The organism is Leisingera sp. ANG-S5, assembly GCF_000813925.1.
Taxonomy (GTDB): Bacteria; Pseudomonadota; Alphaproteobacteria; order Rhodobacterales; family Rhodobacteraceae; genus Leisingera.
The window spans coordinates 55,141-111,314 of sequence record NZ_JWLH01000010.1 but is presented as its reverse complement, the minus strand read 5'-3'; the positions used below and the strand labels follow the sequence as shown (position 1 = coordinate 111,314).

Here is a 56,174-nt window from a genome sequence, read left to right as displayed (position 1 = left end):
GGGCAGCCAGTCGGCCCTGATACGCTTGTCGGGCGCCCGTCGATGATATTCTTCGGCTTCACCTACTGTCCTGACGTCTGCCCCACGACGCTCTCGGACATCTCAAGCTGGCTGGACATGATGGGCGAGGACGCCGAGCGGCTGAACACCATCTTTATCACGGTAGATCCCGAGCGCGACACTGTCGACGCTATGGCAGAGTATGTCGGCTACTTCCATTCGGCGATCCGCGGCTGGACCGGTCCAGAAGCGCAGATCAAGCGTGCAATCGAGGGCCTTCGCGCGACCTATGAGAAGGTTACTGGCGAAGATGGGAGATACACGATGAACCATACGGCGAAGGTCTTTCTGTTCGATGCCGAGGGACGCTTCGTCAGCACTATCGACTACCACGAACCGAAAGAATTCGCAGTTCCGAAAATCCGACGCGCGATGAAAGTTAGACTGGAGGGAGCAACATGAGGTTGAGGTGCCTGATGGCCGGGCTGGCGGTAACGAGCGGGATTTCGGCGGCGGTCGCAATGGTCGCCACATCCTACTCAACTACGCCTGTTCAGCCGACCCTAGCCGAGGCTGGCGTTTGGGAACCTGCGCCTCTCACACCGCCTCGGTTTGTGGAAGGCCCCTCTTACAGGCTTGCCCGCACGCGGCCTGGAAGTGCGCCGGACTTTCGTCCGCCGTTCCTTCCGGCCGTGGTAAGGAACGATGCTCCGCTGACTGCCATAGAACCGCCACTCATCACATGGTCACGCGAAATAGCTCCGGGCGAGACGCTTGATGCGGTTCTGGCCGAGGCCGGGCTTGCCGCCACAGACCGCGCAGAGATCGCCCTTGCGATTGACGCAGAATACGATCTCCGCCGACTGCGCCCCGGTCACGCAATCACTGTCATATCCACGACAGATGGAAGCCCTCGCAATGTGACCCTTGTTGTCGAAGAGGGCATACGGATCGAGGCATTATTTGGAGAGCAGCTCGCCACCCGGGTTGTGGCCCCTGAACCCGAAATCGTGACCCTTGCTGGCGAGACCAGGATCGAAACCTCGATCTTCGGGGCACTGGACGATGCCGGGATACCAGCCCGGTTCGCCGTCGATCTGGCGCAAATGCTGGGCGGCACAGTGGATTTCCGGCGCGAACTGAGCGGCGGCGAGACGCTGCGCCTTCTCTGGCGCGAGGCGCGGGTTGCGAACAAGGCTGTCCGCCAGCCCGAAATTTCGTTCGCTGCATTGGACCTTGGAGACGCTCTCTATGAAATCGCCTGGCCAGAGGATGGAACCGGCAAGGCTACAATCTATCTCGACGGCGAAGTGCTGCGTGTCTTTTCCCAGCCAGTAGAGGGCGCGCGGCTAACTTCCGTCTTCGGCCGCCGCAAGCACCCGGTCTTTGGCAATGTCCGCATGCACACTGGTGTGGACTTTGCTGCAGCGCGTGGAACGCCTGTCCGCGCCACTGCGCCCGGAAGTATTGCGTTTATTGGATGGCGCGGTGGCTATGGCCGTGTTGTCGAGATTGCCCATGGTGCGGACACACTGACCCGATATGCTCATCTCAGCGCCGTGCCCGAAGGCCTTGCTGAGGGTCAACGCGTGTCGGCCGGGGATACCATTGGCCGGATCGGCGCGACGGGCACTGCGACCGGCCCCAATCTGCATTACGAGGTGCGCGTAGACGGCCGGCCCACTGACCCGCTCTCCGATGACCGGCTCGCCGAGGCCACCAGGCGTGCAACACCGGACACAGCGGCGCTTACACGCCTGAGGGCGGCACGCGCCAGGCTGGAGGAGCAGCTTGCCAGCGTGATCGCCGAGAACCCCAATGAAAGGCTTTGACCATGAAACGACCGATCGCCGCCCTGGCATGTGCTCTTGCCCTGCTCCCCGCCGCACAGGTGCTGGCCCAATCGACGCCCATTGAGGTTAAAAAGACCAATGGCTGCGGTTGCTGCCTCGCTTGGATGGAACATCTGGGGGAAAGCGGGTTTGTTCCAAGCGGAAAAAACATGTTCGCAGGGCTGCTCGTGCGGTTCAAACTCGACAACGGTGTGCCGCAGCGCATGGTTTCTTGCCACACAGGTCTCACCGAGGGTTACGTAATTGAGGGGCATGTGCCCGCGGCCGACATTCGCAGGCTCCTTGCCGAGCGTCCCGACGCAGTGGGTCTTGCCGTACCCGGCATGCCGCTCGGATCGCCTGGTATGGATCAGGGCAGCTGGCGAGAGGCTTACGATGTGTTCCTTATCAACAATGACGGCTCGACCGAAGTCTACGCCAGTTACCCCGGCAACTGATCAGCACGATTGCACGCGGGCTGAGAACGGAGCTGTATTCCTCTGTTCGCCTGGCCGTTCAGGCTACCTTGCAACCAAATCACTTGATGATCACAGACCGGTTTCGTTTCTACGGACGGAGTATACCGATGCCTGCGAGGTGATCGTGATGGTGTTTGCAATCTCGGCCTTCAATGCCGCAATTCAAGCACCATTTGCGTGACTGCCCGCCGTCGAGCGCGGTCTATGCATATATTTCGATGGGCGTCCCGTCCCGCACCATTGCATAGACCTCTTCGATCTGGCGGTCGGACACAGAGATACAGCCTGCGGTCCAGTCGCGTTTGTTCATTGGGTCAATGCCCCGTCGCGGCCCGCCATGGATGAAGATGTCACCACCCGGAGATTTGTCTTGCGCCGCTGCAAATGCGATGTCCGCCTCGTTTGGATAAGAGATGCCGATGGAGAGGTGGAACAGACTGTCAGGATTGCGCCGGTCAATGAGGTAGGCGCCTTCGGGTGTTCGTCCATCCCCCTCAAATTGCTTATGACCTTCCGGTGCAAACCCCAGCCCGACCGGGTAGGTGCGCAAAACACCCTCAGCGCCATCCAGAACAAGCAAACGTTCTGATTTGTAGAGCCGCAAACGGGTAACTTCGGGCCCGGTATAACTACGGAACTTGCTTGCACAGCCGGATAGGAGGACGGCAATGCCGCCCAGTAGAATTCTGCGTCTCGGGATTCTGTTGATCATCGCTGCTCGGTGCCATTATTGACGGCTTGTTACCACAACCCTAGTTGAAGGGCCGGCACCAAATCAATGACCATGTGCCAAAGCGCCCTTCGCCATTTGTTCACCTGCTGGCTCGCCGCCTTCCGGCGGCGACTTGTGGCGGCCGTCCGCGTTCAGAAGCCGCAGCGCATTGGCCACCACCAGCAACGACACACCCACGTCCGCAGCAATGGCCCCCCACATCGAGGCCATTCCGAATGCAGTCGCCACGACAAAGGCGGTTTTCGTCGCTAACGAAAGGCCGATATTCTGGCGGATGATGCTCATCGTGCGGCGCGAATGGGCAATCAGCCACGGCACCTTGGCGATGTCATCTGTCATCAGCGCGATGTCCGCCGTCTCGATGGCCGCGTCCGAGCCTACGGCGCCCATGGCGATGCCGTAATGCGCCCGCGCCATGGCGGGGGCATCGTTTACGCCGTCCCCAATCATGGCAACAACCGAATGGCTGTCCACCAGTTCCTCGATGGCGGTTACCTTGTCTTCTGGCAGCAGTTCAGCGCGAACCTCGTCGATACCGACTTCGGCTGCTACCGCGCGCGCCGTGCGCTCGTTGTCGCCAGTTAGCATGACAACGGTGTTGACACCCTGTGCGTGCAATCGAGAGACGATGCCTTTGGCGTCAGGCCTGATCCGGTCGCGCAGTTCAAGAACGCCCAACACGCCCGTCTCGTCGCCCAACGCGACCAGCGTCGCCCCCGCCCCTTCGATCCGGTCCCGCAACTCATCAGGAATGGCATCCCCAAAACCTTTCTCCGCGGCGAACCGGTCAGAACCAAGCCAGACGGGCCGGTCACCCATGCGACCTTCGAGCCCTCGCCCCGGCACCGTGCGGGTATCCTCCGCAGCGGCTACTGAAACGGCGTCCCGCCCGGCGCGCTCGAGGATAGCGCGCGCTAGCGGGTGCGAGGAGCGCATCTCCAGCGAAGACGCCAGCGCAAGCAGGTCCCGCGCCTCCACCATTCCAAGCGGATGGATTGCCGCAACCTCCGGTCGGCCCTCGGTGATCGTTCCGGTCTTGTCCAAGGCCAGCGCCGTCGTGCGGCCAGGTGCCTCGACATAGGCGCCGCCCTTGATCAGCACGCCCGCCCGCGCCGAAGAGGCCAGCGCCGCAACGATCGAGACAGGCGTCGAAATCACCAGCGCACAGGGGCAGGCGATGACCAGGAGCACCAGAGCATTGTAGAACCAGAAGCCCCATGCGCCGCCAGCAAGTGGCGGAAGAACCGCGAGAGCGATTGCCAGTGCCATGACTACCGGCGTGTATATCCGCGCGAACTTCGCCACCCACTGTTCCACAGGAGCGCGGCGGGAATGCGCGTCGCCAACCATGCGTATGATTTTCGAAAGCACTGTGTCCGATGCCTTCTTCGTTGCCCGCACAGTAAGAGTGCCTTCACCGTTGATGGTGCCGGCATAGACTTCGTCGCCCGGTTCCTTTGGCACCAGAGCGCTTTCACCGGTAATGGGGGCCTGATCAACAGCACCCGCTCCCCCTACGACTTCACCGTCAAGCGGAATGCGGTCGCCGCCGCGCACAATGAATTTTGCATTTACAGCTACCGCGGACGCTGGAACCTCCGCTTCCGATCCATCGTCATAAAGCACCCTTGCCGTGGGGGGCGCGAGGTCCAGCAGCGCCGAAACTGCGTTCCTCGCCCGGCCGACACTCCAGTTTTCGAGATAAAGCGAAAGCGAGAAGAAAAAGGCGACCGTCGCGGCCTCGAAGAATTCGCCAAGGCCGATGGCGCCGGCCACGGCGACGACCATCAGGAGGTTCATGTCGGGCGAGAACCGCCGCGCTGAGGACCACGCCTTGGGAGCGACGAGCCAGACGCCAAAGAGGATCGCAACCGCGAAGAGTCCGGCTTCGGCCATCGGCATCGGTCCCTCCCCATGACCAGCGAACAGCCCTATAGCCCCGCTCATACCGGTCTCGACGATGTGGTAGAGGAAACCTGCTGCCCAAAATCCGCCACTCAACGCGGTGAAGCGCCATTGACGTGCCAGATGCGCTGCCTGATCCTTCGCTGCGTTCTTGACGTCCCAGGGCTTCGCACTCATCCCGGTACTAGCGACCAACTTGGTGACCTCGGAGTCGGATAGTGCTATTGCGGTATCAAGGATCGTCATGCGTCCGTTGATCACGTCAAACGCCAGGTGCTCGGTTCCGCCCACACTCGGACCCACGGCCCGGTTCAGAATTGCCACCTCTTCGGCGCAATCGAGTCCGGAGACCTGGAAACTGCGCCCGTTAGCAGGGGGCGGGCCTGCCGGACCAATGTCCCCGCAGGTTGAAGCACCGCCGCAGCAGGCAGATTCATGATCCTGCGTGCAGGTGCTATTGTCATCGTTACGGCGGGTTTCGAGCGGCATAGGCGGACCTTCAGATTCGACGAGATCCTTCGAACCTAATTCCTACAGCACCTAGAGCTTCAAGTGGTCAAACGCGTTTTTTCGCTAGACGCTCAAATGCGCCGTAAATGCGAGGGTCCGACCTCTGGCTTGTGGCGAAACATACCGTATGCCAGATTGCCGACGGGAAACAAAAAAGCAAACGGCAGAGGTTCAGATGCAGAAACGAAATGCGGCAATCGTGGCCACAATGCTAATTCTGGCAGGATGTTCTTCCTCTACTAGTGTCTCCGGCAACGCCGCAACGCGGGTCGGAAACGTGCCTGACGCCGTCGTTGATCTCGCGGCTCCGGGACAAAATCTTGCGTCTGCACGGCTTCTGCCTGAAGACGGCTGCTACTGGTATGAGCATAGCGGGCCAGTTGAAACCACGTTGCTGCCGCTTAGAACAACGGCGGGAAACCCGATCTGTTCGAAACCAAACGCATAGATTAGGTCACCAACCTCCCCCTCAACTCCGTGAAGTGATGCCGTCTTCGGCCTCATACAGATAGGCCGTCGAGCCGGTTTCCACGTTTGGGTAGAGATCGTTGATATGCGCCATAACCATGCGGACGCATCCTGAACTCGCCCTGCCACCGATCGAACGCGGCCAAGGCGTTCCATGAATACGCAGGTAGGTATCGCGGTTTCCAACAAACAAATAGAGAGCGCGGGAACCTAGCGCGTTCTTGGGGCCTGGTTCCTGCCCGTCTGCATACTGGGAATAGGCCTCCGGGTCGCGTTCGATCATGGATTGAGTAGGCGTCCAATGCGGCCACTCAACTTTTCGCCGGATGGTGTAAGTGCCAGGTTCGTACAAATTGCCACGGGCTATGGCCACACCATAGCGCATGGCAGTTCCCCCCTCTTCAATGTGGTAAAGGTATCTCGCAATGGCATCGACATGGATGTCCCCCGGCACCAACCCGTCGTTTGCAACGACCCGGGTGGGAAGGAAACGTTGGTGCAGCCCCCATGGATTAGACGTTGCCGGATCATAGTTTGGCGGTGTGATTTGAGCGTCCCAATTTGCCTTCTGTGTGGCAGTCGGCCAAGATCCGGCCCACACCGGTTCTGCGATTGCAGTAGAGAACAGTGCTGACGAACTTGCGACAAAATGGCGTCTCGTAATCATATCTGAGATTTTCTCCTGTGCCCTTTGATTGCTTCAAATTACCCCACTCCGATAAGAGCTACAGCTACTAAAGGGTCAAGGGGTTTCTGAGGCCAGCGTAGATTTCTGGACCGAGCTATTTTTGCTTACTGTCCCAACCTGGCAAGGCCTCCGTGGGTAGGGAAAACTGATCAGTTCATCACATGGAGGTTTCTGACAGAGAAGTTGAATGGCAGATTTCGGCCCATTGCGCCACGCGGTGGCTTCGATGGCAGGGCGAATATCGGCGTGTTCAAGTCACGGCTCGTTCAAGTATTCTGACCTTAGAGACGGGGTAGTTGTGCCAAAATCGATTCAGAGCCATTTTGAATGCCTATGACGCGTCCCGACATCATGCCGATTGACACGCAGACCGTTGTAATAGACGTGGCGCAGCTCTTGTACCGTACCGGATAAGTCTTGACACTCCAGCGCCGGAAAGCTGCATTGTGTCTGTCAATGAACCGGAAGCTGATCATTGATGTCCCTTTTTATACGGGCGAGGCGGACTACGGCCAACTCGCCCGGAACGTTCATGCGCTGGATCCAACCGCGAGGATCGACTGGGCGGCCGACTGCCGGCTCGTGCAGATAGAATCCAACTCTAGTGCCGGCCTTGTACTCGCGGTGGTGGAACAGACAGGTTTGATCCCAGGATCGGTGCTAGGAGTTTGACAATCATTTGGCTGCTAGCCGATCCGCCCGAGGACCGGAAAGACATCGAGCAGCCAGTAGGACAGCGCGGTGAGCTGCCCGGTCATCATCGCAAGCCCCATCACGACCATGACCGCGCTCGCGGCCTGATGCAGGCGGCACCCGACCCGTCTGGCGCCTTGCAACCGGCCGACAAGCCGATCGGTGAAACCCGCAACAATCAGGAACGGCACGCCAAGGCCTGCAGAATAAATCGCCAGTAGCAAGACCCCTTGCCCAACCATGGCGCTCGCCGCACTGGCGGTGAGGATCGCACCGAGAATTGGGCCAATGCAGGGGGTCCAGCCGAAGCCGAACGCGAGGCCCAGAACATAGGACGCGGCCGGCCTGCCGCCGGGGACGTCGAGATGGAACCGAAGATCCCGTTCCATGGCGCCGATCCGCGCCGCGCCGATCATGAACAGCCCGAACAGAATCACGATGCCACCGCCAACGAGGTTGAGTTCATAACGCCACCGCAACAGTGCCTGACCCAGGGCCGTTGCCGAAGCCCTGAGTGCCATGAATATCGTTGAGAACCCGAGCACGAAGCAGAGGTTGAGCCAAAGGGTCTGAGCCCGGCTGACCTCTTCGACATCACCAGCAGTGGCTGGAAAGCTGCGATGAGCGTGCCGCGGTTGCGAGCGAATGCTGCGTCAGCAAACACCCGAAAAGGCAACGGCTGCAAAGTTCCGCACTGTGATGGAGTGGATGCCCCTCCCGACGGCATCGTGATGTGCCATGCTGGTACTGTCTTAACAGACCAGAAACAGAGGAGGCGACAATGGAAATGGTTGCGATCATAGGAGTAGATTTAGCAAAGCGTAGTTTTCAGGTGCATGGGGCAGCGGCTGACGGCAGTGTTCTGTTCCGCAAAAAGCTGTCTCGGGCGCAAGTTTTGGCATTTTTTGTACAACAACCGAATTGCACAGTTGCTATGGAAGCTTGTGCAACCGCGCATGACTGGGGGCGTCAGATCGAGGCACTTGGCCATGATGTGAAATTGATACCGCCCATCTATGTGAAACCTTTCGTCAAACGGCATAAGAATGATGCGGCTGATGCAGAAGCGATTGCCGAGGCTGCGTCACGTCCAACGATGCGAACAGTCGCCGTGAAAACACATGAGCAGCAAAGTCGGGCGGTTTTGTTCCGGACACGTGACCTGCTTTTGAGGCAACGCACGCAGCTGATCAACGCCCTGCGGGCTCATCTCGCCGAGTTTGGCCGGGTGGCACCAAAAACGACGACAAATATCAAAAGTCTGAGGGAAATCTTGGAAGATCCCGAGAACGGTCTGCCAAAAGTGGTGACAGATGTTGGATCAATCTACCTTGGTCAGATCGCTACACTAACAGAACAAATAGGCAGGCTTGAAAAGCAGGTACGCATCGAAGCGACAAGAGACGATAACGCACGCCGTCTCCAGACCATGCCAGGCATCGGTCCGATAACTGCAATGGCTGTCTCGGCCTTCGCCCCACCTATGGAAATCTTTCGTCGGGGTCGGGATTTTTCTGCGTGGGTAGGGCTGGTACCGAAGCAACACTCGACCGGGGGAAAGCAGAAATTGGGCCGAACGTCGAAGATGGGGCAGAGAGATATCCGCAGGCTCTTGGTCATCGGTGCCATGTCCGTAGTGAGGATGGCGATTCACAAGGGTGCCCCTGAAGCATCTTGGCTCCAAAGGATGCTCGCAAGAAAACCACGTATGGTCGTCGCAATTGCACTCGCAAATAAGATGGCGCGCAGGTTATGGGCCATGTTGGTGAAACACGAAGATTACAGAGACCCGGCTATCGCCGCCGCGTAAGCGTTGCGATGGCCGGTACGTCGGGAATGTGAGGAGGTCTTTGAGTGTAAGGGCAAATGATCGGAAAGATCGGGTTCAGTAAAACCAGGAACTCACACCGGGATAATCAACCCGCCACTGTGATGTGGAACTGAACCGCGTATCTCCATACCGGCCAGCGGCGTCTGAAACGCCGCATAAACAGGCCTGACAGATGACCGCATCCGTTCACATTCCCAAACGCTCAAAAAACAACTTGCATTAAAGGGGGCCTCCACAGATGTGAGTTGTGGCAGGGATGGTGAAAGTTAGTTTCTGATCTCCCCGGCAGCTTCCATCCGACGGGTCGGCACGTTCCTGCAGTCTGCCCGCATCAAAAAATGCCGGATCCTGGTTCCGCATTGAGCATCGCCGCGCCAATGGTTCAGAAAATCACCCGCTTCGGAAAAACACACCCCAGTACTAATTTTTTGCTCTTCCACGTCCTTCAAAAGAAGCTCCGTCGCACGCCTATCCGGCGTCCCCCGTCCCCAATGCACGTGCCGGTCAAGCCAGCTATTTCGGGCCCGGCCACCTTCAGCCCGGTCATTGGATTAAGTAAGAGAACTCAACAAGTACCGCCCTTTCCCCTTCATGGAGTGAATGCCGTACTGCCAACGTGATGATGAATGAGGTCAGCCAGTGCAGCTCCGCATGCTCAAATGAGAAGATCAGGACAGACTGATGGGCTTTCCAGCAGGGAACATCCGCTGACCGGGTGCGGTAGGCCTACTGCGAGCAAACCTGTGCAAAATCCGTGCAAAGGGGTACGTGTAGTCTGGTTTTTCCGATTGTTTTAGAGGTGTTATCTGTTGGGTGCATGCCCCTTAGCAGGGGAGCGCCTTCGACCACTCGGCCACGTCTCCGCTGACCCGTATATGTGCCGCAACCCAGAGAAACAAGGCGTTTTTTCAATTTTCTTCCAGCCCCTGAAAAATATGGAATTTCAGGCCGCTTCCCGGATTTTTGGCAGGGCTGCACGCGATTCGCGTGCAAAATCCCTGCAGTCGCATGCCCTGTTTGATGGCAAGTTCCCGCGAGTGAACTCACCCGCCGCAAGCCAAACCTTCAATTGAACACGACCTGAAGGTTTGGCTTGCCGTTGCCGCCCATCACCTTTGAGATAAAGACAGAATGGGAGCCGATTTTTTCATGGGAAAGCGCAAGCGTATCGTGGTCGCCAACAAAATCTTCCGGGCATTCAAACAGCAGCGAGAACTGCGCTCTGAATTCGGCGGGTGTTTCCGGCCCCATGTCAATCGAAGTGAGTTTGGCCTCAAGATGTCCGATATTAAAGGCCTCGCCAACCAGACCTGCAAAATCGTTGTGTTCCAATTCCTTGATCGCTTTCATGATAACCTCCATGGGTGGTGCTTTCGCGCATCGGCCTGAAGCCAATGCAATGGATGCCAGGCAATTCCGGCTTGGCCGCGGTCAAACCGGTCCTGACCTGGCTGTGAGGGGCTGCAGCCGCCGAATGGTTACATCTGGCGGCACGAAACAGCCGCTGGCCAACTGCTCATAGTCGGGGTGGAACCAGCGCATCAGAACATGGCGGTTGTTTGAGCTCTGCGCTTCAAATCCGAGCCTGTAGTAGAAGCGGTAGGCTGCGGCGTTCAGACTATGCACATGCAGTGTGACCGGCAGATGCTTTCTAGCGGCGGCGGCACATACACCATGCATGACAATGGAGCCAATGCTGCGCCCGCGGTATTGCGGCAGCAGAGCAATGTCCAAAATCCGGAATTCGCTGTCCCGTTCGTCCAGGTACAGCCGGCCGATCGGCGTGCCGCAAAGCAGGATGATCCCGTATTTCGCAACGGAATAGCTGTTGAAGTAAACGTCGTGGTGGGCGTCGTACTGCTGCGCAAGCACCTTGTGGTAGTTTTCTTCGTCGCCTGCATTGAGAAGCGGAGCAAACTCCCAATGCCGCTCAGCCGCATGCACCTGCTGGAGAAACGCTTCATCTCCTGCCCGGGCGGGCCTGATTTTCACATCTAAGGGATTCACTGCAGTCATCAGAATTCCTTTTGCTTCTCAGGATGGTGGGGCAAAAGCTAGGATCTTGAAGGGTATGCACCCCTAAGCGAAATCTCGTAGCTCATGCACATGAACGGATCCATGATAGAAAAAGGGGTGCTTTGCCCTGAACTGACAGTCCGGCTACCGCTGTTGCCGAGAGTAACCTCGCTGCCATCCGGGGCAGCATAGCCGCGGCCAGCCACATCCCCCACCTTGGGAATGGACAATACAGTGCCCGGCCCCGGGTTTTCGCTTCCGTCATCCTCGGCTACTGCAAAAAACACGTTGCCGTGCGTGTGCGGAGGAAGATTGCCCGTGGTCAGCTTCTGATTTTCGGATCCTGCCATTTGGCCCAGCGGATAAGTCCCATTTGTGTTGCGGTGAACCGCCACACGGCCGCGCATTTCCGGAAGGCCAAAAGTAGAAACCCCGTTTCCGCCAAACCTGCTTCCGACAAGCGAAAAGAGGGCATTATACTGGGCGATCGCAAGAATCTGGCCGTCGCAAAAAGCCCAGTCCCTGACAGCATAGGTCAAAGGGAATATTGAAATCTGCGACATAAATGGTTCTGACATTTCCTGCCTCCACTCGTTTGAAACACCCGCTCAGGGCGGTGGCTGGGTTGGATAGGTGGGTGAGACACCGGGTGGCTAGCTGCGCGGCGGATAGGCCCCGAAAAGGGCCATTTCATACATGACAACCTGGTAGGGAGAGATTGTTTGAATGGCGGCACTGTTCCCACTCGGCGCTGTTGCCGGAGAGCCCAGCGAAGACAGGTCCGTCAGGTTTGACGCTTCGGCGTACCAATCGGCAATGATTGAAGCTCCGGAGTAGGTGCCCTCGGGTATCGCGGTTACCGACCCTGTAGACGGTGTCAGGCTGGTGCCTGGTTCCGGCTTCGCTTTTTGAGAAATCGGATGCGCATGGGCAGGCATCTCCCACGAAGTGAGGCTTCTGTCCCGGAGACTGTTGAAGGACCCGATCTGGCGCGGGGTTAAACCCGGACCCGATCCCGAATGCAGGACTGTGCGCCCTTTCAGATTGGGCACCCCCATGGAATTGATGCCATCGCCACCATAGATATCGCCGATCAGTGAATACAGCGCTTGGTTCTGAGAGATTGCCAGGATTTGTCCCTGGCATTGCACCCAGTCTCTGATGGTGAATCCAAGCCCGAATGCGGAAATTTGGGAGATAAAGGGCTCAGCCATAATGTACTCCTTGAAACAAGGTTGGATTGACAAGGGAAATTCTAGGCCCGGGCCGGAAAGATCCCTTCAATGGCAATTTCGTAACTCACCGCCAGATACGGGCTGCGGACGGAGAAAGGAGTGCCCGAACCAATGCTTCCGGTCTCAGGCAGCCCGCTGCTCACTGCCGCGCTGACGTAGCTTTGATCGGAGAATGAACTGCCCACCGCGGTGGTCCCACCGCGTGTCACCGAAGGCTTGGCCATGACCAAGCCGCTCGCCGGCCCGCTGGTACCTGCCGTATCTGCCACCGTGAGTATGGTGCCCGGGTGGTTGTGCTGCGGCATAGTGGCTGCGTTGAGCGTTACGGTCTCTGAGCCTCCGGTTGAGCCGCGGTCCTCGCCAGGATTTCCAAGGCCGCAGGCCATGCGCCCCTTAAGGTTGGGCAGTCCGAATGTCGTGCGGGCATCACCGCCGTAGCGGGCTCCGAGCAAAGCAAAGAGCGCTGTATTCTGAGCGATAGGAATGTCTTGACCGTCGCAATATGCCCAGTCCCTTACCGCAAAATCCAAGCCCCACAACGATATCTGGGAAAGAAAAGGTTGTCCCATTGTGTCCTCGCCAAAAGTTACCGGAAACATTTTCCGCTCGGAGCGGTAGAAAGCTGGCAGTCCCCACGAAGTGCCACGCCTGAATGACAACTCCTTTTTGTTGCATGAAGTCGCCTTAAACAACCTGTGATATATTTATCTTTATAATCAACACTCAAAGATTGAACGCACCACAGCGCAGACGGCAGCAGGGAACAGCCCGCCGCACCTGCCGCAGCGGGCGGTGAACAGGTACAAAGCTGAGCCAACCGGCCAGGTCAGCCCAGAGGGGATCACTCAGCCCCTCTCCCGGAATCTCCGGTGCCCATCATAAAATGCAGGCAGCCGGTTCTTCAGAAGCTCTACCGTATGCATCAGGTATGATCTGCCCCATCTTTGCACGAAGGCCTCCCTGCCCTCGCCGGCGCGAGGGCAAGGCATTGGCCGGAAACCAAAGCGGATTTCACCGTCCTGCCAATACGCCTCGGCCCAGACGCAGGATGCCCCGCTGGCGTACTGGGCGCGTGCATAAAGAGTTTGCAGGGCGACAGGCCCGAACTCACTGTCAAAGAAACGTTTCGGATCGGTCGGCCAAATACCATCGGGCGCACAGCATAAGATGGCATTCCGTTTCAGGCACATGGCGATTTCGCGAAAGCTTCGTCCGGGGTTCAAACGAACGGAGATATCATTTTGGCCTTCAGCAGAGCGGTGCCGGCGAAGGTCACTAATGACACCCACACTGTCTAAGCGGTCTTCCAGAAACGGCGGCAGGGCCCGGATAGGCCCCAAGTGGGATCCGGCCACAAGACAGCCCTTTCCGCGGGACCGCTGCTGCGCAAGCAGGGCGAAGTCCGGCTGTGCGCATAGAGCGTTCAGCTGCTTCATCACCTCCGCACGGTTGCCACGGTGCGGGCCCAGGTAGCGTGCCAGCGCGGCTGTGGCCTCCCGGTTCCACAATGCCCTGGCTGCCCACGCCGCAAAACTGCCGCAAGGCTGGCCGCATAGGTGCCAGAATTCCAGGTTTTCCGGTTTGGCCGCTGTTTCCGGCGCTGGCGGCTCCAGCCGCTTCAGCAGGCCGCAGATATCACCATTCGACGTGTCGGCTATGGCAGCATGCGAAATTTCCAACCCGCGGGTATCTTCAATTTCGCCAGCCAGGCTTGTTTGAATAAAGAACGCATTGAATGCACGCGTGTCGCCTGCGTTGTTTTCATAGAGCTCCCTGAAAAAGGAAAACGGGAAACTGGCTCCAAGGTCCGCTGGCGGCAGTTTGCACAGGCGCACGGCAATGCGGATCTTGTCATCGTCGTCCTTAACGTGCCCGTCACAGAGCGCCCGCAGCGCAGGGAAATCCTTCAAGGTAATATACAGGTCCGCCAGCCGCCGCACTGCGTTCTGCCGCTGCGGTGTCTCCAAGCCGTCATCGAGAAGCCCGCGCAGAATAGCCGCGGCATCACCGTAAGCCCGCCTGCTGATCAGAATGCCGGCGTGGACAAGAGAAACCCTGGCGTCCGTACCACCCGCCTGATGGAAACCAGCTACAACTGCCATCGCGCGCTCGGCAGCATCCCCTTTCACATATAAACGGGCCAGCGCTGCAGCCGCCCCCGCGTGGGCCGGGTTCAGTGCAAGCACCTGACGGCAGCTTGCTTCGCTTTGCCCGGATTGCCCCAGCTTGTTGTGGCAGCGGGCCCTTATCCACCACCCATCCAGGTTCCTTGGAAGCAGTTTGCCCGCCGCCTCGGCAGCATCAAGCGCTTCCTCAATCCGACCGAGCTGCTCAAGCGCGCGCGCTTTTCCCAGATAGGCTCTTCCCGGCGCTCCGGTTTCCTCTGCCCAGCTCTCGTAAAGCGACAGGGCGTCCTGGTAGTTCCCGGATTGCATCAAACTGCGTGCCTGCTGCTCATTCATGCCGCGGCCCTCTGTCAAACCGGGCCGGGGCCAAAACCGGCTGCCCGGTCTGCACTGGCTCTCTGGTCTGAGTGCCAGTCCGACGTGAAATCGAGCGCCAGTGTTCTGTCCAGTCTTTTCCCGAGCAGGAAAGCTCGCCGCCTGAGGCGTTCAACGCGTTGCTGGTCTTGCAGGTCCACCCCGTCAATCAGACTGACCGAAGAGAGCACGATCAGGTCTTTCCTGGATATTCCAAAAGGGTTCAACAGCTTTCCTGAGGTTGTTTTTTCCGCCTTCGAACGCACGAGCGCACCGGCACCGGCGCGCGGCAGCGGTCCGGTCGCAGAATAATTTGAGTGGTCCTGCAGCCGGATTCGGCAGCCATCGGAATAGATAACCGGCAGACCTTTGCGCAGGGCAAAGTTCATCGCTTCGGCAAGGCTGTCGATGATCGGTTCGTCCTTGTCATTCAAAGAGGTATTGCAAAGCATCGGAATGCCGGTTCGCTCTTTGAAAGCCGTCAGAAAAGCATGCAGCTCGGCATTCTGCTTCCGTGAGACCGTCTGCACGCGAGCGCTTGCGTCCAGATGCCGGATGGCCGGCACGAGATGCGCTTTGCCGGCTCGGATCTGGAAGGTCCGCAGCATGTATGGCGAGCAGGCCGCATTCTCGAAAAAGTCGCCAGCGTCCTCTTCCAGCACAATCGGCGCAACAGGGCGCCACCACTGTCGCTGTTTGATGCGGTTCAGGACACCAAGCGTCTTTTCCGACCGCGGGTCTGCCAGCAGGCTGCGGTTGCCAAGAGCCCTCGGACCGATTTCCGCCGGGCCGCTTATCCGGACAACCGGGCCCTGCAGTATGTCATCCACAAATCTCTCAGGGCCGGCCGGCCTGCTGGATTTGATGAACGGAGAAAATTGAGCCTTGGCTCCGCAGCCGGCGGCCGGGACAGGCCCGCGCCCGTAAAAGGCATGCCCAAAGGAGAAGGTGAAGCCAGGATCATTCTCGAAGAACTGGTGCAGCCCGATCCCCAGCGACAAGCCGGAATCGTTGACCGGCGGCGATTGCAAGACGCCGCGAAACCCGAAACTTTGGGTCAGGAAGGCAGTTGCAGGGCAGTTCAGAGCAAATCCGCCCGACACCGACAACACCGTTTCCCTGGGGTCAATCTGGAAGCGGTCGACAGCCCGGGCCACGTTCCGGTGCATCATCAGGTTCGAAACTTCCTGGACCAGCTTTGCTGCCATGCTGATCCTGTTCTCCTCAAAGGAAAAGCGCGGATCAAGGCAAGTGAAGCCCGTTCCTTCATCCTTAGGCTCAAGAGCATCTATTCTGCCTGCCAATTCCTTGAGCCAACGCCCGGCGGCGGCCGTTTCAGCGGCGTCGCGTATCTCGATGAGCTGCCCGGCCTCTATTTTCGCCCGTGCTGTCGCGGCATTGGCCAGGGCCATCAGGGAGCCTTCAGCCATGCGGTAGTGGCTTTTCAAAAAGGCCCACAGCACTGCCGGCGAAGAAACCGGAAAGAACTCTGGCTGCCCCAGGTCACAGAAGGCCGCAGCGTAGTAGGGTTTCCGGCGGGCTTCGCGTTCAAACAGCAGATCCGGTGCTCCATCCACTGCCATGGCAAGCACCTTCTGATTCCGGAAAACGCTTGTGTCGCTCAGCATACCGGAAAAAAGATGCGCGATGCTGTGATACGGGTAGCTCTGCGCTTCAGGGCTGATACGCAGGCCACCTATTTGTTCCAAACCCGGAGTGCCCCAAATCTCGATAAGATCTGCGCTGCTCATCCCCAGGACGGCCAGTTGCGCATCAATGAATGCGATTGCGTCCCGCCTGCTGGCGAAGGAGAGGCTGTGGTGCTTGATGCCGGAAATCCGTTCAAATTCCCAGTAGCGGATCAGCTCGACCGTCCGCCCGCTCTTTTTCCACAGCGCCATGCTCTGGTCGTGCCGCAAGTAAATGTCATGAGCCGCCGAAACAGGGTCGATTGCGGAGTAAATAGAAAGGTAGTGCCCGTCGGCCAAAGCGTGTTTCATTTTACTCCTGAAATTTTTGCCTGCAGCGGGCGGTCGGGATAAATGCAGGTACCGGCTTCCAGCCCGACTTCCGCAGCTGACGCAGGTTCAACTTCGATTGTGCATCGCCTCAGCAAGGTTTCACTTGCTGCAATCAGCTCCTGCCATGCCAGCGACATGCCAGGGCACCGGTATTCTCCCCCTGAAAACGGCTGAAAGGCCCCTTTGGGAATATTTGCCAGGTTCGCCCGGCTGAAGCGCGTTATGTCGAACTTGTTCGGCTCGGCCCAAAGACCGGAGCGCCGGTGCATGGCGTAATAGGAGACCAGAATGAGGGACTTGGGCGGGATCGTTGTCCCTTCCACCGAAACCGGAACCAGGTTTTCCCGCATGGTTTCGGCTGCTGGCGTCCAGAGCCGCATCGCTTCGCTGAACAATGCGATCAGTTCGGGCCGGATACTTCCCTCGCGTTCCAGCTTGTCCCGCAGCTCTGCCTGATACGCAGGCATTTGCCCCAGCACCCACAGGCCCCAGCCGAGGGTCAGGCCAGTTGTCACATGCCCCGACGCTGCCAGCACCGCCGCATTCGCCCGCACCTCCGGCTGGCTTAACCCGGGAGAGCCGCTGTAGCCTGCAGCGCAGGCGATCTTAGACATTGGGTTTTCATCATCAACGGACAGATAGCGGCCCGTATCAACGTAGGTATCTACCAGCTCCCGGACAACAGATGCCGCCTCCACGAAATCCTGTTTCGGAAGCCGTGCAATCTTTTCAATGGCTTCGCGCACACTTGGCGCTGCCCCCTCATACTCGCCATTGCCGAGAAAGATACTCCAGGCCACATCCAGGGCCAGCCGGCTGGATTCCTTGTGCAGATCAACGACACGCGTGCCTGTCCAGCGGTGCGCAGCATCAGCCGCCGCAAGCCGCGCCGCTTCCGCGGCCCTGCGCAGATTCGCGCCTTCGAAAAGAGGGGCGAGTGCCTTTCGCTGGCGCAGGTTCGTCTCTCCAATCGTCCCGCTGATACCCGGGCCGAACGCCTTATACCCGACCCTGTACTGCGGGGTTGCTTTGGGAAACTGCTTGCTGTCCCGCCTTAGAATGCGATCTGCAGTGCCGGGATCCGAAATGAGAAAAATGTTCCGCCTGCCGGCCGGCACTGGAACAACCCCCTGCGACAGCAATTCCCTGGGCCGGGTGTGCGGGCGAAAACGAATGGCGTCCGCAGCAGAGGTCCAGCGGATTTCGGCCAACGGCGGCAAGGACAGTGCCGGAACCTGCAAGCTCATGCGACTGCCTTTGCGGCGCCTGCGTCAGCCGGAGAATAGAGGAAAATCCGGCCAAGCGTTTCAAGCGAATCCAGCCAGCCTTCAAAGGCTTCCGGGCTGGCTGTATCCCTGGGCTTCGGGATGAACTGGGAGGACCAGCCTCCAGAGTACATGCGGCAGGTTCTGCAATCGACATCCGGCGTGCCGCACTTCACAGGGTTGGGTCTGAGGGAGACATCAAAATACCGCATGGGTTCGCGAATGCGGGATTGGCAGTCCATTGCAATGCCCGTTTCCGGATCAAGTTCGTAACGCGCACCCGGCTGGCAAATGTAGTCATTATACGATTTTGAGTAGATTACAGTCTCCGGGAAATCTTCAATCGCCTGATTCATTGCACGCCGAAGCCGCTCCAGCGCAGCATCATCCAGTTTCGGAGATGAAAGCGGCGAGCTGACCCGGAAAAAATCACTGTCGTTCGGCGCCGAGATAGACAGCTTTCGGTTGAATTCATGGGTTGGAGAAAAAATATTGAATGTCAACGGGAGGCCGTGATCCTTGCACAGTTCAGCGACACGCGGGATCTGATCTACTGTCCAGTTGGACACAGTGAGCAGTATGATAGCACGCGGGTCGCCCGCATAATTCCTGAGGGCTTTCCGAAAAACACTCCCCCCACGCAGCTGCTTGTCGGATTCGTCGTCGCCAGCCCAAACCGAAACACCAATGCGGTATTGCACACTTGGGTCTATCCTGATCGTGCCGTTGGTTCCGATGTTTCCATAAGGGAAGTGCTCAGCCGCTGCCATGAGCCGGTCCGGCGCCATAGCAGGCTCTGCCCCGACAAAATAGGCCATGCTGACACCGCGTGCTGCTTCATCGGCGAAGAACTTCTTCCAGTCGTCAATACGATCTCTGGCAGGGATCGACGCAGTCTTCCCGCCTTCGAAATAGTAGCAGCCTTCACACTTCAGATTGCACTTGGTGGTGACTTCATAAAATGCGGGCGACTTGAAGGCCCGGACGATTTTTCTGGCACGAGAGTACTTTTCCCGCAGGTGCGGGTGCTCTGCCTGAATCTGCCGGCATGCTGCCAGCACCGACAACCTATCAACCAAACCTTCGCCTCACAATCTGAACATGTATCTTAGAAAAGCTAAAATCAGCTGGCGCAAGCAAAAATCAAAGATGTCTGCCAGCAAATCCAAACTACCGCACATGAAGAATGCCATAGCACTCCGATATCACAATCGGATTCTGAAGTAATACTCGTCAAAGCTGAAAAAACGTGACGCAACTGCAGCGAAAGGCCATCGCCTCGACACTGATGATGTGACCGCGCCGCTGGCGCAACGGCCTGCCAAGGCGAGACAGCAACGGTCCGCAGAGCAGAGCAAGCATGGCAGGTTTATCACCGTTGCGCATGATCCAGCGGGTTCAGGCGCTGGAGATTTTTGCTCAGCTGCCATCCAGCGCGACCGCCATGGAAGCCTGCCGCGGTACCCATTCCCGGGCACGCAAGGCGGGCAAGCCGCACAGCACCTGACAATGCGTTTCGGCCAATGAAAAGCGAAGGGATGCAGGGCGCGGCGATGCAGACCGGCTGCGCGAGATCTTGCCCCGGCAGCGAACGCAGACGGCTAATGCTCAGCGCGGTCAGCTAACCGGGTGCGGCTGCCCGGAAAACAACCGGGCCGCCCGGCCACCCCCCCTTATGGCAGCAGGGCCAAGCGCTTGAGAAACAATGTTTTCACCGCGTCCGCTTCAACCGTCATGCAGACCTTAACCGGGTCGCGGGTGCTGTCTGGCGCAGCGACCGTGGCGCCGGAAGTCTCGCCCTCGCAGGACACCTCAAGCGCCACATCGCGCATCCCGAACAGCTCCGGGTTGGTGCAGGCAATCACTGCCGCCGGATCATGCAGCGAGCAGCCGTTAAGGCCCGCAACCTCCCGGTAGAACTTGATATAGAAATGCGACATCTCCTGCAGCATGCCGCCCAGCTCCGGCGATTTAGCGGCGATGGCCTCGAAATCCTCCGGCCGGCACAGGATGCGGTGGGTAACGTCCAGACCCACAAACACCACCTTTGAACCGCCCTGGCAGACCACATCCGCTGCGTGCGGGTCGTGATAGATATTGGCCTCAGCATGGGGTGTGATGTTGCCGCCTTCCTCCAAAGAGCCGCCCATCACCACGATGGCCTTCACGTTTGCAATGAAATCTGCATCACGCTGCATCGCCAAGGCGATATTGGTCAGCGGGCCGATCGGGCAAACCACCAGCTCGCCCTTGTGCTCGCGTGCCATGCGGCAAAGGAAGTCCGCAGCGTCCTCCTCCAGCGGTTTGCCCTTGGGCTCAGCCGCCGGGATGTCGCCAAAACCTTCGTCACCATGCACATAGGCCGAGGGTTTGAACGGCGGCAGCACCAGCGGAGTGGTGGCACCAGCCGCCACCGGCACGTCCAGATCCGCCGCTTCCAGCAGGCGCAGCGCGTTGCGGGTGGCCGTTGCGGTGGTCACATTGCCGAAGATCGTGGTCAGGCCCAACAGGTCGATGTCCGGGGCCGCGGCGGCATAGAAGATCGCCATTGCATCGTCGATGCCCGGATCGGTGTCGATAATCAGTTTCACCATCTGTCTGTCTCTTCGCTTTTGACCTGAGCTTACTTGAACTTGTCCATCAGTTTCTCCAGCGGCGAGCGTGTATCCGGCGCCACCTCCTCCTTGGCGGGCTGTTTCGCCTCCGCCTTGGGCTTGGTGGTGGAGCTGCGCGGCGGTGCAACGCGCAGCGCAACCGCGTTCATGAACTTGCCGCCATCGCCGCGCGCCAGTTCAGCCGCGCCGTCGGAAATACCGCGCATCAGATCGTCCAGCCAGCCCTCGTCCGCCTTGGGGAAGTCGCGCAGCACATACCCCGCCACCGCATCCTTGTGGCCCGGATGGCCGATCCCCAGCCGCACCCGCGCGTAGTCCGCGCCGATGTGCGAATGGATCGACCGCAGCCCGTTGTGGCCGGCATGGCCGCCGCCCTGTTTCATCCGCGCCTTGCCCGGCGCCAGATCCAGCTCGTCATGCAGCACCACCACGTCGGCCGACGTCAGTTTATAGAACCGCATCGCCTCCCCCACCGACTGGCCGGACAGGTTCATGAAGGTCTGCGGCTTCAAAAGCAGCACCTTCTCGCCGCCCAGATTGCCCTCGCAGATCAGCGCCTGGAACTTGGACTTCCAGGGGGAAAACCCGTGATCGCCGGCAATCCGGTCCAGCGCCATGAAGCCGATGTTATGGCGGTTGCGCTCATATTTCGGGCCGGGATTGCCAAGGCCGACAAAGAGTTTCATGGGGTCTGCCCGATCTGCGTTTCAAGGAAACCGAGTGATGCCCTATTTGGGCTGCGGAATCCAGAGCCGCGCGGCGTCAGGCGAACCTGCGGTTTGCCGAAAAAGGTGCAAGATCCACATTCGGCTGGCGGCCTTCCGCCAGATCCGCGATCAGCCGCCCGGTAATGCCGCCCAGGGTCAGCCCGATATGCTGATGGCCGAAGGCATACAGCACTCTGTCCGATTGCGGGCTGCGGCCAATGACCGGCAGCGAATCCGGCATCGTCGGGCGGTAGCCCAGCCACTCGCTGCTGGGTGCGGGCAGCTGCCCCAGCATCTCCGCGCCCTTGCGGGCAATATAGGCCAGACGGCGCATGTTCATGGGCGCATCCAGCGCCGCGATCTCCACCGTTCCGGTCAGCCGAAGGCCTTTTGCATGGGGAACAGCGTAAAACCCGGCCTCGCCCCAGCCCACGGGCCGCGTCACCCTATGCGCCTCACCTTCATACATCACGTGGTAGCCGCGCTCGGTGCCCAGGGGCAGACGCTCCGCCCCTGCCCCCGCGATCCGCTTGGAAAACGCGCCGCTGGCTATCACCGCATGGCCTGCAATGACACTCTGGCCGCCGGCCTGCACCTCCACGCCCGTGTCCGAAGCCCTAACCGCCTCCGCCCCCGCGCGCAGGGTGGTGCCGCCCAGCTCTGTGAAGGCCCGGTGCATCCGGGTGATGAATTCCAGCGGATCACGCAAACTGCGGGCTGCATGGAAATGCACCGCACGCCTGACCGGCAGCTGCAGCCCCGGCTCCATCTCCAGCGCTTCTTCCGGGTCCACCTCCCGCCATGGCACCCCCAAGGCGCGGCGGCGCTCCAGCCCGTCGCTTGCGGCCTTGGCGGCTTTCTCCGTCGACCACACAGACAGCTGGCCGCGCTCCACCACCAGATCCTGCGCACCTGCGGCCTCGATCAGCGGATTGATCCCGGCATCGGCGTGCGACAGCAGCTCCGCCAGATGACCTGCGATCCGGCGCGAAGGGGCTGTGCGACAATTGGCAAGGAAGGACAACATCCAGCCCGGATTGCGCAGCGCATGGGCGTAGGACAGCGACAGCGGGCTGTCCTTGGAAAACATCAGACTGGGCAGCGAGGTCAGCACCGAGGGGTCATTGACCGGCAGGCAGGCATAGGTCGCCAGCGTGCAGGCATTGCCGTAACTGGTGCCCGATCCCGGATCCTCCGGGTCGATCAGCAGCACCCTGTGGCCGCGCATTTGTGCCCACAGCGCGCAGCTCACCCCCACGGCCCCAGCGCCTGCAATGGCAATATCGTAATCCGCCATGCCCGTTCCTCCCAATCCTCAGGCGGAAATGGGACAGCGGTGCGGGCAAAAGTCAATCACCGGCAAACGGCCTGCCGCACAAAAGAAAACGGGCCCCCGGATGGGAGCCCGTGAAACCGTTGCCCGATGGGCGCCGGTCTTATTCTTCAGCAGCTGCTTCCACTGCTTCACCTTCTTCGCCTTCACCTTCTTCATCGTCGGAAGAGGACAGGCCGCCGGGCGACGCGATGTTTGCAATCACGAAGTCACGGTCGATGGTCGGCTTGGCGCCGGACGGCAGCTCGATCGACGAGATGGTGACAACGTCGCCGATGTTCAGGCCGGCCATGTCGACAACCAGCTTCTCGGGGATATCGCCAGCGGTCACAACCAGCTCAACCTCGGGGCGGGTCACGTTGAGCATGCCGCCCTTCTTGATGCCGGGGGCCTGGTCTTCGTTGATGAACTCAACCGGGATGAACAGGTTGATCTTCGAGGTGCGGCGCAGGCGCATCAGGTCGAGGTGGGTCGGCAGGTCCTTCACCACATCGCGCTGAACGTCACGGCAGATCACGCGCACGTCGTCATGGCCTTCCACTTTCAGGTTCCACAGGGTGGACTTGAACTGTCCGGCTTTCAGCTTTTTCAGCAGTTCGTTGAACGGGATCTGGATCGCGACCGGATCCACGTCGCCGCCATAAACCACACCCGGAACCATGCCTGCGCGGCGCGCAGCGCGAGCGGCGCCCTTGCCCGTCCCCGCACGTTCCTGGGCTACGAGATCAGGAATCTCTTTTGCCATCTTAATTCTCCATATGTCTAACCGGGGTGCCTCCAAGGCTGTCACCCCGCGTGAAGCCGTGCCTATAGACCGGAATGTGCAGCATGGGAAGGGGCAAAGGCCCCTGCCCGGCCGCCTGAGCGCACTATTCCTGCCAGCGGCCGCCGAAATCCTCCGGGATCAGCAGATTGTGGCGCCCCAGCCCCTCGACAGAGCGTTCGCCGCAGAGCGCCATGGTGGTATCCAGCTCCTTGCGAATCACCTCCAGCGCCGCGGTGACGCCCTTCTGCCCCATCGCCCCCAGGCCATAGACAAAGGCGCGCCCGATCATGGTGCCCTTGGCCCCCAGCGCCAGCGCCTTCAGCACGTCCTGGCCGGAGCGGATGCCGCTGTCCAGATGCACCTCGACGTCGCTGCCCACCGCATCCATGATCTGCGGCAGCATCCGGATCGAGCTCAGCGCCCCGTCCAGCTGCCGCCCGCCGTGGTTCGACACCACGATGGCATCAGCGCCCAGTTTGGCGGCCATCCTGGCGTCCTCGGCGTCCAGGATCCCCTTCAGGATCACCTTGCCGCCCCACATCTCCATCAGCTTTTCGACCTTGCCCCAGTCCAGCGCCGGGTCGAACTGCTCCGCCGTCCAGGCGCCCAGCTGCGAGGTGTCGGAGACCCCCTGCACATGGCCCACGATATTGCCGAAATTGCGCCGCTTGGCGCCCAGCATCTGCAGGCCCCAGGTCCATTTGGTCATCAGGTTGGCAATGGTGGCGGGAGTCAGCTTGGGCGGCGCGGACAACCCGTTCTTCAGATCCTTGTGGCGCTGGCCCAGGATCTGCAGATCCAGTGTGATCACCAGGGCGGAGCACTTGGCATCCTTGGCGCGCTGAATCAGGCGGCGGATATAGTCCTCGTCCTTCATCGTATAGAGCTGGAACCAGAACGGCTTGGAGGTCGCCTCCGCCACCTCCTCGATCGAGTTGATCGACATGGTCGACAGGGTGAATGGCACGCCGAATTCCTCCGCCGCGCGGGCTGCCTTGATCTCGCCATCGGCATGCTGCATGCCCGTCAGCCCCACCGGTGCCAGCGCCACCGGCATCGCCACGTCCTGGCCGATCATTTGGGCCGCGGTCGTGCGCCCGGTCATGTCCACCGCCACCCGCTGGCGCAGGCGGATGTGTTCGAAGTCCGACGTGTTCTCGCGGAAGGTCTGTTCCGTCCAGCTGCCGCTTTCGGCGTAGTCATAGAACATCCGCGGCACACGGCGTTCATAGATGCGCTTCAGGTCGTTGATATTGGTGATCACCGGCACTGGATTCTCTCCCGATCTCATTTGGTAAAATTTCTTTACCAATTCAAGCCAGCAAAAGCAACGCCCGGTTTGCCGCACCCCTGAAACGCAAAAAACCGCGCCCCAAGGCGCGGTTTTCCAAACCTGTTGGTGTCCGTGTGTCAGCCCTTGTGGGCGCCATCCGCCAGTGACTTCACAAATGCCAGCACCTCTGCCGGGGATTTGCCCGCGCCGATCTGGCTGACGATGGCACTGCCCACAACCGCACCGTCCGAAATAGACGCGATGTTCTGCGCCTTCTCCGGCGTGTTGATGCCAAAACCCACGATGACCGGCAGATCGGTGGCCGCCTTGATGCGGGCAACCTCAGGGCCAACATCGCCGGCCTCAGCCTCAGCAGCACCGGTGATGCCGGTGATCGAGACGTAATAGACAAAGCCGGAGGTGTTCTGCAGCACCTTGGGCAGGCGCGCGTCGTCGGTGGTTGGGGTCGCCAGACGGATGAAGTTCAGCCCCGCCTTCTGCGCCGGGATGCACAGCTCGTCATCCTCTTCCGGCGGCAGGTCGACCACGATCAGCCCGTCGATGCCCGCGGCCTTGGCGTCTTCCAGGAACTTCTCCACGCCGCGGCTGTAGATCGGGTTGTAATAGCCCATCAGCACGATCGGGGTGGTGTCGTCGCCCTTGCGGAAATCGGCAGCCAGCTGCAGCGTCTTTTCCAGCGTCATGCCGCCGTCCAGCGCGCGCTGACCAGCCAGCTGGATGGTCGGGCCGTCAGCCATCGGATCGGTGAACGGCAGGCCGAGCTCGATGATGTCCACGCCTGCGCCCGGCAGCCCCTTCACCACCTCCAAAGAGGTCTCGTAGTCGGGGTCGCCCGCCATCACATAGGTGACAAAGGCTTTCTTGCCGGCGGCATTCAGTTCGGCGAATTTGGCATCAATACGGGTCATGGGCGGGCCTTTTGAAATCTGTCCGCCCCGGTGTGCCGAATGTTGCGCGGGAAATCAATCCCGCGCGAGGTCCGGCTGCCCGGCTCAGCCGCCGAGCGGAATGTGCCAGCGCAGCGTCAGCGAGTTCACGCCCGGGTTCTCATCCGCGGTGGAGGCGTTGGACTTGTGGCTGATCGCCAGCGACACCGCCTTGCCGTTCTGGAACCGCTTGCCCACCGCCAGCAGGCTGCGGATCTCGAAAGCGGAGCCGAGATCGTTCTCCGGAGAGCTTTCGTGATAGGCGCCAGGCATCACGCTGGTTTCGATGAACCAGTCGTTGTTCAGATCAATCACGCCGCTGATGCCGACACCTGCAAAAATGTCGCCCGCATCCTGCACCTCCAGCGCGGCACCGAACCGCGCCGACAGACGGCCGCGCTCATGGAACGGCGCATGCAGGTAATCCAGCGTAAATACCGCCCCGTCGTCCGCAGTCTCGCGGTGGTAATCGGAATACCCCAGCCCCAGCGCGACTTCCTGCGCCGCAGCGGGCAGTGCCATGGCCGCTGAAACCGCGGCCGCCAGCAACGTTGTCTTTTTCATTTCCAGCCCCTCGGAAAAATTACGGCTTTTGGCCAAGCCTTTTTCAACCTTGTTCTAAAACTCTCTAAATCTTTGCCAAGGGCGTTATGAAAAATCAGTGTGCATACTGTCTGTGAAGCGGAACACAGATCGCAACTGTGGCAGTTCTGCCAGCCAGACTTGGCTTGCACGGGACCCCAATGCTGCCTAGAAGCAGCTCCCAAGTGGTATCAGGAGGCCGGAATGGGCTTTAAAATGGGAATCGTCGGCCTGCCCAACGTGGGTAAATCGACACTGTTCAACGCGCTGACCAAGACCGCCTCTGCACAGGCGGCCAACTTTCCGTTTTGCACCATCGAACCCAATGTGGGTGAGGTCGGCGTGCCGGACGCGCGGCTGGACAAGCTGGCGGCGATTGCCGGCTCCAAGCAGATCATCCCGACCCGGATGACCTTTGTGGACATCGCAGGCCTGGTCAAAGGCGCCTCCAAGGGTGAGGGCCTGGGCAACCAGTTCCTGGCCAACATCCGCGAAACCGACGCCATCGCCCATGTGCTGCGCTGCTTTGAAGACGGCGACGTGACCCATGTGGACGGCCGCGTCGACCCGGTGACCGATGCCGAGGTGATCGAGACCGAGCTGATGCTGGCGGATCTCGAAAGCATCGAAAAACGCCGCGCCAACCTGGTGCGCAAGCTGAAGGGCAACGACAAGGAGGCCCAGCAGCAGGACCGCCTGCTGGCCGCCGCGCAGGCAATGCTGGAAGACGGCAAGCCAGCCCGCCTGGTCGAGGTCGATGCCGAGGACGCCAAGGCCTGGAAGATGCTGCAGCTGCTGACCACCAAGCCGGTCCTGTACGTGTGCAACGTGGGCGAGGCGGAATCGGTCGAAGGCAACGAACATTCCGCCAAGGTCGCGGAAATGGCCGCGGCGCAGGGCAACAGCCATGTGATCATCTCTGCCCAGATCGAGGAAGAGATCAGCCAGCTGGAAGCAGAAGAAGCCCAAATGTTCCTGGAGGAAATGGGTCTGGAAGAAGCCGGCCTCGACCGTCTGATCCGCGCGGGCTACGAACTTCTGCACCTGGAAACCTACTTTACCGTCGGCCCCAAGGAAGCACGCGCCTGGACCATCCGCACAGGCACCGCAGCGCCGCAGGCGGCGGGTGTTATCCACGGCGATTTCGAGAAGGGCTTCATCCGGGCCGAAACCATCGCCTATGACGATTTCATCGCCTGCAATGGTGAACAGGGCGCCAAGGAAGCCGGTAAGATGCGGGCCGAAGGCAAAAGCTATGTCGTCAAGGACGGCGACGTGCTGCACTTCCTGTTCAACACCTGATCCGGCGTTCAGGTAAGCTATTCAGCCGCCCGTCAGCCCCGCTGGCGGGCGGCTTGCGTTTGACAGACCTGCCCTGGCACGGGAAATACCGGGACGGGCGGTGGATTTGCCCTATCATTACACTGAACCATATCCGGGACGGGGCACCCCATGGACAAAGACGACAGCATCAACGTATTGGGCGGCCCGCTTGCGCTCTGCTCCAATGGACCGGTGACCGGGTTCTTCCGCGACGGCCATTGCAACACCTGCGCCGAAGACCAGGGAAGCCACACTGTCTGCGTGGTGACCACGGCGGAGTTCCTCGCGTTCTCAAAATACGTTGGTAACGACCTGTCGACGCCGCGGCCCGAGTTCAGCTTTACCGGCCTGCAGCCCGGCGACCGCTGGTGCCTCTGCGCCGCGCGCTTCCTGCAGGCCGCCGATGAGGGCTGCGCGCCCAAGGTCATCCTGGAGGCCACTCATGTGCGCGCGCTCGACATTGTGCCGCTGAGCGTGCTGCAAAGCTACGCCGCCGATCCGGCCTGAACAGCGCGCCAAAGGGCGGCAAGAAAAAGGCGCCCCGCGGGGCGCCTAATATTCTACCGTGCTGTCCGGCCTCACTCCTCGAAGGTGCGCCCTTCTTCGGTGTCGGACATGTCAAAGCCCAGATGTTTGGCGACGGTGAACACGTCCTTGTCGCCGCGGCCGCACATGTTCATCACGATGATGTGGTCCTTCGGCAGGTCCGGCGCGATCTTCATCACATGGGCCAGCGCGTGGCTGGGCTCCAGCGCCGGAATGATGCCCTCGGTACGGCAGCTGACCTGGAACGCCTCCAGCGCTTCTTTGTCGGTGATCGAGACATACTGGGCGCGGCCCGTGTCGTGCAGCCAGGAATGCTCCGGCCCGATGCCCGGGTAGTCGAGGCCCGCGGAGATAGAGAAGCCCTCCTGGATCTGGCCATCCTCATCCTGCAGCAGGTAGGTGCGGTTGCCATGCAGCACGCCGGGGCGCCCGCCAGTGAGGGACGCGCAGTGCTGCATCCGGTCATCAACGCCTTTGCCGCCTGCCTCGACGCCAATGATATTGACGGAAGCATCATCAAGGAACGGGTAGAACAGACCGATGGCGTTGGAGCCGCCGCCGATCGCGGCAATCACGGTGTCCGGCAGGCGGCCTTCGCCTTCCTGCTCAGCCAGCTGCCAGCGGACTTCCTTGCCTATGACCGACTGGAAATCTCGCACCATCGCCGGATAGGGGTGCGGGCCGGCCGCTGTGCCGATGCAATAGAATGTGTCGCGCACGTTGGTCACCCAGTCGCGCAGCGCGTCGTTCATCGCGTCCTTCAGGGTGCCGCGGCCCGACGTTACCGGGATCACCTCAGCACCCAGCAGGCGCATGCGGAACACGTTGGGCGCCTGGCGTTTTACGTCATGCGCGCCCATGTAGACGATGCACTTGAGCCCGAACTTGGCGCAGACGGTGGCAGTCGCCACTCCGTGCTGCCCGGCGCCGGTTTCAGCGATGATGCGGGTCTTGCCCATGCGGCGTGCCAGCAGGATCTGGCCCAGCACGTTGTTCACCTTATGCGCGCCGGTGTGATTGAGCTCGTCGCGCTTCATGTAGATCTTGGCACCGCCCAGTTCCGCGGTCAGGCGTTCGGCATGGTAAAGCGGGCTTGGACGGCCGACGTAGTGTTTCCACAGGTCTTCCATCTCGGCCCAGAAGGAGGGGTCGTCCTTGGCTTTGTTGTATTCTTCCTCAAGGCTCAGGATCAGCGGCATCAGGGTTTCGGAGACGAAACGCCCGCCAAAGATGCCAAAACGGCCCTGTTCATCCGGACCGTTCATAAAGCTGTTGAAAAGATCGTCGGCCATGGTTCTTCCCTCACTTTCGCAGCGCCCGCCATGACTATAGCGCGCCAGCGCCTTGGTAAAGGGAGATTGCGCAAGCGGCTGCATCCGGCCAAGGCGCCTGCCCTGCCGGTGTGCTGCTGGTTTCTGCTGTGATCTGCCTATCTAAAGGCCGGAAGTTTAAGTTTGGCGGCGCCGCCAAGGGGCGGAGGCGGGACGGGAGTTTCCTCCCGCACGCGAAACGTCGTCTGTGCGTGCCCCTGCCAAAGGGCCCTGTTCCAAAGTGCCGGGGGTGTCAGGCCCGGCGGTGACCGCGATCAGGAAAGATCGTGGCATATGGGACTTAAGATCGCGTGTGACCAGCGTACGCCGGGGGCGCAACACCCTGGGCGCTGCGGTTGCGCTGTGAGTATTTATAAAAAGATGAAGGCGCAGGCCCAGTGTTTTCATCTTTCTCCAAATACTCAAATCCCTCTCTTTGCGGCATATCCTGAAACCCGCGGCGGGGAGGCCGTCAGCCGCGGGCGGCGTGGGCCGCCTTTGTAAAGGCCTCGATCAGACCTGCATCCTTTTCGCCCGGCGCGCTTTCGACACCCGAGGAGACATCAACTTGCCGGACTCCGGTCATGCGGATGGCCTCCGCCACGTTTTCAGGTGTCAGCCCGCCGGCCAGCATCCAAGGTTTCTGCCAGTATTTCCGCCCCGCTAGCAGCCGCCAGTCAAAGGCGAGGCCGTTGCCGCCGGGCAGCTCGGCCTCCTTGGGCGGCTTGGCGTCGATCAACAGCTGGTCGGCCACTTGTTCATAAAGCGCGATCTGGGGAATGTCGGCGGCATCCGCAATGCCCACCGCCTTCATAACCGGCAGCCCGTAGCGGGCGCGCACCTCCGCCACCCGTTCCGGGGTTTCACGCCCATGGAGCTGCAGCATGTCGAGCGGCACCGCGCCGGTGATGGCATCCAGTTCATCATCAGAGGCATTCACCGTCAGTGCAACCTTGCACAGACCAATAGGCGCCTCGATCGCCAGCGCAGCGGCCTGGGCGATGGAAACATTGCGCGGCGATTTCGGGAAGAACACGAAACCCGCATAGGCCGCACCGGCAGCGGCAACGGCAGCCACATCCTGCGGGACGCTGAGCCCGCAGATCTTGACCCGGATATTGCTCATGGCTGGCTCAGTTTGCGTCTTCGAGAAGCGCCAGGACCTCGTCCTTGCCTTGGTTCTTCTGCTTCTTGAGCCGGGTCACTTCGCGGTTCAGCTTGCGCGCCTCGCGGGCCTTCTGCGCGGCCTCGCTGCGGTGCTTGTGCTCGCGGATCCATTCCCACAGGAAGCCGATCACCAGCCCGGCGCCGACCCCGCCCAGCACCACCACGAACAGCGGCAGCGCAATGCTGTAATTAAAGCCGAACAGCTCCGCCAGCGCAGCGGGCATCAGTTTCAGCTCAACCACCGTGCTGTTGGCCAGACAGACGGACACCAGCACGATGGCCAGGGCCCCAAGAACCGCGTAGCGAATGTAACGCATCAGGCTTTCCCGTTCAGGCGGTCCCTCAAGAGTTTACCCGTCTTGAAGAACGGCACATGTTTCTCTTCGACTTCGACCGTCTCGCCGGTGCGCGGGTTGCGGCCGGTGCGCGCGTCCCGCTTCTTGACCGAAAAGGCCCCGAAGCCGCGCAGCTCGACCCTGTCGCCGCGGGCCATGGCATCAGTCACTTCCTCGAACACCGTGTTCACGATCCTCTCTACATCCCGCTGATACAGGTGCGGGTTTTCGTCTGCAATCTTCTGAATCAACTCAGAGCGGATCATGTTCTTTTTCCTCCCAGGTGCCGGTATGTTTTGGCTATTATTCTGAGAGTATAGGAAAAATTCGCGCGCGGGGGAACAAAATGCCGCAGGTTTGACGGCCAAATCAGCGGCACTTTACCCCCTTTTCAGGCCGCCGGGCCCCAATCGCGGGCGGCAAACCGCCGCCGCAGCGCGGCATCGGCGTCAACTGCGCAGGCCGGGGTCCGATTGATTCGGGGGGGCTGCCGGCAGCTCACTTCATTGCCCGGATTCCGTCACATTGCCGGTCAGGCAGCGCGGGATGCGGCATCAGCCCGCCCCGCGTGCCGCATATGAAACTATATTTCCGCAAAGTAAAATTTTTCATTGTAAAGCGCCCCGCATCGCCCATCCTTTTCCTAACCAGGCGCGTCAGCAAACTGACCGGATCTGGTGCCAAACGAACCGGCGCGCCCGTCTCATGGCGGCAACGGGCGCCGGACTGCCGAAGCTGGTGGCGAACAACCGGCAGGCAGCCAAACCAACTTGGAGAGAACTGGAAATGCCATTGGACATGAGCACGATACATGTGCAGCAAGTTACCCTGAACTCCCTGGTGCAGAACATTCTGTACGCATCGGGCATCGTCGGGGCCATCCTGGTCGTTGTCGGCCTGCTGCTGATCGACGCGGGCACCGCGCGGCGCAGGAACCTGTTCAACTCGACCATTGAAAAGACGCTGGGGTTCTTCCTCGGCTTTGCCACCTATTACGTCATCGGTTTCGGCCTGTGGGCCGGGCAGTATTACATCATGGAAGGCGCGACCATGATGGATTCGATCAAGGACTGGTGGCTGGGCGGCGCCATGACCAATGCGCTGGCGCATCACACCGACCCGGCAACGTTTCCGGGGCTGAACACGTTCCAGATCTTCATCTTTTTCCTGGCGGTGTTTGCCGGCATCATCAACATCCTGCTGCATTTCGCGGTGTCGGAGCGGATGAAGGCCTCGGCCTATTTCATCACCTGCATCGTGGCTGCTGTGGTGTCCTCCGCGCTGAGCTGGGCGACCTGGGGCTCTGTTGGGCCGCTGACCAATGCGGGTTTCCATGACTTCTTTGGCGTTGGTTTTGTTTACCTGTTCCCGGCAGGCATGGCGCTGGTGTTCACCCCCAAGCTGGGCGCCCGCCCCGGCATGATGGCGCCGCATCCGCGGATCTCGGCCTATCTGGCTCCCAGCATCGGCCTGTGTGCGCCGGGCTTGCTGCTGATTTTTGCGGGCCTGCCGATGGTGATCCTGTCGTGCCTGTTCTTCTTTGATCCCGAAGCGCTGGCCGTCAGCGTCACCATGGCGGATACCAGCGTCGGCATCGCCATCAACAACTACGCGATGGTCTGGGCCGGCGGCGCCATCACCGGGCTGCTGATCGCCTATGCCACCGGCAAATACGCCTATACCCTGCTGGGGCCGCTGGCGGGCTATGTTGCCGGCGCATCCGGCTTTGATGTCTATCTGCCCTGGCAGGCCTTCATCGTGGGCCTGGTGGCGCCTTTCGCGGCCTATGCGGTCTATGAGTTCACGCTGAAGCGCGGCATTGACGAGCACAAGCTGTTCCCGCTGTTCCTGGGCTGCGGCACCCTGGGCATGGTTCTGCTGGGCCTGTTCAAGGCGGGCACCCCGCGCGGCGGCTACTTCGGCATCGAGGAAGGCGCCTATGCGTTCCAGCACGGCGAGATTTCGCTGGTGATGCAGCTGGCGGGTACTGCCGTCTGCATCGGAACCGGGGTGGTCACGGCGTTGATCCTGTCCTTCCTCCTGGAGCGCACCGTGGGCTTGAAGGTGTCCGAGGACGACCAGATCGACGGTCTGGACGGCAAGAACTGGGACCTGGAGCCGGATGTTGTCACCCACGCGGACAGCACCCAGCACGCCTGATCCATCACGAACCGCATCAGGCCCCGGCAATAGCCGGGGCCTTTTTTGTGCCGTTCCGGCCTGTGCTGCAAAGAATCGGCTATAGTCAAATCCATCAACAATGAGGAGACGACCATGCTGTACCCGCTTGCCTCGCTTGAGGCTGACAAACTGGACGCGATCAAGAGCCTCGAAAAAGACATCGGCAGCCCGGTGGTGGCGCTGGCGGAAGTTGAGACAACCACCGCCGCCCTGCCTGACGAGAAGCTGAAGAAGCTGCAGGAACTGGAAGAGGAACTGGGCGTCGTGCTGGTGGCGGTGCGGCCGAACTAGGGGCATCCGGGGCAGCCTGATCGTGCCGCGGCGCCCTTAGCGGGAACGCCGGAGCCGCCCGGTCATCTTCAGACCATCGCGGAAATTCAAGCCCATCATGAACAGGTTTCCGGCGCCGGCGATCAGCTCGACCGTTTGGACCGCGTAAAACGTGCCGTCAAATTCGCCGGCAGCGGCTTTCCCGGCCAGAAACCAGGCGGCAGGGACGAGAACCAGCAAACCATTCAGTGCAATAACCGGCATGCGCTTCTTCTTGGCCCTCGCCGGCGCGTCTTTGCGCCGCCGGCCCATCGCCATCCCGGACCCGCCAACTATGATCATGGCCGGTATAAGGACGAGCATACCCTTCAGGATCGATGCTTTGACCGCCGCGACCGTCTCGTGGCCGGCAAACAATTCACTTAGGGCCGTCGATGTCCAGAACACCAGGATCATCAGAAAACCGATGGCGCCTGCAATGGCGTGAATCTTCGTCTTCATTTTACTTCCCAATTAGTAGATCCGCAGAACAGGCCGTCAGGACGTGCAGCAGTTCGGCACGGCAATCTTTTCGAACAGATGCGGAGCCGTTACGGCACTGGAGGGATAGTGGCTGAGCTGCTGCTGGAACTCCGGATTGGAAAACGCCGCACGGAAGTCAGCCACGGAATCCCAGACCGCATAGTTCAGATACATGCTGCCATCGCCGATGGCCTTGTGGAGCTGGGTGCTGATGTAGCCCGGCTGTTTCTTCATCCACAGGGCATCACTCCTCCACGCTTCGACCAATGCGTCCTGCTCAGCGGGATCAACGGTGAAAAGATTGACCAGAACAACAGGCCCTGCCTCGACCGCCAGTTGATGATCAATGGGGAACTCAGGGTCCAGAGGTTTGAAATTGACCATCGCAGGGTGCTCCTTGTATGCCGTTTCAACTTGGTGTCATGTTGTCATATGGGAGCCATAAACCACAATGACAACACATTGTCAAAAATTCAGGGGGCGTCATGCCTGAAGTGCAACGAAGCGAGGCGGGAGAAGCGGTAACGGAGCTGATCCTGGATGTGTTCCGGCTGAATGGCCGGTTGCAGATTGCTGGTGACCGCCTGGTTTCCGGGCTGGGGCTGACCAGCGCGCGATGGCAGATACTTGGCGCCATTGCCTATGCGGAAAAGGCGGAAACTGTCGCCTGGCACGCCCGTACCATGGGTGTTCACAGGCAGGGCATTCAAAGGATCGTCAATGAGCTCAAGCGCGAAGGGATCCTGGAGTTCCAGCCCAACCCTCAGCACAAACGCGCGCAGCTGGTCGTCATGACGCCCAAAGGAAAGGACCTGTACGATGCCGCCATTGCAAAGCAGATCCCCTGGGTAAACGCGCTTGCCAGCGGCCTGCTGCCGGAGGAAATTGCAGCGGCGCAGCACGTTATTGGCCGTCTCAAAGCGCGGCTGGAGGAAGCGGCTCTGCCCCAGGAAGACAGCAGCAGCGCAAGCTGACGCTGTGGCTGCCGAGAACTAACGCTCTTTCGCCAAACAAAAAGCCCCGCAGATATCTGCGGGGCTTTCCGTTTTTTAAGCCGTGAGGCCGGGGAGATTAGTCGCCCGACTTCAGTGCGGCGCCCAGGATGTCGCCCAGCGATGCGCCGGAGTCCGAGGAGCCATACTGTTCCACTGCTTCTTTCTCTTCCGCAATCTCGCGCGCCTTGATGGACAGGCCCAGGCGGCGGGTCTTGGAGTCGACGTTGGTGACGCGCACGTCGACCTTGTCGCCAACCGAGAAACGCTCGGGGCGCTGGTCGGCACGGTCGCGGGACAGGTCGGAGCGGCGGATGAAGGACTTCATGCCTTCGTATTCCACTTCGATGCCGCCGTCTTCGATTGCGGTCACTTCCACGGTCACGATCGAGCCGCGCTTCACGCCGCCCACGGCTTCAGCGAACTTGTCGCCGCCCAGGGCTTTGATCGACAGCGAGATACGCTCTTTGTCGACATCCACTTCGGAGACAACGGCCGAAACCATGTCGCCCTTGCGGTAGTTCTGGATCGCGTCTTCGCCGCGCTCGTCCCAGGACAGGTCGGACAGGTGAACCATGCCGTCGATGTCGCCGTCGAGGCCGATGAACAGACCGAATTCGGTGATGTTCTTGACTTCGCCTTCGACCTGAGTGCCCTCGGGGTTGTTCTCGGAGAACACTTCCCACGGGTTGCGCATGGTCTGCTTGAGGCCCAGGGACACGCGGCGCTTGGCACCGTCGATTTCCAGAACCATGACGTCGACTTCCTGGGAAGTGGAGACGATTTTGCCCGGGTGGACGTTTTTCTTGGTCCAGGACATCTCGGAAACGTGGACCAGACCTTCGACGCCCGGCTCCAGCTCAACAAATGCACCGTAATCGGTGATGTTGGTGACGCGGCCCTTGTGCACGGAGGACAGCGGGTACTTGGCGCCAACCAGATCCCACGGATCTTCCTGCAGCTGCTTCATGCCGAGGGAGATGCGGTGGGTCTCTTTGTTGATCTTGATGACCTGAACCTTGACGGTTTCGCCGATCGACAGGATCTCGGAGGGGTGGTTCACACGGCGCCATGCCATGTCGGTGACGTGCAGCAGGCCGTCAACGCCGCCCAGGTCAACAAACGCGCCGTATTCGGTGATGTTCTTGACGACACCGTCCACGGCCTGGCCTTCGGACAGGTTGCCGATGACTTCGGCGCGCTGCTCGGCGCGGGACTCTTCGAGGATCGCACGGCGCGAAACCACGATGTTGCCGCGGCGGCGGTCCATCTTCAGGATCTGGAACGGCTGCTTCAGACCCATCAGCGGGCCGGCATCGCGCACGGGGCGGACGTCAACTTGCGAGCCGGGCAGGAAGGCAACAGCGCCGCCCAGGTCGACAGTGAAGCCGCCCTTGACGCGGCCGAAGATCGCGCCTTCGACGCGCTGATCGTCTGCGTATGCTTTTTCCAGGCGGTCCCAGGCTTCTTCGCGGCGGGCCATCTCACGGGAGATGACGGCTTCGCCACGGGCGTTTTCTGCCGAACGCAGGAAGACTTCCACTTCGTCGCCGACTGCGATTTCAGCGGCTTCGCCGGGGTTTGCGAATTCTTTCAGATCAACGCGGCCTTCCATCTTGTAGCCGACGTCGATGATGGCCTGGCCGGCTTCGATTGCCAGCACTTTGCCTTTGACAACCGAACCTTCGTCCGGGGTGTCCATTTCGAAGCTTTCGTTCAGGAGGGCTTCGAATTCCTCCATCGATGCGTTTTGAGCCATGAGGTCTCAGGTTTCCTTTACTAGTGTTTCTGGCCGGGCGGTTGTCTCCGCCGGTCTTGGTTAAGCCAGTCCAGAACGTGGCCCGGAGCACATCTGATCAAACAAACACAAAGGGCCGAGGTAGTCCTCAGCCCTGCTCAGATATGCCGTCCGGACGTTGGCCGCCCGTGTTCTGACAGCGCGCGATATAAGCGGATTCCCGGGGGCGCGCAAGGGAAAAGCCCTGCATGGCAAGGGGAAGAGGGTTTTACGGCGACTGGCTGCCCGCTGCCGCTCTCTGCGGACGGTTCAGGGTGCCTTGTGGCTGTATTCCTGTTCCAGCAGGACGACACCCACAAGCACATAGTCAACCGACACCCCCTCTCCCCGCAACGGCAGGTAGAGTTCGGAGGTGCTGCGGTATTCCGGCAGCGGTCCGACATAGGGCAGTGCAGCGAGCAATGGCCGGGAGGTGGATGCCACTTCGTGAAAACAGCTCCAGATCATCGATCCGGGTCCAAAGCCGGGATGTTCGGACAGCCGGGTGCCGACGTACTTGCGACTCAGCGTGTTGATGATCTTGTTGCGGATATACAGCGCCTTGAAGTCAGCAGGTTCACCGGTTTGTGTCCGTTCTATTTCAAACACTGACAGGATGTTCGGTGCCGGATGGGCATTTGGCAGTTCGAATTGGGTGAGCCGCGGGAATTTCCCGTCTTCAGCAGCGTTCCGCCAGTGGAAGAAGACCTGCTTCAGCTCCGGCTGCAATTCGCCTGCAGAGAAATCAGAAGTAAACACGCTTGGGCAGCCCCGGCAAAATCACACCACTCTGCGGCCCTTTGGAAGCGGCAAGAGCCGTACCTTAATCAATAACACTCAGCTGTTAATGTAGCCTGAAATCAGCGCATTAAAGGATTCAATTCGAATTGATTGCCTTTCGTGTTCCGCACGGAGGGCAGCAGGCGGCCGGAAATGCCGCCTGCTGCCCTCATGCGGGGAATGCTCAGGCGATCTCTGTCACGATGGTTTCACGGGATTTGCGCACTTTCTTCATTGGCAGCAGCCAGTCGCCGTCTTCGGCGCGGTAGCCCAGCGGCAGCAAGAGTACCGAGCGCAGGCCCTTGTCCTTGAGGCCCAGGATCTCGTCGATTTTCTCCGGCGTGAAACCTTCCATCGGGGTGCTGTCCACTTCCAGCTCAGCCGCGGCGGCCAGCGCAAAGCCCAGCGCGATATAGGCCTGGCGGGCGGCGTGGTCGTGGTTGGTGCGCGACTCGCGCGGCAGGTAGGTCGCCTTGAGGTTATCGTAATACTGGTTCAGCATCGGGATCTCGCCCCGCTCCTCGGTCATCTGGCGGGTGACGGCGTCGATGCGGTCTTCGGAGTAGTTGTCCCAGGCGGCAAAAACGATCAGGTGCGAGCCGTCAGTGATCTGGGCCTGGTCCCAGGCGTGCGGACGGATCTGCGCGCGGATTTCCGGGTTGGTGATCACGAAGACCTCAAACGGCTGGGTGCCGGAGGAGGTCGGCGCCATGCGGATCGCCTCGATGATCTGGTCGACCTTCTCCTGCGGAACCGCCTTGGAGGGGTCCATCTTCTTGGTGGCGTAGCGCCAGTTCAGCTTCTCGATCAGGGTGCTCTTGCTCATGTGTCCGGTCCTTTCGGGGCCTTATGTGATGGGTGGTATAAATTTGTAACCGGCTATATAAGCGGTACCGGAAAGGGCACAAGAAGGCACATTCTTTAGCCCCGGTAACACGGAAGGAACCGCCATGGCGGAGGGTCAATGCCCGGAATGCGGGCGCATCAACGAAGTGCTGTCGCGGGTCGGCGACCGCTGGAGCGTGCTGATCGTGATTTCATTGGCGCAATACGGCGTACTGCGCTTTAACGCACTGAAGCGGCATCTGGGAATATCCCAGCGGATGCTGAGCCTGACCTTGCGCGAGCTGGAGCGGGACGGGCTGGTGAGCCGCACCTATCACCCGACAATCCCGCCCAAGGTGGAATATGCGCTGACGCCGCTGGGCGAGTCGTTTCGCGAGCCGGTCAGGGCTCTGGGACTTTGGGCGCTGGAGCATCTGCCGGTGATCGACGCGGCCCGGGCAGAGTTCGACGCTGCAGCCGAAGCGGACAAGAAGACCGCCTGAGGCGGCGGTCTTCGTGTCTAGGAGCAGGACCCATTAATACCGCAACGTCCAGACACGGGCGTCCCGTTTCAGCATAGCCTGTTCAGCGGCGTCCAGCCGTGCGGCCGCGGCAGCTGGATCGCGGCTGCCGCCCGCCCTGGTCCAGATCCTGAGCGCCGAGGCCGGGCTCCAGGGCAGGCAGGCGGAGGCCAGCCACTGCCGCAGCCCCGGCGGCAAGGCATCGTAGGCCTGCATCGGATCCCCTGCCCTGCGCCGCCGCTTCAGGCGGGAGTTCAGGTTGCGGCGTGCCCTGCGGTCAGCCATTGCGGCGCCAGCTTGGGAATGGGTCCTCCAGGGAGGCCCAGGCCGGGTCGAAGCCATTCGCCGGTTCCGGCATCAGGCAGGCGTCGAGGCGGGCGGTGGTGGCTTCCTTGTCGAGGCCTGCACCGATGAACACCAGTTCTTGGCGCCGGTCGCCCCAGGTCTCGTCCCAGTTCTGCAGGAATTCGCGCCGGGCCTCAGGATGCGTGGGCCAGCGTTCCGTTGGCACCGCCGCCCACCACAGGCCCAGCGGGCGGACCGAGGAGATGGCGCCGGCCAGCGAGAATTCAGCGGCCCATTCCGGGCGGGTGGCCAGCCAGAAGTGACCCTTCGCGCGGATCACGCCGGGCAGGTCGCCATTCAGCAGCGCATGGATCTTGGCAGGATCAAAGGGGCGTTTGGCGCGGTAGACAAAGGAGGAGATGCCGTATTCCTCGGTTTCCGGCACATGGTGCTCAAACCCGTAGAGCTCCTTGGCCCAGAGGGGGTGCTCGTGGGCCTTGTCAAAGTCAAAGCGCCCGGTGTCGAAGATGCGGTCCCCGTCCACCTCGGAGAAGTCGGTCTGGATCACCTCGGCATCCGGGTTCAGCGCCTTGATCACCAGCATCGCCGCTTCTGTTTGGGCCGGCCCCGCTTCAGTTACCTTGTTCAGGATGATGACGTTGGAAAATTCGATCTGGTCGGTCAGCAGATTGACCAGAGTGCGGTCGTCCTCGGCGCCCAGGCTTTCGCCGCGGTCGCTGAGGAAATCATGGCTGGAGAAGTCCTTCAGCAGGTTCACCGCATCCACCACAGTCACCATGGTATCGAGGCGGGCGACGTCCGACAGGCTTGCGCCCTGCTCATCCCGGAAATCGAAAGTTGCGGCCACCGGGAGCGGCTCAGCAATGCCGGTGCTTTCGATCAGCAGATAGTCGAACCGCCCTTCAGCCGCGAGGCGGCGCACCTCCTGCAGCAAGTCGTCGCGCAAAGTGCAGCAGATGCAGCCGTTGGTCATTTCCACCAGCTTCTCATCCTGCCGCGACAGCTCCGTTCCGCCGCGCACCAGGTCCGCGTCGATGTTCACCTCGCTCATGTCGTTGACGATCACCGCAACCCGGCGGCCCGCGCGGTTGTTCAGGACGTGGTTCAAAAGCGTGGTTTTGCCCGCCCCAAGGAAGCCCGAGAGCACAGTTACCGGCAGTCTGTTGTTCGTCATTTGCGAATCCAATTATGTTATATCATAACAGTATCGTCTGCGAGATAGCACCCAGCTGCTCAGCTCACAACCCAGAAAGCCGGGAAACGGCAAGCATCCGGGGGAGCAATCCGCCGCCCGAGTGCCGCAAACTGACGTTCAGGCGCCGCCTTTAGCCTTCAGTCTAGGGAGAAGGACAAAATTGGGAGGGAAGGATGGCGCAGCAACCGAACTTACTGGTGATCATCTCGGACGAGCACCGCAAGGATGCGATGGGCTGCGCAGGACATCCCATCGTGAAGACCCCGAACCTGGATGCATTGGCGGCGCGCGGCACGATGTTCACCGCGGCCTATACGCCCTCTCCCATGTGCGTGCCGACCCGCGCGGCGCTGGCCACCGGGGACTGGGTGCACAAGACCGGCCACTGGGACAGCGCGACGCCCTATGCCGGAGCCCCGCACAGCTGGATGCACGCTCTGCGGGAGGCGGGCCGCGAGGTGGTGTCGATCGGCAAGCTGCATTTCCGCTCCGCAGAAGATGACAACGGGTTTTCCGAAGAAATCCTGCCGATGCATGTGGTCGGCGGCGTCGGCTGGGCGATTGGCCTGCTGCGGGAAAACCCGCCGCCCTATGACTCGGCAGCGGAGCTGGCCGGGGATGTCGGCACCGGGTCGAGCACCTATACCGACTATGATCTCGCCATCACCGGGGCGGCGGAGGCCTGGCTGGCGGATCCCAAGCGGCAGCAGCAGCCCTGGGCGGCCTTTGTGTCCTTGGTCAGCCCGCATTACCCCCTCACCTGTCCAGAGGAGTGGTACAGCCTGTATGACCCGGCAGAGATGGACCTGCCCGTGGGCTATGGCGAAGGGCTGCCGGAGCATGAGGAGCTGCGCAACATCGCAGGTTTCTTCAACTACGATGATTACTTCGACGAGCAGAAGATGCGCGAGGCCAAGGCAGCCTATTACGGGCTCACCTCCTTTATGGATGATTGCGCGGGCCGGGTGATCCGCGCGCTGGAAGCCAGCGGCCAGCTGGAGAACACGGTGATCCTCTATGTGTCGGATCATGGCGACATGATGGGGGATCAGGGGTTCTGGACCAAGCAGGTGATGTATGAGCAATCCGCCGGGGTGCCGATGATCGCCGCCGGGCCGGGGATTCCGGCGGGGCAAAGGGTGGCGACCTGCACCAGCCTGACCGACATCGCCGCCACCGCGCGCGAGGTTTGCGGCGTGGCGGAGGATGCGGAGCTGCCGGGCGTGTCGCTGCGCGCGATTGCCAATGCCCCCTATGACGAGAGCCGCACCGGCTTTAGCGAATACCACGACGGCGGCTCGAAAACCGGCGCCTTCATGGTGCGCTGGGGCAAGTGGAAATATGTCCACTACGCCGGGATGCAGCCGCAGTTGTTCGATCTGGAAGGCGACCCGTATGAACTCGTGAACCGGGCGATGGACGGGGTGAATGACCCAGAAATCAGGGCGGCGCTTAGCGAAGGCGAACGGCGGCTGCACGCAATTTGCGACCCGGAGGAGGTGAACGCCCGCGCCTTTGCCGATCAGCGCCGCAGGATCGAGGAACTGGGCGGTGAGGAGGCCTGCCGCACCGCCTATGTCTTCAACCATACGCCGACTCCTTCGGAGCAGGACAAGATGCGCGAAGGCTCTCCATTGTAGCTCTTGCCGCCCGCCCTGCCCTTGCCTAGGGTCGCGGGCGGGAGGGCCGTGCCATGACACTGGAAGAAGCAATTGCAACCCAGCCGCTGTGGGTGCAGGTCTGGGTCAACATCCTGTTTCTGGGTGCCTTTGTGCTGCCGCTGGCACTGCTGATCTGGAAGCCCAGCCGGATCGCCGGTCTGGTGACCGTGGCAGCCAGTGTGCTGGCGGCTGGTGGAGTCTACTGGATCTACGGGCAGCTGGGATATGTGCGGCTTTTGGGGGTGCCGCATGTGATCCTGTGGACGCCACTCGTGGTCTGGCTGTGGCGCCAGCAGGCGCGCCCGGATATGCCCGTCTGGCCGCGGCGGATCATTCTGACGGTGTGCGCGGTGATCGTGGTCTCGCTGGTATTCGATTACGCGGATGCGGCCCGCTATTTGCTGGGAGAGCGGCAAGCGTACTGAACCGCCGCTGCCCCGCGCGCAAAAGTTTTCAGCAAAACTTTTGGCAATTTTCTTTCACAAGAAAATTGTGCCGCCCCTTCCAGCCCCGCGGCTCAGAGATCGATTTCCAGCACCCCGTCCGGCGCCTGCGCCCGGGACTGGCACAGGATGATGGCGCCCTCGCGCTGCTTATTCGACAGCACAAAGTCGCGGTGCTCGGCGTCGCCGGAGATCAGCCCGCACTTGCAGACGCCGCAGATACCGTCAGAGCATTTCACATCCACGTGGATGCCGCTGTCTGCCAGCGCTTCTGTGGCAGTCTGCTCTGCCGGAACCAGGATTTCCCGGCCTGATTTAGCAAGCTTCAGGGTGAAGGGATGGTTTTCGTATTCGGGCTGTTCGGGAACCGAGAAGTATTCCATATGGCGGGCCTCTTCCGGGAAGCCATTGGCTTCTGCCGCCTCCAGCACAGCCTGCATATAGACCTCCGGCCCGCAGGTATAGACGTGGCTGCCGGGCACGTATTGCAGCACTTCGTTCAGGTCTGCGCGGGTGCCCTGATCGGAGAAATGCAGATGCACTTTGTCTGCCCAAGGGAAGTTCTGCAGGTCTTGCAGGAAGCCGGCATTCGTCATTTTCGAACAGGAATAGCGGAATTCGAAATTCCGCCCCAGCGCGTGCAGGCGGTGGGCCATGGCGATCATCGGCGTCACCCCGATACCGCCCCCCATCAGGTAGGATTTGGCGGCATCCTCCACCAGCCGGAAGTGGTTGATTGGCTCGGAGATGAAGACCATGCGCCCCTCCTCGAAGATGCGGTGCATCAGCTTGGAACCGCCGCGGCCCTGATCCTCGCGCAGCACTGCGATCTGGTATTTCGAGCGGTCCGCCGGGTCGCCCGACAGCGAATACTGGCGGAAGAACTCCGGCGCGACGACCACGTCGATATGGGCACCGGCTGTTGCAGGCGGCAGCAGAGAACCGTCCGGGAGGGAGAACTCATACTTGGTGACGGCCTCCGTCACGTGCTCGACCTTCGACAGACGCACCCGCATGACCGGCGTAGCACCCTGATCGGCAGAATAGACATGCTCCGGCGGCAGGCCCTGCGCGCGGCGGCGCTTGTGCTCCGCTGCCGGGATCATGGCCTGATAGGCGGCAATCCCGGCCTCGCGGTCCATCGGGGCAGGCCAGGCATAGGGCGGCGGTGCCAGTGGCGCCGGATAGACCGCCAGGGTCTGATCCTCGAACTTCAAGTCCAGATCTTTGGAGAGCTTGCGGGCATTCACGAGATGCTGCGAGGGGGCATAGGGTCCTTCGTCCACCATCTCCAGATCCCACCACCATTTTTTGGCCGTGTTGACCTCGCCATTGCCCAGCGCGTCGTCGAGTTTCGCCAAAAGCGGCGCGCTGCCGGGCACATTCATCGCGGCCCAGCGGAACGGCGCCTCTGCAAACAGCCCTTCCAGGTTCCAGGGACAGGTCTTCATGCAGCGGCCGCACATGGCGCCGCCGGGCACGGTGACCCGGTAGGTGGTGCATTTCTGGCTGTCGGATTTCCAGATCTCGTAGCCGTTGAACATCAGCTTAGGGCCCGCAGTGATAGCGCCGGAAGGGCATTCGCGGGCGCATTTATTGCAAGCCTCGCAGAACCGCTGCAGGCCGAAGTCTACCGGCTTGTCATGGGTCATGGGCAGATTGGTGGTCACGGCACCGGATTTCAGGCGGGGGCCGAGGAAGGGGTTCAGGATCACCTCGCCGATGCGGGAGACCTCGCCGAGGCCGGAGAGCAGCAACAGCGGCGGCTGCAGCACCTCGCCGTCCATCACCGAATGCACCCGGGCGGTATAGCCGAGGTTGCGGATCTGTTGCGCGATCACCCCACCCAGCAGCGAAAACCGCAGGTAGGCGCGCATCGACTGGGCGCAGGCGATCCAGTCGTCGCCGGAGGCGCCCTCCATCGTCTCATGGCCTTGGTCGATGATGATGCTGATGGCGTTTTCGTGGTAGGGGGCCAGTGGTTCGCCTGCAGCGTCGTGGGAGTAGTAGGCCCAGTCAGGGCAGCGTGAGATCCCCACAGCGTCGCAACCGAGGAAATAGGCCGCAGCCTTGATGTTGGCGGCGTTGCGTTCAGCATCGGCGGCGCTGGGGTCAACCTGCGGTGCGGGCTCGCCGTCCTGCAGCAGCACGAAGGCCGCAAGCGAGGATCGGAAGGCAAAGGCGGAGGAGGACTTGCGGACATAGTTGCCGTTCTTCGCCGCTTCCTGCGGGCCTTTGCCAAGGTCGCCGAACAGGGAGCGTGCGAACATGTCGGCGCGCTTTGGCACGCGCGCCACGTTCACCTCGTCAATATAGGTGGTGGGGTCAGCCACCCGCTTCAGGGTCTCGAACGGGTGCGGGCCGTCCATGAAGCGGCGCTTGGCATAGGGGTCGCGGCTGGCAGCGCTTTTGGCGTGGCTACCAAGGCCCAGCCGGTATTTGAGGCCCGGCGCCTGCCCCGGCACCAGCGGCAGATCGGCGGCCAGTTCCAGGGTGGTGGTGACGGCGGCGATGCCGAAGCGATTGCCAAGGAACGGGTTTGTCAGTACGCCATCCTCGCAGGTGGCAAGCCCCGCCTGCACCGCCAGCTGGCCCAGATGCACATCACTGGCGGCACCGGTATGCGCGCGCGCCTCCCACCCCAGCAGGCGGATGTAATTGGCAAGCGTCACCACGGTTTCTGCCGCCCGCAAGCAGGCGCGCTGATCCTGTGCATCCGCCAGCCAGTCGGTGCCGTCTTCACCGGCTTCAGGATCACGCGGGAACTCGTAGATGCAGACCAGCGCATGCGTGTGGTGGCGGCAGTCCGCGGGCGGGGCCTGCATCGCCTCGCGCAAGGAAGCCATCACCACGTCGATGCCGGAGGCGAAGGTTTTGGTCTGCTTGCTGCGCAGGGTTTCCGAAAGCGCCGCCACATCCGGGTTCACCAGCGGCGCCTCCAGCCAGGCGCCGGAAGGCACCGCGCAGGCACCGGCCAGAGAGGCGTCGCAGAAGTAGCCGAAGGCCTTCAGATGATCGGTGCGCTCCTGCGGGCTGGCGGGGATCTCGGCACGCTCCTTTTTCACCAGTCCTTCGCGGGTGGCGTCCAGCATCGCCTGGTAGTCGCGCATCGCATTGACGATGGAGAGCGGTGCACCGGGGCGGCGGAAACTGACCTGCTCCTGTGGCGGCAGCGCGTCCAGCTCTTCCGGCTGGGCCTGCCGGGTCAGGGTCTCCATCGGGTACGGCCCCAGGTGCACAGGCCGGTTGCGGTAGGAAAACAGTTTGCCCATGGATGGCCCCTTTGAGTTACAGCTTGGCGACGATGCGCGGCTCGTCCTGCAGCAGCTTGACGGCGGACTGGCGCAGCTCGGAAAGTTCTTCACCGCTCAGCTTGGCCTCGAAATGCGCGGCGTTCTCCTGCGCGATGGGCAGAACCGCCTGCAGCGCCGCCTGGCCTGCAGCGGTCAGCATCACCCGGATCGAGCGCCCGTCGCCCTCTCCGCTGCGGCGGGTGATCAGCCCGCCCGCCTCCATCTGACGCAGGGCGCGGGAGGTGGCGGTGCGGTCAATGCCGATGAAATCCGCAATCTCCGACGGGGTCGTCAGCCCCTCTTCCCCTACTGCCAGCAGCACGCACCAAGTCACGCGTGTCAGCCCGTGTTCCGCGATGCGCTGTTCAAAGCGGCGTTCGATCACACGCGCCAGCATGGTGATCTGGTAGCCAAGGGAGTGATGCAGGTGAAAGCGTGTCTGGGTCATGATAATTGACAATGTCAACTATCTGCCCGTCAAAAGCCAGCGAATTCTGCACGCGGCCTCTTGGCGGCCTTTACGGATCGGCGTAACGCGAACTGCGCCCTGCCGCGGGCGTTGCATCAGCGCGGACAGCCTGTATCGTCAAATCAGGCATGCTTCCAGGAGAACAGCATGAAATTCCGCTTTCCCATTGTCATCATTGACGAAGATTTCCGTTCCGAAAACTCCTCAGGCTCCGGCATCCGCGCCTTGGCCCAAGCCATCGAGGACGAAGGGTTCGAGGTGCAGGGTGTCACCGGCTATGGCGACCTGTCGCAATATGCGCAGCAACAGTCCCGCGCCAGCGCCTTTGTGCTGTCGATCGACGACGAGGAGTTCACCCCCGGACCGGATCTGGACCCCGCGGTAGTCGCCCTGCGCACCTTCATTGAGGAAGTACGCTGGAAGAACGCCGATGTGCCGATCTATATCTACGGCGAGACCAAGACCAGCCGCCACTTGCCCAATGACATCCTGCGGGAGCTGCACGGCTTCATCCACATGTTTGAGGACACGCCGGAGTTTGTCGCCCGCCACATCATCCGCGAGGCGAAGAGTTACCTGGAAAGCATCCAGCCGCCATTCTTCAAGAAGCTATTGGATTATGCCGAGGACGGCTCCTATTCCTGGCACTGCCCGGGGCATTCCGGCGGCGTGGCGTTCCTGAAAAGCCCGGTCGGGCAGATGTACCACCAGTTCTACGGCGAGAACATGCTGCGCGCCGATGTCTGCAACGCGGTCGAGGAGCTGGGGCAGCTGCTGGACCATAACGGCGCGATTGGGGCGTCGGAACGCAACGCGGCACGGATCTTCAACGCCGATCACTGTTATTTCGTGACAAATGGCACCTCGACCTCCAACAAGATGGTCTGGCATCACACGGTGGCACCGGGCGACGTGGTTGTGGTTGACCGCAATTGCCACAAGTCGATCCTGCATTCGATCATCATGACCGGCGCCATCCCGGTGTTCCTGAAGCCGACCCGCAATCATTGGGGCATCATCGGCCCGATTCCGCATTCGGAATTCGAAATCGAGAGCATCAAGGCCAAGATCCGCGCCAACCCGCTGCTGGAGGATGTGGATACCGATGCGGTGAAGCCGCGGATCCTGACGCTGACCCAGTCGACCTATGACGGGGTGCTCTACAACACCGAGGTGATCAAGGGGCAGCTGGACGGCTATACCGAAAACCTGCATTTCGACGAGGCCTGGCTGCCGCATGCGGCCTTCCACCCGTTTTACGGCAGCTATCACGCGATGGGCCGCAAGCGGGCGCGCACCAAGCATTCGGTGACCTATGCCACCCAGTCGATCCACAAGCTGCTGGCGGGCATCAGCCAGGCCAGCCATGTGCTGGTGCAGGACAGCGAGGAGACCAAGCTGGACCGGCATCTGTTCAACGAGGCCTACCTGATGCACACCTCCACCAGCCCGCAGTATTCGATCATCGCCAGCTGCGATGTGGCGGCGGCGATGATGGAGCCGCCGGGCGGCACCGCGCTGGTCGAGGAAAGCATCATGGAGGCCCTGGATTTCCGCCGCGCCATGCGCAAGGTCGACGAAGAATACGGCGCCGATGACTGGTGGTTCCAGGTCTGGGGGCCGGAGGATCTGGCCGAGGACGGCATCGGCAGCACGAAAGACTGGGTGCTGAGGAAAACCGATGCCGACGGTGTGCAGGCAGGCGGCGAGGACAGCTGGCACGGCTTTGGCGACATGGCGCCGGGCTTCAACATGCTGGACCCGATCAAGGCCACCATCATCACCCCGGGCCTCAACCTGGACGGCCGGTTCGAGGACTGGGGCATCCCGGCCTCAATCGTGACCAAATACCTGGCCGAGCACGGCGTGGTGGTGGAGAAGACCGGGCTCTATTCCTTCTTCATCATGTTCACCATCGGCATCACCAAGGGCCGCTGGAACTCGCTGCTGAGCGCGCTGCAGCAGTTCAAGGACGACTTTGCCCGCAACCTGGCCGTGCCGCGCGCGATGCCGGAATTCTGCGCCAGCCAGCCGCGGTATGAGCAGATGGGCCTGCGCGACCTGTGCGAACATGTGCATGCGCTGTACTCCAAAAACAACGTGGCACGGCTGTCGACCGAGATGTACCTGAGCGACCTGACCCCGGCGATGAAACCGAGCGATGCCTTCAGCCACATCGCACGGCGCACCACCCAGCGGGTGCCGATTGATGATCTGGAGGGGCGCATCACCACCAGCCTGGTGACCCCCTACCCGCCCGGCATTCCGCTGCTGATCCCCGGCGAGGTGTTCAACAAGAAGATCGTGGAATACCTGAAGTTCAACCGCGCTTTTGCGCGGGACTGTCCCGGTTTCGAGACCGACATTCACGGGCTGGTGCAGGAGACCCGCCCTGACGGGGTGACCCATTACTTCGCCGACTGCGTGGCGGAATAACGCAAAAGGGCGGCCGTGTTTTCGCGCGGCCGCCCCTGTATTGAACCGTGGCTGCTATGGCAGTGCCAGGCGATCAGCCGGCCGGCACCGCGTTGCTGACCCGTTTGCCGGCGGTCAGGCCGTTCACCTTGGCCACGATGGCGGCAGCGTCCAGCCCGTGGTGGCGGTAGAGATCGCCGATGGTGCCGGTCTGGCCGAAATGCTCCACACCCAGGGGCACGGTCTGGTGGCCCGCAACCCCGCCCAGCCAGGCAAGCGTCGCAGGGTGGCCGTCAATCACGGTGATTACCTTGCAATGCGGCGGCAGGTCCTGCATCAGCGTTTCAATATGGGACCTGGCGGCGGCGTTGCCGCGCGAGCGTGCCCGCTGCGCCGCGGTCCAGCCCGCGTTCAACCGGTCGGCAGAGGTCACCGCCAGCACGCCCACGTCGCGGCGGCTTTCACCGATGATGCCCGCGGCCTTGATCGCCTCCGGCGCCACTGCGCCCTGATAGGCAATTACAACATCGCAGTTTGGCCCCGGCTTGCGCAGCCAGTAGCCGCCGTCGATGGCGCCCTGGCGGAAGTCCTCGTCGGCGCGCTTTCCGGGCTGCTCCATCGGGCTGGTGGTGAGGCGCAGATAGACCGATCCGCCGGTCTCGTCGCGCAGCCAGGTGCGCTCATCCGGGTCGCCCTCGCCGTCACGCTGCAGGTAGTCGAAGGCCCATTCCATGATCACTGCCAGCTCATCGGCAAAGGCAGGCTCAAACGCCGCCAGCCCGTCCTGTGACATCCCGATGAGCGGCGTGCCGATGGACTGATGCGCGCCGCCTTCGGGCGCCAGCGTCACCCCGGAGGGGGTGCCGACGATCATGAAACGCGCGTCCTGATAGCAGGCATAATTCAGTGCATCGAGGCCGCGGCAGACAAAGGGGTCGTAGACGGTGCCGATGGGGATCACCCGCTTGCCGAACAGCGAATGCGACAGGCCCGCGGCCCCCAAGAGCAGGAACAGGTTCATCTCCGCGATACCCAGCTCCAGGTGCTGGCCCTCCGGCGCAAAGTTCCATTTCGCGGTCGATGGGATGCGGTGCTCGATGAAGGCATCCTGCTGCACCTCACGGGCAAACAGCTTGCGCCGGTTGACCCACGGCCCCAGCCCGGTGGTGCCGGTCACATCGGGCGAGGTGGTGAGGATCCGCGCCGCAAGCTCGCTGTCCCCCTTGGACAGATCATCAAGGATCTTGCCAAACGCCATCTGGGTGGAGATTTCGCGGGAGGTGTCGATGGCAAGCGCGGGCACCGGCAGCGGCGCGTCGAAATGGCGGCGCGGGCCTTCGGCAAAGAACGGCACCTGGCGAAGAAAGCCTTGCAGCGCGGCGGGGTCGGCGACGGTGGCGAAGGGCTCCCACTCCTCCCCTGCGGCGACGCCCATATGGGCCTGCCAGTCCGTCATCTGGGCCTTGGTCATCAGGCCGCCGTGGTTGTCCTTGTGGCCGGCAATCGGCGTACCCCAGCCCTTGACCGTATAGGCCAGGAAGCAGACCGGGCGGTCGTGGTCAATGGATGCGAAAGTGTCCGCCATCGTCTCGACGCAGTTGCCGCCGAGGTTTTCCATCAGCTCCGCCAGCTCATCATCGCTGCGTTTCTCAATCAGCGCGCTGACATCGCCCTGGTCGCCCAGATCATCCATCAGGTGCTGCCGCCAAACCGCGCCGCCCATGTAGGTGAGCGCGGAATACTGCTGGTTCGGGCAGGCGTCGATCCAGGCGCGCAGAGCTTCGCCGCCCGGCTCCTCGAACGCGGTCCGCTGCAGGGCGCCGTATTTCACCCGCACCACGTCCCAGCCGAAGGCGTCAAAGATCTTCTCGATCCGCTCGAACAGGCCTTCGCGGACAATGCCGTCCAGCGACTGGCGGTTGTAGTCGATGATCCACCAGGTGTTGCGCAGATCGTTCTTCCAGCCCTCCTGCAGCACTTCGTAGATGTTGCCCTCGTCCAGTTCTGCATCGCCCGCCAGTGCCACCATGCGGCCGGTGCGGGCATCCTTGCCCCAGTCCTTGGCGGTGATGAAGTCCTGCACCATGGAGGCCAGCGCGGTGATCCCGACACCCAGCCCGACAGAGCCAGTGGAGAAATCCACGTCATCCACGTCCTTGGTGCGGCTGGGATAGCTTTGCACACCGCCGAAGCCGCGGAAGTTCTCCATTTTCTCGCGCGTCTGATTGCCCATCAGGTACTGCATCGCGTGAAAGACGGGCGAGGCATGCGGTTTCACCGCCACCCGGTCGCCCGGTTTCAGCGCCGAGAAATAGAGCGCCGTCATGATCGACACCATCGACGCCGAAGAGGCCTGGTGCCCCCCGATCTTGATCCCGTCCGCCTTGGGGCGGATGTGGTTCGCGTTGTGGATCATCCAATGCGACAGCCACAAGAGCCGCTGTTCGATGGTCTTGAGGTGGGTCAGATCGGGGCGCATGGCTCTCTCCTTACTCGGCGGCGTGCTGCACGGGGGCGGGCAAGGCCTGTTCCAGATCGGCCAGAATGTCGGCCACATCCTCCAGCCCCACCGACAGGCGGATCAGCCCGTCGCTGATGCCGTGCTCGGCGCGCTCTTCCGGGGTGTAGGTCGAATGGGTCATCGAGGCCGGATGCTGGATCAGTGTTTCCGCATCGCCCAGCGATACCGCCCGCTGGATCATCTGCAGACCGTTCATGAAGGCAATGCCGCCCTGCAATCCGCCCTCGACCTCAAAGGCGATCATGGCGCCGGGCTGTGCCATCTGGCGCTTAGCGACATCAGCCTGGGCAAAGCTCTCGTGTCCCGGGAAGGACACCGATTTCACCGCGGGGTGGGCGGCCAGATAATCGGCCACGGTGACGGCAGAAGCACAGTGGCGGTCCATCCGCAGCGCCAGGGTCTTGAGGCCGCGCAGGATCAGCATGGCATTGAAGGGCGCCATCACTGCGCCGGTCATGTCCTTCATGCCGACCAGGCGGATTTCAGCAATCTGCTCGGCGGTGCCGACGACAAGGCCCGCCACCACATCGCCGTGGCCGCCCAGGTATTTGGTGGCGGAATGCAGCACGATATCAGCGCCCAGCTCAATCGGGCGGGTCAAATAGGGGGTGGCATAGGTGTTGTCGACCACCACCTGCGCGCCTGCGGCATGGGCAATTTCAGATGCCGCCGCGATGTCCACCAGCCGCATGTTCGGGTTGGCCGGGGTCTCAAAATAGACCACGCGGGTCTTGTCCGAGACAGCGGCGCGCAGGTTTTCCATGTCGGTCATGTCGACATGGGTGATGGTGATGCCCCATTTCGCCAGCCCGTGGCGCATGAAGGCAAAGGTGCAGCCATAAAGCGTCTTGTCCACGATCACCTCGTCACCGGGCGATAGCAGCGTCCATAGGACCGCGGTGATGGCGCCCATACCGCTGCTGAGAGCCAGGCCCGCCTCGGCGCCTTCCAGCGTAGCGATCCGCTGCTCCAGCAGGTCGCAGGTCGGGTTGGAGATCCGGCTGTAGATATGGCCCTGGCGTTCGCCTGCGAACATCTCGCCACCGGCCTCGGCGGTCTCAAACGTGAAGGTCGAGGTCAGGTGCAGCGGCGGCGTCAGCGCGCCTTCGTTGTCCTGCGGGTCATAGGCGTGGTGGATGGCACGGGTGGCAAAGCCGCCGGAGGTTTTCATGGGATGCTCCTGTCTGTTGTTACAGGCATCATCCGCCCGTTTCAGCGGCATTGGATTGCGAATTATTTCTGAGTAGATATAAATATTGGCAGATTCTGCCAAACAGGACCTCAAAATGGACAGCAAGGACCGCCAGATCATCCGCGCCCTGCAGCGGGACGGCCGGATGACCAACCAGGACCTGGCGGAGGCAGTGAGTCTCTCCCCCTCCCCCTGCCTGCGGCGGGTGCGCAATCTGGAGGCCCAGGGCGTGATCCAGGGCTACAGCGCGGTGGTTGATGCCAAATCCTACGGACTGCCGATCACCGTCTTTGTCCGCATCAAGCTGGAGCGGCACGGCGAGGCGGACGTAAAGAATTTCGAACGCAAGATGCAGCTGATCGACGAGGTGCTGGAATGCCACGTGCTGACGGGTGCGATGGATTACCAGTTGCGGGTGCTGGTACCGGACCTGGAGGCCTATGAGGAATTCATCCGCACCCGCATCCACCCGATCGGCGGCATTGCCTCCATCGACACCAGTTTTGTGTATGGAACGGTCAAGCGGACGGCGGTGTTTCCGCCTGCCCGCTAAGTTGCCAGCCGCCTTTCAGGATCAGACCCTGCCAGCCTGAACAATCAGCAAGAGCATCAGCGCCAGGGAAATTGCCGCCCCCATCGGCATTTTCCCCGGCGTCTGAAGCGAGGCCCACTGCCGCCAGCCGGCGGCGGCCTCTGTCCGGCCCAGCAGCGTCAAGGCCAAGGGCACGGTGAGCATTGCAGCGCTGAAACTCCAGCCAAAGGCGGCAAGCGCAGAAGACGGCACAAACAGCATGGCCAGTGCCATCATCTTGACATCGCCGCCCGCCAGCACCCGCCCGCAGAACAGCGCGAAACACAGCGCAAAGACAATGCCAGCAGCCAGCAGCCGCAGCCCGGTTTCCGCCAGCGGCAGCAGCGGTGCTGTCAGCAGAAACACGGCTGCCAATCCCAGCATCTGGCGGTTGGAAATCCGCAGGCATCGCAGGTCCCCCAGCCCCGCATAGATCAGCACCGGGCTGGCCGCAGCCAGCGGCAGCAGCTCAACAAAGCCTGTCATGCAGCAGAACTCCGCCGCGGCGTCTGGCCGGCGAAGGTGTCAACCGAGACCAGCTGATAGACCAGTTCACTCATGTTGCGGGTGCGTGTCTTGGCGTAGATGTTGCGCAGATGGGTGCGCAGCGTCGATTTCGAGATCCCCAGGTCCGACTGCACCCGCTTGGCCGGCTGGCCCTTGCTCAGCAGAACGCAGACCCGGTATTCGGCGCGGCTCAGCTGGGCCGGGTTTTCCATGCTTAGCAGATGCGCCGCGACTTCGGCATTCCGGGCAACGCGGCGTTCCTTCAGGCAGGCCTCAGCATAGAGGCCGGGAGAGCGGTTGGTCCATGTCCGCACCAAAGTGCCGGAAATGATGTTCAGCAGCGCTTGCTGCACCGCACCAGGCCGGGTTGCGAAATGCAGCTCCAGGAAATCGGTGTGCTGCTCGCCCGAAGACAGCGGGATCACCGCCAGCTCCACCAGTTTGCGATCGCTGTGGAACCGGTCCAATGCCGGATCCGCCGCCTCATCGCTCATGGATTTGTACCAGATCAGCCCTGGTTTGGCCTTGTCCAGATAACTGCCCAGCACCGAGCAGGCAAAGGAGCGCTCCAATGGCAAGCCGTTTCCGCTGCCCGCGGCCCTGTCATAGATAACTGATCCTGAAGCCCGGCCCTTGCCAGCCGATACCCTGCAAATTGCAGCTGCTTCCCCCTTAATGGCCGCCGCCAGTCCGCTCAACGCGTCCCTGAAAGGCGCACAGCCGTGCAAACACTCACACCATCGCGCAATTGGCGCGATCATTCCGGCCTCAGCAGCCCGAATGGTGTGGGTGTCAAATAGCGCATTGGTCCCCATAACGCGCATCCCCCCACAGCAATACTAACTTTTAACATAGCGCTTTTAGTAACTTAGCAAGCGCCCGTACCAATCATCTCCTTATTGCGTCCCGCCATGCTGGCCGGCTCTTTCAATTGCGTCAAGAATTTGGCGCAAATTGCAGGTAAACGCGCATTTTTGCAACCATAAGGAGATTTATTCAGTGCTCCGGAGCTGACCCGCCGAACCAATGGCCGCCGATTGCGGCAATTGTCCAAACGGAATTCGAATCAGCTTGCGATAAAGCGGATGTAGCGGATTACCACCGGGCCGATGGTGATCATGACCAATGCAGGCAGCATCAGAGAGGCCAGCACCGCCGACATCTTAACCGGAAGCTTGCTGGCCATTTCCTGCGCCCGCATCTCCCGCTGGCTGCGCAGGTCCTCGGAATAGGTCGCCAGCGCCGATGCCATGCTGGTGCCAAACTGCATCGACTGCAGGGCAACATTGGCAAATGACCGGACCGTGTCCACTCCGGTGCGGCCAGCCATGTCCAGCAGCGCATCACCGCGGGCGCGGCCCGCCTGAATCTGCCGCTGCACGCTAAGCAGCTCAAAGGCCAGATCCGGCGAAACCTGCCCCAGTTCGTTGCCGACGCGGGTCATCGCGGCGTCGAAACCCAGCCCGGAGTCCACTGAAATCCTCATCAGGTCCAGCGCATTGGGAAAGGCCTCCTCGATCCGGCGGCGGCGGGCGGCGGCGCGGGCGTTCAGCACATAAACCGGGCCGAAGTAACCTGTCCCAACCAGCCCGCTCAGGGCCTGAAAGACTTGCAGATTTGTCCATCCGGCCACCTGCGCCGTGAACGGGTTGGGCGGCAGCAGACCGGGCGTCTTGGCGGCGGCGATGACCAGAAGCAGCAGCCCCGGCACCGCCAGCCCGAGAAAAACCCGGATCAGAGTAAACCTGCGCAGCGCTCCCTCTTGCGAAAAACCGGCCTGTGACAGCTTGTTCTCCAGCTCCGACCGTTCGCTCCGGCTGGCAGGCACAAAGGCCTTCATCAGCCCGCCCGGCTGGGCACCGGGAGCCTTCAGCAGCGCCAGGTCGCCAGATTGGCGGCGGCGGGCCTCGCCCAGAGACGACAGCCGTGCCGCGGCGGGTGATTTCCGCGCCAGGCTGGCAGCAGCGCCGAAATACAGGAGCAGCACGGCAGCGGCAGCCCCAACCGCTGCCAGTGCGCCGGGCGGCAGCCCGGTCTGGGTCAGGAGGCGTGTGGCAAACTCTTCCATGGCAAACCTCCTCTATCAGATCCGGAAATTGACAAGCTTGCGCAGCGTCAGCGCATTCAGCACCGTCAGCAGGACGATCGCGCCCATCATCGGCCGGAACATCGGGTCATCGGCCACCCCGGCGTAGTAGCTGGGTGTCAGAACCGACACGGTGGCAAAAATCACCAGCGGCAGCGCCGACAGCAGCCAGGCCGTCAGCCGTCCTTCCGAGGCCAGTGCATGCACCTTGCGGCGCAGGGCAATCCGGTTGCGGATGACCCGTGCCAGGGTTTCCAGCATCACCGACAGGTCGCTGCCGGTGCCATGCTGGATGCTGATGCTGGCGGCCAGGTATTGCGCATCCTCCAGGCCGGTCCTGTCCGCGAATTCCTGCACCGCATCCGGCAGGTCATCGCCATAGGTCACCTGATCATAGATAATGCCCAGTTCAGTGCCCGCCGGGTCCGGCATCTCCCGCGCTGCGATGCCGATGGAGTTGTTCAGCGGATGGCCTACCTTCAGCCCGCGCGCGAGCATTTCCAGCGCATCCGGCAGCTGGTGAACCAGCTTGTCCATCTGCTTGCGCTGACGCCCGATCAGCAGGGCAAATGGCAGTCCAAAGCCGC

At 61.4% G+C, this 56,174-nt stretch carries 54 protein-coding genes (2 of these 54 only partly in view); 15 read left to right on the top strand and 39 right to left on the bottom strand.

Features of this window, described 5'->3' with window-relative positions:
* The 3 genes in view from RA25_RS15110 to RA25_RS15100 are tightly spaced (at most 2 nt apart) and all read left to right on the top strand, a layout consistent with a single transcriptional unit that may run on beyond the window.
* Nucleotides 1–462, top strand: partial view of an SCO family protein gene (locus tag RA25_RS15110; protein WP_039173600.1) — the 3' portion only. It extends 165 nt beyond the left edge of the window; only the last 462 of its 627 coding nucleotides appear in the window; its start codon lies off the left edge, out of view; the stop codon is at nt 460–462.
* Entirely contained in the window at nt 459–1,832 is a 1,374-nt protein-coding gene (locus RA25_RS15105; protein ID WP_027236528.1) for a M23 family metallopeptidase, read from the top strand. The genes RA25_RS15110 and RA25_RS15105 overlap by 4 nt, the downstream gene beginning before the upstream one ends.
* 2 nt (nt 1,833–1,834) lie before the next feature.
* Nucleotides 1,835–2,290: a DUF411 domain-containing protein gene (locus RA25_RS15100; RefSeq protein WP_027255769.1), complete on the top strand. Its 456-nt coding sequence runs from the start codon at nt 1,835–1,837 to the stop codon at nt 2,288–2,290.
* A 223-nt stretch (nt 2,291–2,513) separates the two neighbouring features.
* Here the strand turns inward: RA25_RS15100 and RA25_RS15095 are convergent, their stop codons facing one another.
* From RA25_RS15095 to RA25_RS15075, 4 genes are all read right to left on the bottom strand, one after another.
* On the bottom strand, nt 2,514–3,023 hold the full coding sequence (locus RA25_RS15095) for a L,D-transpeptidase family protein (protein ID WP_035919395.1): 510 nt from the start codon (nt 3,021–3,023) through the stop codon (nt 2,514–2,516).
* A gap of 63 nt (nt 3,024–3,086) precedes the next feature.
* On the bottom strand, nt 3,087–5,438 hold the full coding sequence (locus RA25_RS15090; RefSeq protein ID WP_193747985.1) for a heavy metal translocating P-type ATPase: 2,352 nt from the start codon (nt 5,436–5,438) through the stop codon (nt 3,087–3,089).
* Nucleotides 5,439–5,928: 490 nt separating this feature from the next.
* Nucleotides 5,929–6,594 carry a L,D-transpeptidase gene (locus tag RA25_RS15085; RefSeq protein WP_036797386.1) on the bottom strand — a complete coding sequence of 222 codons (666 nt, stop codon included), beginning with the start codon at nt 6,592–6,594 and terminating at the stop codon, nt 5,929–5,931.
* A 707-nt stretch (nt 6,595–7,301) separates the two neighbouring features.
* Nucleotides 7,302–7,955 carry a cytochrome c biogenesis CcdA family protein gene (locus RA25_RS15075; protein WP_082023080.1) on the bottom strand — a complete coding sequence of 218 codons (654 nt, stop codon included), beginning with the start codon at nt 7,953–7,955 and terminating at the stop codon, nt 7,302–7,304.
* Nucleotides 7,956–8,089: 134 nt separating this feature from the next.
* Here RA25_RS15075 and RA25_RS15070 point away from each other — a divergent pair, with 134 nt between their 5' ends.
* A complete protein-coding gene (locus RA25_RS15070; protein WP_027236523.1) occupies nt 8,090–9,118 on the top strand; it encodes an IS110 family transposase in 1,029 nt (342 codons plus the stop codon).
* Between the two features lie 1,086 nt (nt 9,119–10,204).
* On the opposite strand, the gene RA25_RS15065 is transcribed toward RA25_RS15070, so the two are convergent.
* The 9 genes from RA25_RS15065 to RA25_RS15025 form a co-directional block, all read right to left on the bottom strand.
* Entirely contained in the window at nt 10,205–10,489 is a 285-nt protein-coding gene (locus RA25_RS15065; RefSeq protein ID WP_152612215.1) for a DUF6916 family protein, read from the bottom strand.
* An 81-nt stretch (nt 10,490–10,570) separates the two neighbouring features.
* Nucleotides 10,571–11,155 carry a GNAT family N-acetyltransferase gene (locus tag RA25_RS15060; protein ID WP_039173593.1) on the bottom strand — a complete coding sequence of 195 codons (585 nt, stop codon included), beginning with the start codon at nt 11,153–11,155 and terminating at the stop codon, nt 10,571–10,573.
* Nucleotides 11,156–11,193: 38 nt separating this feature from the next.
* Nucleotides 11,194–11,733 (bottom strand): phage tail protein, encoded by a 540-nt coding sequence (locus RA25_RS15055; RefSeq protein WP_082008996.1) that lies wholly within the window; start codon nt 11,731–11,733, stop codon nt 11,194–11,196.
* Nucleotides 11,734–11,808: 75 nt separating this feature from the next.
* Nucleotides 11,809–12,369 carry a phage tail protein gene (locus RA25_RS22175; RefSeq protein WP_052254262.1) on the bottom strand — a complete coding sequence of 187 codons (561 nt, stop codon included), beginning with the start codon at nt 12,367–12,369 and terminating at the stop codon, nt 11,809–11,811.
* 41 nt (nt 12,370–12,410) lie between these two features.
* Entirely contained in the window at nt 12,411–12,989 is a 579-nt protein-coding gene (locus tag RA25_RS15045; protein ID WP_082020129.1) for a phage tail protein, read from the bottom strand.
* 246 nt (nt 12,990–13,235) lie between these two features.
* Nucleotides 13,236–14,852, bottom strand: a complete 1,617-nt coding sequence (locus RA25_RS15040) for a tetratricopeptide repeat protein (protein WP_152612214.1) — start codon at nt 14,850–14,852, stop codon at nt 13,236–13,238.
* Between the two features lie 14 nt (nt 14,853–14,866).
* Entirely contained in the window at nt 14,867–16,870 is a 2,004-nt protein-coding gene (locus RA25_RS15035; RefSeq protein ID WP_052254261.1) for a carbamoyltransferase C-terminal domain-containing protein, read from the bottom strand.
* Complete coding sequence (locus RA25_RS15030) at nt 16,867–18,138, bottom strand: cytochrome P450 (protein ID WP_019297382.1); 1,272 nt, start codon at nt 18,136–18,138, stop codon at nt 16,867–16,869. The genes RA25_RS15035 and RA25_RS15030 overlap by 4 nt, the downstream gene beginning before the upstream one ends.
* Nucleotides 18,135–19,235 carry a radical SAM protein gene (locus RA25_RS15025; RefSeq protein WP_152612213.1) on the bottom strand — a complete coding sequence of 367 codons (1,101 nt, stop codon included), beginning with the start codon at nt 19,233–19,235 and terminating at the stop codon, nt 18,135–18,137. Before RA25_RS15025 ends, RA25_RS15030 begins: the two co-directional genes overlap by 4 nt.
* Before the next feature lie 281 nt (nt 19,236–19,516).
* Between RA25_RS15025 and RA25_RS23035 the strand changes: the two genes are divergently transcribed.
* Nucleotides 19,517–19,663, top strand: a complete 147-nt coding sequence (locus RA25_RS23035; RefSeq protein WP_193747126.1) for a hypothetical protein — start codon at nt 19,517–19,519, stop codon at nt 19,661–19,663.
* A 166-nt stretch (nt 19,664–19,829) separates the two neighbouring features.
* Here RA25_RS23035 and RA25_RS15020 read toward each other — a convergent pair whose 3' ends face one another.
* From RA25_RS15020 to RA25_RS14990, 7 genes are all read right to left on the bottom strand, one after another.
* On the bottom strand, nt 19,830–20,750 hold the full coding sequence (locus RA25_RS15020; protein WP_039173587.1) for a nucleoside hydrolase: 921 nt from the start codon (nt 20,748–20,750) through the stop codon (nt 19,830–19,832).
* 29 nt (nt 20,751–20,779) lie between these two features.
* The gene (gene pth, locus RA25_RS15015; RefSeq protein WP_039173586.1) at nt 20,780–21,457 is read right to left on the bottom strand and encodes an aminoacyl-tRNA hydrolase; all 678 of its coding nucleotides are present in this window, start codon (nt 21,455–21,457) and stop codon (nt 20,780–20,782) included.
* A gap of 76 nt (nt 21,458–21,533) precedes the next feature.
* Complete coding sequence (locus RA25_RS15010; protein WP_039173584.1) at nt 21,534–22,775, bottom strand: NAD(P)/FAD-dependent oxidoreductase; 1,242 nt, start codon at nt 22,773–22,775, stop codon at nt 21,534–21,536.
* A 139-nt stretch (nt 22,776–22,914) separates the two neighbouring features.
* A complete protein-coding gene (locus RA25_RS15005; protein ID WP_019297389.1) occupies nt 22,915–23,556 on the bottom strand; it encodes a 50S ribosomal protein L25/general stress protein Ctc in 642 nt (213 codons plus the stop codon).
* A gap of 124 nt (nt 23,557–23,680) precedes the next feature.
* Entirely contained in the window at nt 23,681–24,847 is a 1,167-nt protein-coding gene (locus RA25_RS15000; protein WP_039173582.1) for an alpha-hydroxy acid oxidase, read from the bottom strand.
* A 140-nt stretch (nt 24,848–24,987) separates the two neighbouring features.
* On the bottom strand, nt 24,988–25,779 hold the full coding sequence (gene trpA, locus RA25_RS14995) for a tryptophan synthase subunit alpha (protein WP_039173580.1): 792 nt from the start codon (nt 25,777–25,779) through the stop codon (nt 24,988–24,990).
* Between the two features lie 84 nt (nt 25,780–25,863).
* Nucleotides 25,864–26,361, bottom strand: coding sequence for an acyloxyacyl hydrolase (locus RA25_RS14990; protein WP_029204933.1), 498 nt, complete (start codon nt 26,359–26,361; stop codon nt 25,864–25,866).
* Nucleotides 26,362–26,583: 222 nt separating this feature from the next.
* Here RA25_RS14990 and ychF point away from each other — a divergent pair, with 222 nt between their 5' ends.
* A complete protein-coding gene (ychF, locus tag RA25_RS14985; RefSeq protein WP_039173577.1) occupies nt 26,584–27,681 on the top strand; it encodes a redox-regulated ATPase YchF in 1,098 nt (365 codons plus the stop codon).
* 150 nt (nt 27,682–27,831) lie between these two features.
* Nucleotides 27,832–28,209 carry a DUF2237 family protein gene (locus RA25_RS14980; RefSeq protein ID WP_019297394.1) on the top strand — a complete coding sequence of 126 codons (378 nt, stop codon included), beginning with the start codon at nt 27,832–27,834 and terminating at the stop codon, nt 28,207–28,209.
* A gap of 71 nt (nt 28,210–28,280) precedes the next feature.
* Here RA25_RS14980 and trpB read toward each other — a convergent pair whose 3' ends face one another.
* From trpB to ihfB, 4 genes are all read right to left on the bottom strand, one after another.
* Nucleotides 28,281–29,540, bottom strand: a complete 1,260-nt coding sequence (gene trpB, locus RA25_RS14975; RefSeq protein WP_039173574.1) for a tryptophan synthase subunit beta — start codon at nt 29,538–29,540, stop codon at nt 28,281–28,283.
* 490 nt (nt 29,541–30,030) lie between these two features.
* Nucleotides 30,031–30,684 (bottom strand): phosphoribosylanthranilate isomerase, encoded by a 654-nt coding sequence (locus RA25_RS14970; RefSeq protein ID WP_039173572.1) that lies wholly within the window; start codon nt 30,682–30,684, stop codon nt 30,031–30,033.
* A 7-nt stretch (nt 30,685–30,691) separates the two neighbouring features.
* Nucleotides 30,692–31,042, bottom strand: a complete 351-nt coding sequence (locus RA25_RS14965) for a lipopolysaccharide assembly protein LapA domain-containing protein (RefSeq protein ID WP_039151167.1) — start codon at nt 31,040–31,042, stop codon at nt 30,692–30,694.
* Nucleotides 31,042–31,353, bottom strand: a complete 312-nt coding sequence (gene ihfB, locus RA25_RS14960; protein ID WP_272946442.1) for an integration host factor subunit beta — start codon at nt 31,351–31,353, stop codon at nt 31,042–31,044. Before ihfB ends, RA25_RS14965 begins: the two co-directional genes overlap by 1 nt.
* Nucleotides 31,354–31,858: 505 nt before the next feature.
* On the opposite strand from ihfB, the gene RA25_RS14955 reads away from it, so the two are divergent.
* Together RA25_RS14955 and RA25_RS14950 are read left to right on the top strand one after the other, a co-directional pair.
* A complete protein-coding gene (locus tag RA25_RS14955) occupies nt 31,859–33,220 on the top strand; it encodes an ammonium transporter (RefSeq protein WP_237754582.1) in 1,362 nt (453 codons plus the stop codon).
* Between the two features lie 114 nt (nt 33,221–33,334).
* Nucleotides 33,335–33,532 carry a hypothetical protein gene (locus tag RA25_RS14950; RefSeq protein WP_039173568.1) on the top strand — a complete coding sequence of 66 codons (198 nt, stop codon included), beginning with the start codon at nt 33,335–33,337 and terminating at the stop codon, nt 33,530–33,532.
* A 36-nt stretch (nt 33,533–33,568) separates the two neighbouring features.
* Here RA25_RS14950 and RA25_RS14945 read toward each other — a convergent pair whose 3' ends face one another.
* Both RA25_RS14945 and RA25_RS14940 read right to left on the bottom strand, forming a co-directional pair.
* Entirely contained in the window at nt 33,569–34,012 is a 444-nt protein-coding gene (locus RA25_RS14945; RefSeq protein ID WP_019298081.1) for a hypothetical protein, read from the bottom strand.
* A gap of 36 nt (nt 34,013–34,048) precedes the next feature.
* Nucleotides 34,049–34,417, bottom strand: a complete 369-nt coding sequence (locus RA25_RS14940; RefSeq protein ID WP_019298080.1) for an antibiotic biosynthesis monooxygenase family protein — start codon at nt 34,415–34,417, stop codon at nt 34,049–34,051.
* A 101-nt stretch (nt 34,418–34,518) separates the two neighbouring features.
* Between RA25_RS14940 and RA25_RS14935 the strand changes: the two genes are divergently transcribed.
* Nucleotides 34,519–35,007, top strand: coding sequence for a MarR family winged helix-turn-helix transcriptional regulator (locus RA25_RS14935; protein WP_039151165.1), 489 nt, complete (start codon nt 34,519–34,521; stop codon nt 35,005–35,007).
* 97 nt (nt 35,008–35,104) lie between these two features.
* Here RA25_RS14935 and rpsA read toward each other — a convergent pair whose 3' ends face one another.
* The 3 genes from rpsA to RA25_RS14920 all read right to left on the bottom strand — a co-directional run bounded on the left by rpsA (nt 35,105) and on the right by RA25_RS14920 (nt 38,408).
* Complete coding sequence (gene rpsA / locus RA25_RS14930) at nt 35,105–36,784, bottom strand: 30S ribosomal protein S1 (protein WP_019298078.1); 1,680 nt, start codon at nt 36,782–36,784, stop codon at nt 35,105–35,107.
* Nucleotides 36,785–37,072: 288 nt separating this feature from the next.
* On the bottom strand, nt 37,073–37,561 hold the full coding sequence (locus RA25_RS14925) for a hypothetical protein (protein ID WP_039173565.1): 489 nt from the start codon (nt 37,559–37,561) through the stop codon (nt 37,073–37,075).
* A gap of 205 nt (nt 37,562–37,766) precedes the next feature.
* Complete coding sequence (locus RA25_RS14920) at nt 37,767–38,408, bottom strand: NAD(P)H-dependent oxidoreductase (RefSeq protein ID WP_039173562.1); 642 nt, start codon at nt 38,406–38,408, stop codon at nt 37,767–37,769.
* A gap of 124 nt (nt 38,409–38,532) precedes the next feature.
* On the opposite strand from RA25_RS14920, the gene RA25_RS14915 reads away from it, so the two are divergent.
* Nucleotides 38,533–38,910 (top strand): winged helix-turn-helix transcriptional regulator, encoded by a 378-nt coding sequence (locus RA25_RS14915; RefSeq protein WP_019298075.1) that lies wholly within the window; start codon nt 38,533–38,535, stop codon nt 38,908–38,910.
* 33 nt (nt 38,911–38,943) lie between these two features.
* On the opposite strand, the gene RA25_RS14910 is transcribed toward RA25_RS14915, so the two are convergent.
* Together RA25_RS14910 and RA25_RS14905 are read right to left on the bottom strand one after the other, a co-directional pair.
* A complete protein-coding gene (locus tag RA25_RS14910; RefSeq protein WP_019298074.1) occupies nt 38,944–39,213 on the bottom strand; it encodes a DUF6525 family protein in 270 nt (89 codons plus the stop codon).
* Nucleotides 39,206–40,408, bottom strand: a complete 1,203-nt coding sequence (locus RA25_RS14905; protein ID WP_039173906.1) for a GTP-binding protein — start codon at nt 40,406–40,408, stop codon at nt 39,206–39,208. Before RA25_RS14905 ends, RA25_RS14910 begins: the two co-directional genes overlap by 8 nt.
* Nucleotides 40,409–40,602: 194 nt before the next feature.
* Between RA25_RS14905 and RA25_RS14900 the strand changes: the two genes are divergently transcribed.
* Together RA25_RS14900 and RA25_RS14895 are read left to right on the top strand one after the other, a co-directional pair.
* The gene (locus tag RA25_RS14900) at nt 40,603–42,069 is read left to right on the top strand and encodes a sulfatase-like hydrolase/transferase (RefSeq protein ID WP_039173560.1); all 1,467 of its coding nucleotides are present in this window, start codon (nt 40,603–40,605) and stop codon (nt 42,067–42,069) included.
* Nucleotides 42,070–42,122: 53 nt separating this feature from the next.
* Nucleotides 42,123–42,515, top strand: a complete 393-nt coding sequence (locus tag RA25_RS14895; RefSeq protein WP_019298071.1) for a hypothetical protein — start codon at nt 42,123–42,125, stop codon at nt 42,513–42,515.
* A gap of 92 nt (nt 42,516–42,607) precedes the next feature.
* On the opposite strand, the gene RA25_RS14890 is transcribed toward RA25_RS14895, so the two are convergent.
* Nucleotides 42,608–45,805 (bottom strand): 2Fe-2S iron-sulfur cluster-binding protein, encoded by a 3,198-nt coding sequence (locus RA25_RS14890; protein ID WP_039173557.1) that lies wholly within the window; start codon nt 45,803–45,805, stop codon nt 42,608–42,610.
* A gap of 16 nt (nt 45,806–45,821) precedes the next feature.
* Nucleotides 45,822–46,274, bottom strand: a complete 453-nt coding sequence (locus RA25_RS14885) for a MarR family winged helix-turn-helix transcriptional regulator (protein WP_039151144.1) — start codon at nt 46,272–46,274, stop codon at nt 45,822–45,824.
* A 168-nt stretch (nt 46,275–46,442) separates the two neighbouring features.
* Between RA25_RS14885 and RA25_RS14880 the strand changes: the two genes are divergently transcribed.
* A complete protein-coding gene (locus tag RA25_RS14880) occupies nt 46,443–48,731 on the top strand; it encodes an arginine/lysine/ornithine decarboxylase (RefSeq protein ID WP_039173553.1) in 2,289 nt (762 codons plus the stop codon).
* A gap of 73 nt (nt 48,732–48,804) precedes the next feature.
* Here RA25_RS14880 and RA25_RS14875 read toward each other — a convergent pair whose 3' ends face one another.
* Together RA25_RS14875 and RA25_RS14870 are read right to left on the bottom strand one after the other, a co-directional pair.
* Nucleotides 48,805–51,189 (bottom strand): transketolase, encoded by a 2,385-nt coding sequence (locus RA25_RS14875; RefSeq protein WP_039173549.1) that lies wholly within the window; start codon nt 51,187–51,189, stop codon nt 48,805–48,807.
* Nucleotides 51,190–51,199: 10 nt separating this feature from the next.
* On the bottom strand, nt 51,200–52,402 hold the full coding sequence (locus RA25_RS14870; RefSeq protein ID WP_039173904.1) for a methionine gamma-lyase: 1,203 nt from the start codon (nt 52,400–52,402) through the stop codon (nt 51,200–51,202).
* Between the two features lie 115 nt (nt 52,403–52,517).
* Here RA25_RS14870 and RA25_RS14865 point away from each other — a divergent pair, with 115 nt between their 5' ends.
* The gene (locus tag RA25_RS14865; RefSeq protein WP_039173902.1) at nt 52,518–52,976 is read left to right on the top strand and encodes an Lrp/AsnC family transcriptional regulator; all 459 of its coding nucleotides are present in this window, start codon (nt 52,518–52,520) and stop codon (nt 52,974–52,976) included.
* Nucleotides 52,977–52,997: 21 nt separating this feature from the next.
* Here the strand turns inward: RA25_RS14865 and RA25_RS22170 are convergent, their stop codons facing one another.
* From RA25_RS22170 to RA25_RS22165, 4 genes are all read right to left on the bottom strand, one after another.
* Nucleotides 52,998–53,480: a prepilin peptidase gene (locus RA25_RS22170; RefSeq protein WP_052254260.1), complete on the bottom strand. Its 483-nt coding sequence runs from the start codon at nt 53,478–53,480 to the stop codon at nt 52,998–53,000.
* Nucleotides 53,477–54,073: a helix-turn-helix transcriptional regulator gene (locus RA25_RS14855; RefSeq protein ID WP_039151135.1), complete on the bottom strand. Its 597-nt coding sequence runs from the start codon at nt 54,071–54,073 to the stop codon at nt 53,477–53,479. The genes RA25_RS22170 and RA25_RS14855 overlap by 4 nt, the downstream gene beginning before the upstream one ends.
* Before the next feature lie 494 nt (nt 54,074–54,567).
* Nucleotides 54,568–55,569, bottom strand: a complete 1,002-nt coding sequence (locus tag RA25_RS14850; RefSeq protein WP_019298062.1) for a type II secretion system F family protein — start codon at nt 55,567–55,569, stop codon at nt 54,568–54,570.
* A gap of 15 nt (nt 55,570–55,584) precedes the next feature.
* Nucleotides 55,585–56,174: the 3' portion of a type II secretion system F family protein gene (locus RA25_RS22165; protein ID WP_052254259.1), read on the bottom strand. It continues 403 nt past the right edge of the window; 590 of the gene's 993 nt are visible here — the last part of the coding sequence; its start codon lies beyond the right edge, outside the window; the stop codon is at nt 55,585–55,587.

Bases quoted from the DNA above. Each gene is read 5' to 3' on its own strand.
- RA25_RS14915 (WP_019298075.1), top strand. From the start codon at position 38,533: ATGGCGGAGGGTCAATGCCCGGAATGCGGGCGCATCAACGAAGTGCTG.
- RA25_RS14940 (WP_019298080.1), bottom strand. From the start codon at position 34,417: ATGGTCAATTTCAAACCTCTGGACCCTGAGTTCCCCATTGATCATCAA.
- RA25_RS15030 (WP_019297382.1), bottom strand. From the start codon at position 18,138: ATGAGCTTGCAGGTTCCGGCACTGTCCTTGCCGCCGTTGGCCGAAATC.
- RA25_RS14950 (WP_039173568.1), top strand. From the start codon at position 33,335: ATGCTGTACCCGCTTGCCTCGCTTGAGGCTGACAAACTGGACGCGATC.
- RA25_RS14900 (WP_039173560.1), top strand. From the start codon at position 40,603: ATGGCGCAGCAACCGAACTTACTGGTGATCATCTCGGACGAGCACCGC.
- RA25_RS15085 (WP_036797386.1), bottom strand. From the start codon at position 6,594: ATGATTACGAGACGCCATTTTGTCGCAAGTTCGTCAGCACTGTTCTCT.
- RA25_RS14970 (WP_039173572.1), bottom strand. From the start codon at position 30,684: ATGAGCAATATCCGGGTCAAGATCTGCGGGCTCAGCGTCCCGCAGGAT.
- RA25_RS15010 (WP_039173584.1), bottom strand. From the start codon at position 22,775: ATGGCGGATTACGATATTGCCATTGCAGGCGCTGGGGCCGTGGGGGTG.
- RA25_RS14885 (WP_039151144.1), bottom strand. From the start codon at position 46,274: ATGACCCAGACACGCTTTCACCTGCATCACTCCCTTGGCTACCAGATC.
- RA25_RS14890 (WP_039173557.1), bottom strand. From the start codon at position 45,805: ATGGGCAAACTGTTTTCCTACCGCAACCGGCCTGTGCACCTGGGGCCG.
- RA25_RS22170 (WP_052254260.1), bottom strand. From the start codon at position 53,480: ATGACAGGCTTTGTTGAGCTGCTGCCGCTGGCTGCGGCCAGCCCGGTG.
- RA25_RS14965 (WP_039151167.1), bottom strand. From the start codon at position 31,042: ATGCGTTACATTCGCTACGCGGTTCTTGGGGCCCTGGCCATCGTGCTG.
- RA25_RS15095 (WP_035919395.1), bottom strand. From the start codon at position 3,023: ATGATCAACAGAATCCCGAGACGCAGAATTCTACTGGGCGGCATTGCC.
- RA25_RS15045 (WP_082020129.1), bottom strand. From the start codon at position 12,989: ATGTTTCCGGTAACTTTTGGCGAGGACACAATGGGACAACCTTTTCTT.
- RA25_RS14955 (WP_237754582.1), top strand. From the start codon at position 31,859: ATGAGCACGATACATGTGCAGCAAGTTACCCTGAACTCCCTGGTGCAG.
- RA25_RS22175 (WP_052254262.1), bottom strand. From the start codon at position 12,369: ATGGCTGAGCCCTTTATCTCCCAAATTTCCGCATTCGGGCTTGGATTC.
- RA25_RS14990 (WP_029204933.1), bottom strand. From the start codon at position 26,361: ATGAAAAAGACAACGTTGCTGGCGGCCGCGGTTTCAGCGGCCATGGCA.
- RA25_RS14880 (WP_039173553.1), top strand. From the start codon at position 46,443: ATGAAATTCCGCTTTCCCATTGTCATCATTGACGAAGATTTCCGTTCC.
- RA25_RS15005 (WP_019297389.1), bottom strand. From the start codon at position 23,556: ATGGCAAAAGAGATTCCTGATCTCGTAGCCCAGGAACGTGCGGGGACG.
- RA25_RS23035 (WP_193747126.1), top strand. From the start codon at position 19,517: ATGGCAGGTTTATCACCGTTGCGCATGATCCAGCGGGTTCAGGCGCTG.
- RA25_RS14865 (WP_039173902.1), top strand. From the start codon at position 52,518: ATGGACAGCAAGGACCGCCAGATCATCCGCGCCCTGCAGCGGGACGGC.
- RA25_RS15060 (WP_039173593.1), bottom strand. From the start codon at position 11,155: ATGACTGCAGTGAATCCCTTAGATGTGAAAATCAGGCCCGCCCGGGCA.
- RA25_RS14935 (WP_039151165.1), top strand. From the start codon at position 34,519: ATGCCTGAAGTGCAACGAAGCGAGGCGGGAGAAGCGGTAACGGAGCTG.
- RA25_RS14870 (WP_039173904.1), bottom strand. From the start codon at position 52,402: ATGAAAACCTCCGGCGGCTTTGCCACCCGTGCCATCCACCACGCCTAT.
- trpB (WP_039173574.1), bottom strand. From the start codon at position 29,540: ATGGCCGACGATCTTTTCAACAGCTTTATGAACGGTCCGGATGAACAG.
- RA25_RS14910 (WP_019298074.1), bottom strand. From the start codon at position 39,213: ATGGCTGACCGCAGGGCACGCCGCAACCTGAACTCCCGCCTGAAGCGG.
- RA25_RS14920 (WP_039173562.1), bottom strand. From the start codon at position 38,408: ATGAGCAAGAGCACCCTGATCGAGAAGCTGAACTGGCGCTACGCCACC.
- rpsA (WP_019298078.1), bottom strand. From the start codon at position 36,784: ATGGCTCAAAACGCATCGATGGAGGAATTCGAAGCCCTCCTGAACGAA.
- RA25_RS14905 (WP_039173906.1), bottom strand. From the start codon at position 40,408: ATGACGAACAACAGACTGCCGGTAACTGTGCTCTCGGGCTTCCTTGGG.
- RA25_RS15090 (WP_193747985.1), bottom strand. From the start codon at position 5,438: ATGCCGCTCGAAACCCGCCGTAACGATGACAATAGCACCTGCACGCAG.
- RA25_RS15020 (WP_039173587.1), bottom strand. From the start codon at position 20,750: ATGGTGAAACTGATTATCGACACCGATCCGGGCATCGACGATGCAATG.
- RA25_RS15035 (WP_052254261.1), bottom strand. From the start codon at position 16,870: ATGAAACACGCTTTGGCCGACGGGCACTACCTTTCTATTTACTCCGCA.
- RA25_RS15065 (WP_152612215.1), bottom strand. From the start codon at position 10,489: ATGAAAGCGATCAAGGAATTGGAACACAACGATTTTGCAGGTCTGGTT.
- ychF (WP_039173577.1), top strand. From the start codon at position 26,584: ATGGGCTTTAAAATGGGAATCGTCGGCCTGCCCAACGTGGGTAAATCG.
- RA25_RS15040 (WP_152612214.1), bottom strand. From the start codon at position 14,852: ATGAATGAGCAGCAGGCACGCAGTTTGATGCAATCCGGGAACTACCAG.
- trpA (WP_039173580.1), bottom strand. From the start codon at position 25,779: ATGACCCGTATTGATGCCAAATTCGCCGAACTGAATGCCGCCGGCAAG.
- RA25_RS15055 (WP_082008996.1), bottom strand. From the start codon at position 11,733: ATGTCAGAACCATTTATGTCGCAGATTTCAATATTCCCTTTGACCTAT.
- RA25_RS15100 (WP_027255769.1), top strand. From the start codon at position 1,835: ATGAAACGACCGATCGCCGCCCTGGCATGTGCTCTTGCCCTGCTCCCC.
- RA25_RS14850 (WP_019298062.1), bottom strand. From the start codon at position 55,569: ATGGAAGAGTTTGCCACACGCCTCCTGACCCAGACCGGGCTGCCGCCC.
- pth (WP_039173586.1), bottom strand. From the start codon at position 21,457: ATGAAACTCTTTGTCGGCCTTGGCAATCCCGGCCCGAAATATGAGCGC.
- RA25_RS15105 (WP_027236528.1), top strand. From the start codon at position 459: ATGAGGTTGAGGTGCCTGATGGCCGGGCTGGCGGTAACGAGCGGGATT.
- RA25_RS14895 (WP_019298071.1), top strand. From the start codon at position 42,123: ATGACACTGGAAGAAGCAATTGCAACCCAGCCGCTGTGGGTGCAGGTC.
- RA25_RS14945 (WP_019298081.1), bottom strand. From the start codon at position 34,012: ATGAAGACGAAGATTCACGCCATTGCAGGCGCCATCGGTTTTCTGATG.
- RA25_RS14980 (WP_019297394.1), top strand. From the start codon at position 27,832: ATGGACAAAGACGACAGCATCAACGTATTGGGCGGCCCGCTTGCGCTC.
- RA25_RS15070 (WP_027236523.1), top strand. From the start codon at position 8,090: ATGGAAATGGTTGCGATCATAGGAGTAGATTTAGCAAAGCGTAGTTTT.
- RA25_RS14875 (WP_039173549.1), bottom strand. From the start codon at position 51,189: ATGCGCCCCGATCTGACCCACCTCAAGACCATCGAACAGCGGCTCTTG.